This window comes from Synechococcus sp. 'PEA 65AY6A-5F PE A', from assembly GCF_047462575.1.
Lineage (GTDB): Bacteria > Cyanobacteriota > Cyanobacteriia > Thermostichales > Thermostichaceae > Thermostichus.
Genome location: NZ_JAOALE010000025.1, coordinates 1 through 45784, shown reverse-complemented (window position 1 = coordinate 45784; position 45784 = coordinate 1). Strand labels below are relative to the sequence as shown.

General features: G+C 61.2%; 46 protein-coding genes. 26 read left to right on the top strand and 20 right to left on the bottom strand.

Annotation, left to right across the window (positions count from 1 at the left end):
* Positions 1-284 precede the first annotated feature (284 nt).
* Together GG26_RS09485 and GG26_RS09480 are read left to right on the top strand one after the other, a co-directional pair.
* Positions 285-926 carry a DUF3038 domain-containing protein gene (locus GG26_RS09485; protein ID WP_011428992.1) on the top strand — a complete coding sequence of 214 codons (642 nt, stop codon included), beginning with the start codon at positions 285-287 and terminating at the stop codon, positions 924-926.
* Between the two features lie 39 nt (positions 927-965).
* Complete coding sequence (locus tag GG26_RS09480) at positions 966-1856, top strand: DUF4335 domain-containing protein (protein WP_011428993.1); 891 nt, start codon at positions 966-968, stop codon at positions 1854-1856.
* A 20-nt stretch (positions 1857-1876) separates the two neighbouring features.
* Here GG26_RS09480 and GG26_RS09475 read toward each other — a convergent pair whose 3' ends face one another.
* Both GG26_RS09475 and GG26_RS09470 read right to left on the bottom strand, forming a co-directional pair.
* Positions 1877-2017 carry a hypothetical protein gene (locus tag GG26_RS09475; RefSeq protein WP_168173324.1) on the bottom strand — a complete coding sequence of 47 codons (141 nt, stop codon included), beginning with the start codon at positions 2015-2017 and terminating at the stop codon, positions 1877-1879.
* Positions 2018-2201: 184 nt separating this feature from the next.
* Positions 2202-2546, bottom strand: coding sequence for a YccF domain-containing protein (locus GG26_RS09470; protein ID WP_414390209.1), 345 nt, complete (start codon positions 2544-2546; stop codon positions 2202-2204).
* A 251-nt stretch (positions 2547-2797) separates the two neighbouring features.
* Between GG26_RS09470 and chlP the strand changes: the two genes are divergently transcribed.
* Positions 2798-4018, top strand: a complete 1221-nt coding sequence (gene chlP / locus GG26_RS09465; protein WP_414390207.1) for a geranylgeranyl reductase — start codon at positions 2798-2800, stop codon at positions 4016-4018.
* 6 nt (positions 4019-4024) lie between these two features.
* On the opposite strand, the gene GG26_RS09460 is transcribed toward chlP, so the two are convergent.
* Positions 4025-4870, bottom strand: a complete 846-nt coding sequence (locus GG26_RS09460) for a hypothetical protein (RefSeq protein ID WP_414390205.1) — start codon at positions 4868-4870, stop codon at positions 4025-4027.
* 360 nt (positions 4871-5230) lie between these two features.
* On the opposite strand from GG26_RS09460, the gene secD reads away from it, so the two are divergent.
* Both secD and secF read left to right on the top strand, forming a co-directional pair.
* A complete protein-coding gene (gene secD, locus GG26_RS09455; RefSeq protein ID WP_099812619.1) occupies positions 5231-6577 on the top strand; it encodes a protein translocase subunit SecD in 1347 nt (448 codons plus the stop codon).
* On the top strand, positions 6574-7569 hold the full coding sequence (secF, locus tag GG26_RS09450; RefSeq protein WP_414390202.1) for a protein translocase subunit SecF: 996 nt from the start codon (positions 6574-6576) through the stop codon (positions 7567-7569). The genes secD and secF overlap by 4 nt, the downstream gene beginning before the upstream one ends.
* 38 nt (positions 7570-7607) lie before the next feature.
* On the opposite strand, the gene GG26_RS09445 is transcribed toward secF, so the two are convergent.
* Positions 7608-9542 (bottom strand): FAD-dependent oxidoreductase, encoded by a 1935-nt coding sequence (locus tag GG26_RS09445; RefSeq protein ID WP_414390200.1) that lies wholly within the window; start codon positions 9540-9542, stop codon positions 7608-7610.
* A 267-nt stretch (positions 9543-9809) separates the two neighbouring features.
* On the opposite strand from GG26_RS09445, the gene GG26_RS09440 reads away from it, so the two are divergent.
* The 3 genes from GG26_RS09440 to GG26_RS09430 all read left to right on the top strand — a co-directional run bounded on the left by GG26_RS09440 (position 9810) and on the right by GG26_RS09430 (position 12356).
* Positions 9810-11147, top strand: a complete 1338-nt coding sequence (locus tag GG26_RS09440; RefSeq protein ID WP_011428999.1) for a UDP-N-acetylmuramoyl-tripeptide--D-alanyl-D-alanine ligase — start codon at positions 9810-9812, stop codon at positions 11145-11147.
* 97 nt (positions 11148-11244) lie between these two features.
* A complete protein-coding gene (locus tag GG26_RS09435; protein WP_011429000.1) occupies positions 11245-11466 on the top strand; it encodes a DUF3134 family protein in 222 nt (73 codons plus the stop codon).
* Positions 11467-11819: 353 nt separating this feature from the next.
* Entirely contained in the window at positions 11820-12356 is a 537-nt protein-coding gene (locus GG26_RS09430) for a fasciclin domain-containing protein (protein ID WP_011429001.1), read from the top strand.
* A 107-nt stretch (positions 12357-12463) separates the two neighbouring features.
* Here the strand turns inward: GG26_RS09430 and GG26_RS09425 are convergent, their stop codons facing one another.
* On the bottom strand, positions 12464-12706 hold the full coding sequence (locus GG26_RS09425; RefSeq protein WP_041438020.1) for a hypothetical protein: 243 nt from the start codon (positions 12704-12706) through the stop codon (positions 12464-12466).
* Positions 12707-13018: 312 nt separating this feature from the next.
* Between GG26_RS09425 and menD the strand changes: the two genes are divergently transcribed.
* Positions 13019-14812, top strand: a complete 1794-nt coding sequence (menD, locus tag GG26_RS09420; protein WP_414390196.1) for a 2-succinyl-5-enolpyruvyl-6-hydroxy-3-cyclohexene-1-carboxylic-acid synthase — start codon at positions 13019-13021, stop codon at positions 14810-14812.
* Here menD and miaA read toward each other — a convergent pair.
* Entirely contained in the window at positions 14736-15758 is a 1023-nt protein-coding gene (gene miaA / locus GG26_RS09415) for a tRNA (adenosine(37)-N6)-dimethylallyltransferase MiaA (RefSeq protein WP_414390193.1), read from the bottom strand. The two genes, menD and miaA, sit on opposite strands and share 77 nt — an antisense overlap.
* A gap of 280 nt (positions 15759-16038) precedes the next feature.
* On the opposite strand from miaA, the gene GG26_RS09410 reads away from it, so the two are divergent.
* Positions 16039-16731, top strand: coding sequence for a hypothetical protein (locus tag GG26_RS09410; RefSeq protein WP_240530352.1), 693 nt, complete (start codon positions 16039-16041; stop codon positions 16729-16731).
* A 157-nt stretch (positions 16732-16888) separates the two neighbouring features.
* Here GG26_RS09410 and rpe read toward each other — a convergent pair whose 3' ends face one another.
* Both rpe and GG26_RS09400 read right to left on the bottom strand, forming a co-directional pair.
* Positions 16889-17599 (bottom strand): ribulose-phosphate 3-epimerase, encoded by a 711-nt coding sequence (gene rpe / locus GG26_RS09405; RefSeq protein ID WP_011429006.1) that lies wholly within the window; start codon positions 17597-17599, stop codon positions 16889-16891.
* A 159-nt stretch (positions 17600-17758) separates the two neighbouring features.
* Positions 17759-17944: a hypothetical protein gene (locus GG26_RS09400; protein ID WP_011429007.1), complete on the bottom strand. Its 186-nt coding sequence runs from the start codon at positions 17942-17944 to the stop codon at positions 17759-17761.
* 147 nt (positions 17945-18091) lie between these two features.
* On the opposite strand from GG26_RS09400, the gene GG26_RS09395 reads away from it, so the two are divergent.
* Positions 18092-18502 carry a VOC family protein gene (locus GG26_RS09395; RefSeq protein WP_011429008.1) on the top strand — a complete coding sequence of 137 codons (411 nt, stop codon included), beginning with the start codon at positions 18092-18094 and terminating at the stop codon, positions 18500-18502.
* Complete coding sequence (locus GG26_RS09390) at positions 18499-20085, top strand: NAD(P)H-hydrate dehydratase (RefSeq protein WP_414390188.1); 1587 nt, start codon at positions 18499-18501, stop codon at positions 20083-20085. The genes GG26_RS09395 and GG26_RS09390 overlap by 4 nt, the downstream gene beginning before the upstream one ends.
* On the opposite strand, the gene GG26_RS09385 is transcribed toward GG26_RS09390, so the two are convergent.
* The 6 genes from GG26_RS09385 to GG26_RS09360 all read right to left on the bottom strand — a co-directional run bounded on the left by GG26_RS09385 (position 20082) and on the right by GG26_RS09360 (position 25012).
* On the bottom strand, positions 20082-20912 hold the full coding sequence (locus GG26_RS09385; protein ID WP_011429010.1) for an undecaprenyl-diphosphate phosphatase: 831 nt from the start codon (positions 20910-20912) through the stop codon (positions 20082-20084). The two genes, GG26_RS09390 and GG26_RS09385, sit on opposite strands and share 4 nt — an antisense overlap.
* Before the next feature lie 203 nt (positions 20913-21115).
* Entirely contained in the window at positions 21116-21658 is a 543-nt protein-coding gene (locus GG26_RS09380) for a DUF2808 domain-containing protein (RefSeq protein ID WP_414390185.1), read from the bottom strand.
* Between the two features lie 250 nt (positions 21659-21908).
* The gene (psbZ, locus tag GG26_RS09375) at positions 21909-22094 is read right to left on the bottom strand and encodes a photosystem II reaction center protein PsbZ (RefSeq protein WP_011429012.1); all 186 of its coding nucleotides are present in this window, start codon (positions 22092-22094) and stop codon (positions 21909-21911) included.
* Positions 22091-23476 (bottom strand): RNA-guided endonuclease InsQ/TnpB family protein, encoded by a 1386-nt coding sequence (locus tag GG26_RS09370; protein ID WP_414390182.1) that lies wholly within the window; start codon positions 23474-23476, stop codon positions 22091-22093. Before GG26_RS09370 ends, psbZ begins: the two co-directional genes overlap by 4 nt.
* A gap of 187 nt (positions 23477-23663) precedes the next feature.
* Positions 23664-24356 carry a queuosine precursor transporter gene (locus GG26_RS09365; protein WP_011429014.1) on the bottom strand — a complete coding sequence of 231 codons (693 nt, stop codon included), beginning with the start codon at positions 24354-24356 and terminating at the stop codon, positions 23664-23666.
* On the bottom strand, positions 24356-25012 hold the full coding sequence (locus GG26_RS09360; protein ID WP_011429015.1) for a response regulator: 657 nt from the start codon (positions 25010-25012) through the stop codon (positions 24356-24358). The genes GG26_RS09365 and GG26_RS09360 overlap by 1 nt, the downstream gene beginning before the upstream one ends.
* A gap of 238 nt (positions 25013-25250) precedes the next feature.
* Between GG26_RS09360 and GG26_RS09355 the strand changes: the two genes are divergently transcribed.
* From GG26_RS09355 to GG26_RS09305, 11 genes are all read left to right on the top strand, one after another.
* On the top strand, positions 25251-26369 hold the full coding sequence (locus tag GG26_RS09355) for a class I SAM-dependent methyltransferase (protein ID WP_011429016.1): 1119 nt from the start codon (positions 25251-25253) through the stop codon (positions 26367-26369).
* 152 nt (positions 26370-26521) lie between these two features.
* A complete protein-coding gene (locus GG26_RS09350) occupies positions 26522-26980 on the top strand; it encodes a hypothetical protein (protein WP_049749696.1) in 459 nt (152 codons plus the stop codon).
* 113 nt (positions 26981-27093) lie between these two features.
* Positions 27094-27438 (top strand): MgPME-cyclase complex family protein, encoded by a 345-nt coding sequence (locus tag GG26_RS09345; protein WP_011429018.1) that lies wholly within the window; start codon positions 27094-27096, stop codon positions 27436-27438.
* Between the two features lie 193 nt (positions 27439-27631).
* Positions 27632-29188 (top strand): MFS transporter, encoded by a 1557-nt coding sequence (locus GG26_RS09340; protein ID WP_099812612.1) that lies wholly within the window; start codon positions 27632-27634, stop codon positions 29186-29188.
* 182 nt (positions 29189-29370) lie between these two features.
* Positions 29371-30561 carry a glycosyltransferase family 4 protein gene (locus tag GG26_RS09335; protein WP_011429021.1) on the top strand — a complete coding sequence of 397 codons (1191 nt, stop codon included), beginning with the start codon at positions 29371-29373 and terminating at the stop codon, positions 30559-30561.
* Between the two features lie 101 nt (positions 30562-30662).
* A complete protein-coding gene (locus GG26_RS09330; RefSeq protein WP_228375389.1) occupies positions 30663-32402 on the top strand; it encodes a PP2C family protein-serine/threonine phosphatase in 1740 nt (579 codons plus the stop codon).
* Between the two features lie 93 nt (positions 32403-32495).
* Positions 32496-32714, top strand: coding sequence for a hypothetical protein (locus GG26_RS09325; protein WP_099812611.1), 219 nt, complete (start codon positions 32496-32498; stop codon positions 32712-32714).
* Between the two features lie 131 nt (positions 32715-32845).
* Positions 32846-34315, top strand: coding sequence for an argininosuccinate lyase (argH, locus tag GG26_RS09320; RefSeq protein ID WP_011429025.1), 1470 nt, complete (start codon positions 32846-32848; stop codon positions 34313-34315).
* 91 nt (positions 34316-34406) lie between these two features.
* Positions 34407-35027 carry a hypothetical protein gene (locus GG26_RS09315; protein WP_011429026.1) on the top strand — a complete coding sequence of 207 codons (621 nt, stop codon included), beginning with the start codon at positions 34407-34409 and terminating at the stop codon, positions 35025-35027.
* Positions 35028-35910: 883 nt separating this feature from the next.
* A complete protein-coding gene (wecB, locus tag GG26_RS09310) occupies positions 35911-37038 on the top strand; it encodes a non-hydrolyzing UDP-N-acetylglucosamine 2-epimerase (protein ID WP_011429028.1) in 1128 nt (375 codons plus the stop codon).
* Between the two features lie 206 nt (positions 37039-37244).
* Positions 37245-37469 (top strand): ureidoglycolate lyase, encoded by a 225-nt coding sequence (locus tag GG26_RS09305; RefSeq protein ID WP_206336818.1) that lies wholly within the window; start codon positions 37245-37247, stop codon positions 37467-37469.
* Here the strand turns inward: GG26_RS09305 and GG26_RS09300 are convergent.
* The gene (locus tag GG26_RS09300) at positions 37442-37603 is read right to left on the bottom strand and encodes a hypothetical protein (protein WP_168173323.1); all 162 of its coding nucleotides are present in this window, start codon (positions 37601-37603) and stop codon (positions 37442-37444) included. The genes GG26_RS09305 and GG26_RS09300 overlap by 28 nt on opposite strands.
* Before the next feature lie 604 nt (positions 37604-38207).
* Between GG26_RS09300 and ftsZ the strand changes: the two genes are divergently transcribed.
* Positions 38208-39329 carry a cell division protein FtsZ gene (gene ftsZ, locus GG26_RS09295; RefSeq protein WP_011429031.1) on the top strand — a complete coding sequence of 374 codons (1122 nt, stop codon included), beginning with the start codon at positions 38208-38210 and terminating at the stop codon, positions 39327-39329.
* A 69-nt stretch (positions 39330-39398) separates the two neighbouring features.
* Positions 39399-40370 (top strand): D-alanine--D-alanine ligase, encoded by a 972-nt coding sequence (locus GG26_RS09290; protein ID WP_011429032.1) that lies wholly within the window; start codon positions 39399-39401, stop codon positions 40368-40370.
* Between the two features lie 19 nt (positions 40371-40389).
* On the opposite strand, the gene GG26_RS09285 is transcribed toward GG26_RS09290, so the two are convergent.
* Positions 40390-40887: a hypothetical protein gene (locus GG26_RS09285; protein ID WP_041438022.1), complete on the bottom strand. Its 498-nt coding sequence runs from the start codon at positions 40885-40887 to the stop codon at positions 40390-40392.
* A 140-nt stretch (positions 40888-41027) separates the two neighbouring features.
* Here GG26_RS09285 and bchM point away from each other — a divergent pair, with 140 nt between their 5' ends.
* Positions 41028-41693: a magnesium protoporphyrin IX methyltransferase gene (gene bchM / locus GG26_RS09280; RefSeq protein ID WP_011429034.1), complete on the top strand. Its 666-nt coding sequence runs from the start codon at positions 41028-41030 to the stop codon at positions 41691-41693.
* Between the two features lie 51 nt (positions 41694-41744).
* Here bchM and GG26_RS09275 read toward each other — a convergent pair whose 3' ends face one another.
* From GG26_RS09275 to GG26_RS09260, 4 genes are all read right to left on the bottom strand, one after another.
* Positions 41745-42512, bottom strand: coding sequence for a HEAT repeat domain-containing protein (locus GG26_RS09275; protein WP_240527300.1), 768 nt, complete (start codon positions 42510-42512; stop codon positions 41745-41747).
* A 99-nt stretch (positions 42513-42611) separates the two neighbouring features.
* Complete coding sequence (locus GG26_RS09270) at positions 42612-43358, bottom strand: peptidylprolyl isomerase (protein WP_011429036.1); 747 nt, start codon at positions 43356-43358, stop codon at positions 42612-42614.
* A gap of 72 nt (positions 43359-43430) precedes the next feature.
* The gene (locus tag GG26_RS09265) at positions 43431-44225 is read right to left on the bottom strand and encodes a hypothetical protein (protein ID WP_011429037.1); all 795 of its coding nucleotides are present in this window, start codon (positions 44223-44225) and stop codon (positions 43431-43433) included.
* Positions 44226-44286: 61 nt separating this feature from the next.
* The gene (locus tag GG26_RS09260; protein ID WP_041438024.1) at positions 44287-45204 is read right to left on the bottom strand and encodes a DUF1517 domain-containing protein; all 918 of its coding nucleotides are present in this window, start codon (positions 45202-45204) and stop codon (positions 44287-44289) included.
* Positions 45205-45784: the final 580 nt, after the last annotated feature.

Sequence of the window (45784 nt, the reverse complement as noted above, 5' to 3'; positions counted from 1 at the left end):
TCCTCCAGCCCGCCAAGCTGCGCTGTGGCGGGAGTACCCCGGAGGTTCTGATGGGTTCGTTGCAAAAACAACAACTGACCCAGAACAACTCGGTCTGACTTCTAATCTGGTTGGGGAACTCTCAAGAAGCGAGAAAGAGCGGGACAATGCCCAGCGCCTGCCGGATGTCGTCATCCAAGCCCTTGGCAAGGGTCAGAATCAAGCGCAGGAGGGATCCGGTTGCAGGTTTGCCCCAGACAGGAGATCATAGAGTCCTATCAAAGCAAAAAGCTCCCATTGACAGCGTGACGGTGGAACCTAAGCAGACTCAGCTAGACCCTCGGCCCGCCGGCCTCACCACAGCTACCGGAACCATCAAAGCCCAGTTGGATTTGCTGTTGCTGGGGCTGGAGTCCCTGAGCGGAGAAATTTCCGAGGCGGTTCTGGCTGCAGCCAAAGCCCTGAACTTGGAAAAGCAGATCGGCGATCGGGTGGCTCTCTGGCGGCTGCGCAACGCCAACCCTCTGCGCCGCAGCAGCGGTGGGCGAAAAGAAGTCGATATCGAAGAGGCGCGCGCCCTGGTGCTGGTGATTGCTCATCTGGCTGCTCAGCAGCAGGCCCGTATCCGCAGCACCTTGGAGCAACTGGAAGCTGCTGTTGAACAGGAGCTCAGCCCTTTCCGTCAGCCACTGGTGGGCGACTATCTAGATGAGTTTATCTCCCACTACCGCAGCCGCATGGTGGATGGGGATGTGCGTGACGAGAACAGCCTCGCCGAGCTGGCTCTGCGCATCTTGATCGAGCTGATGTTTTACAGCAGCCCAAGAGGGGCCCAGCGTCTATGGAAAGCCCTGCTCAACCGCCCTGAGATGGATCTGCCCGCCGGCAGCGACGAAGAAGGGGAGGTAGCCCATAGCTCCGGATCGGATGCTTTGCCCTCTTCCTGAAATAGGCTCCTTGCTTGTGTTGTTTGCCCGCCAGTTGCCATGCCCAGTCTCACCCTTATCAGTCATACCTATCAACAGCCCACCTCGACCCTCACGGTGCGGGGAGAGGCACCTGGCCTGCCCGAAGCTGCCGAGGGTTCCTCAACGCCGCCCCTGCGAGCCATCCAGCAGAACTTCGAGTGTCAGTTGGAAATTCGCCAGGGGGAGACCACCAAAACTCTGCAGGGGGACAGTGTTTGGCTCAGCGATTTGATCGCGGTGATCGACCGCTACGTCGGATCCCAGCTCAGCGGCGCGCCCAAGGGAACCTTCAGCGGTACTGTGGCCATCCGTCCGCTGGATTTTATTTTTCATCGCCTCACGGTGCGCCAAGGGGAGAATCAGATTGCCCAAGTGGATCTGTCGATGACCCAGTTGTACGACCTGTTGGAGAACCTCTCTCAGGTGGCCGATGACATTCCCCAACTGGCCAGCCTGGGAACGCCGGTAACGCGGGCTTGGTATCGACAGCCTGCCGGGATCGCTGCCCTGCTGGTGGGAGGGATCGCCCTGGTGGCCGGGGTCGGGATCTGGGCCAGCCGCACCCCGGAGAAGAGGGCTCCCACTGCTTTCAACTCGGCCCAGGAGCAGCTCACCGCGCCGGAAGCCTCTGGAGATCCTCTGCTGCGGCTGCAAAACACCCTGGCCCAGCAATGGCAGTCTCCTCCCGATTTGCAGGAGAGCTTGATCTATCGAGTAACGGTGGATGCGGCGGGATCCCTGCTGGCTGCCGAGCCGGAGAATGAGCTGGCCCGGGAACGCCGCGCCGAAACTCCTCTTGCCGACCTGCCGGAGTTGCCGCCGGATCCCTTGCCGACGGGTGCCAAACAGTTCCGCATCAGCCTAGGGCCAGAGAGCCGGGTAGAAGTGACCCAGATAGAGCCCCTCTGAAATCCGGGCTGAGGAGAACGTCACTCCAGACAGATGACCGGCCCCTCTGTGCCACACTGCTCGCCGTGCAGCCACTCTTCCTGGGGATCCGATTGAGCCAAAGACATAGCCGCCAGCAGAGCCAAAGCAGCGACTACCCCCGCGAGCCAGATGCTGCGCATGGTTTTCTCCCCATCTGCGATGAGTTCAATCTCTCGCTTTTCCGCCCGTGTCTTGGTGACCGGATGAGAGGTTCGAAGGCGATCCAAATCACAGTCAACGGCTGGCCGCTCGCCCTCTCCCCTTGCCGTCGCGGTAGAGTTTGGCAGTGATCTTAATCTGCAGGGATCCCCACTTTGCCCTCTTTCAGCGCAGATCCCGGCCAAAAGGCAACAAAGACAGGATGACCAGCTTCAGGTGCTGTTTGGCAAAGGGGATCCCAACGACGGTGACGGCCAGGATCACAGCCCAGAAGAGGTGGTTGAGCACCAGGGGCCAGCCGAAGAGCAACAGCCAGATCACGTTGAAGATCAGCAGCAGCGGGCTGTTGGCATCGGGATACTCCACCACTTCTTTGCCGAAGGGGGCAAGCACTGCAAACCCCAGTTTGATGCTCTGCCAGCCAAAAGGAATGCCGATGATGGTCAGGCAAAGGCTTAGCCCCCCAAGATATAGCCCAGACTGGTCAGCAACCCCCCGAAGATCAGCCAAATGATGTTGCCAATTAAGCTCATGATTCAGAACCTCTAGCGCTGAGCCCGGACTGCAGGGCAGGTTTCCGCTCCCCGCCCCCTGGACAAGCAGACGGGGCGGACCCCTTTTTATTGTTCCCATCGCCAAAGCACGTTCCCTTGAGCCTCGCCGAACTGCAATACTTCGTCAAGGTTTGCAACGCTTTTGGGGAGCTGTGGTAGGATGCCTGCTGTCTGACGAGCCGATCTACTTGCAGCGAGGAGAGCGCCTTGAGCCTGAGAGTTGCTGTTGTTGGGGGTGGCCCAGCCGGAGCCTCTGCCGCCGAAGTTCTAGCCCAAGCCGGAATCGAGACCTTTTTGTTTGAGCGGAAGCTAGACAACGCCAAGCCCTGCGGGGGCGCTATTCCCCTCTGTATGGTCTCAGAGTTCGACCTCCCTGAGGAGATTATCGACCGCAAAGTGCGCAAGATGAAGATGATCTCCCCTTCCAACTACGAGGTGGATATCGCCCTCGAAAAGGAAAATGAGTATATCGGCATGTGCCGCCGCGAGATCCTGGATGCCTTCTTGCGCAACCGCGCTCGCCAAAAAGGGGCGGAGCTGATCCACGGCAAGGTGATGCATCTGGAAATCCCCCAAAATGGCCGGGATCCCTACATCCTGCACTACAGCGATTTTTCCGACGGCTCAAATCGGGGAGTACCCCGTTCGCTGGCGGTGGATCTGGTGATCGGGGCAGATGGCTTTCACTCCAAGGTGGCAGAAGCCATCGGTGCCGGCGACTACAACTATGCTCTGGCCTTTCAGGAGCGGATTCGGCTCCCGGACGACAAAATGGCCTACTACGAGGAGCGGGCAGAGATGTACGTGGGGGACGATGTTTCTCCGGACTTCTATGCCTGGGTGTTCCCCAAGTGCGACCACGTGGCGGTGGGCACCGGCACCATGAAGGCCAACCAAGCCCAGATCCAAAAGTTGCAGGCCGGGATCCGCGCCCGCGCTGCCGAGCGGATTCGGGGCGGCCAGGTGATCAAGGTGGAAGCCCATCCGATCCCAGAGCATCCGCGTCCGCGCCGTGTGGTGGGTCGGGCAGCCCTGGTGGGAGATGCGGCAGGCTATGTAACCAAGTCCAGCGGCGAGGGGATCTATTTTGCCGCCAAGTCGGGCCGCATGTGCGCCGAGACCATCGTCGAGACCTCCGAGGGCGGGAAGCGCATCCCCAGCGAAGAAGATCTCAAGCTGTACCTCAAGCGCTGGGATCGCCAATACGGCCTAACCTACAAGGTTTTGGACATTTTGCAACGGGTGTTCTACCGTTCCAACGCCACCCGCGAGGCCTTTGTGGAGATGTGCGCTGACCGGGATGTGCAGCGGCTAACCTTTGACAGCTACCTCTACAAGACGGTGGTGCCCATGAACCCTTGGGTGCAGTTCAAGATCACGGTTAAGACTCTAGGCAGCCTGCTGCGAGGGAACGCCCTGGCACCTTAGGGATCCCTACTGCCACTGGAAGGTGACGGTGACCCGATCCCAATTGGCATCGGTTTTCAGAACCCTAGCAGAGGCGTGTTGTCCCGGCGGCACGTCGCTGGGTTCAAACGCGACCACCCGCGTCTCCACCACCTCCTCTCCCCGGTAGAACGTGAAGCGAGCACGAGCGTTGAGGACGGTGCGGGTGCTGCGGTTGATCGCCTCTACGCTCAGGCGGCTGCCAGCCCCCACCCGTTCTTCCTGAATCGAGCCCACGATCACGAAATCTCCCGGGTTGGGTGCAGATTCGGCGGCAGCAGTCGGCGTTGGGCTGGCCGTCGGTGGGGCCGTCTCGGCCTGGCCGGGATCGGGCTGCTTCAAGAGCGCCAAGACGCGGGCCAGCTCCTGCTGAAAGAAGACAAAGGCTTCCCGCGATTGGTTGGCCACCTGGGCCAAGATCAGCCGATCCGACTCTTCCAGGGGGATCTCCAGGAGGGGGGCCGGCCCTTTGAGGGCGACCCGAATGCTGGCGACTTCTTGGTTGATGAATTTATCCAAGTAGGGAAAGATGTTGAGAATGCAGTCTTGAAAGGATCCCATTGGCATAACGCGATTGTTCGTCAGCACTAAGTCGGCTCGCTCGCAGCTAGTTCGATCCTCCATATCGATTTCCAGCGGCACCCGAAAAGATCCCAGGCTGGTGTTGGTGATGGTGACGTTAATGCTGTCCACTTCCTGCCGCCAGCCGTGGATGATCTCCAGGCTAGGGCTGGTCACTTCCTCGGTGAAATACTCTCCGGCCCAGGCGGGGGATCCCCATAAAGCTAGGGCCGAGAGCAATCCAGGGAGATAGTAAGTCCGTCTCCAATTCACCTCAACTTTCCCTCCTTGAACTCGCAGATGTCGGGGTAGAGCCAAACCGCACCCAGATGTTGCCTGCTGCCCCGAGATGGCAATAGCCTAGCCCCAGGGCTAGCACAAACCAAGAGGAGACAGCGTTGGTTTAACGGCTTTCAACCTTCTCCTTACTCGGCTCGGCAGCCGAGCGCCCATCTTCTGAGAAACTCGCGGTTGTCTCTGCAGCAGCTCCCCAGAGACCCTACTTGGACGCTCCTGCCGCTGCCGTTTTCCGACTTGTCAGGTGAGGGATCCCGTGTGCGATAGGATCAAAAGGTGCCAAAATCCTGAAAGCCTCGGATCGAGTGCGCCCGTGTTCCTCACCCTTTCAGCAGTATGGCCAGATCTCCAGCTTTGTGGCTCAGTCGCCTCGCTGTTCTGCGAGGGCTGATCTTTATCTTGGCGGTGGTGGTTGCTCTCGTCTACTTGGGCTTCAGCCGCGAAGTTCGTCTTGGCCTTGACCTCAAAGGGGGGACGCAGCTCACCCTGCAGGCTTTGCCCACGGAAGAGGTGCCTGAGATTACCTCTGAGGTGATGCAGGGGGTAGAGGCGGTGATCCAGCAGCGGATCAACGGCCTGGGGGTGGCCGAGCCTCTGGTGCAGATCAGCGGCCAAGATCGCCTGTTCGTGCAGCTGCCGGGGGTGGCAGATCCCGATCGGGCCATTGCTCTTTTGGGCGATACGGCCCGGTTGGAGTTTCGCAAGGGCCTGGTGCCGGTCAGTGCCCTGCCCCGCAACGAGCGGGGAGAGATAACGGCGGGGGAGGATCCCGACGCCCTGTTTGAACGGGTCGGCCTCACCGGCGATCTGCTGCGCAACGCCTATCCCCAAGCCCCCCGCCGCGGATCCCAGACTTGGGAAGTGTTGCTGGAGTTTAAGCCGGCAGGGGCAGAGAAGTTTACTCAGCTCACCCGCGAGTTGGCCGGAACAGGGCGCCCGATTGGCATTTTTCTGGACGACGTGCTGATCAGCGCGCCAATTGTGGGGCCGGAGTTTGCCCGCACCGGCATTACCGGCGGGACGGCGGTGATCACGGGCAATTTCACAGTGGAAACCGCCACCGATCTGGCGGTGAAGCTCAAGGCGGGGGCGCTTCCCGTTCCCATTCGCGTCATTGAAAACCGCACCGTCGGAGCCACGTTGGGGGAAGAGAGCGTGCGCCGCAGCCTCTATGCTGGCATTGCCGGCCTGGTGCTGGTTTTCGTCTTCATGGTGGCCTACTACCGCCTGCCGGGGCTTGTTGCCGATATCGCCCTCCTCATCTACGCCCTCTGTACGTTTGCTCTGTTCCAACTGCTGGGGGTGACCATGACCCTGCCCGGGATCGCCGGCTTCATCCTCAGCATCGGCATGGCGGTGGATGCCAATGTGCTGATTTTCGAGCGCATCAAAGAGGAGCTGCGGGCCGGCAAGTCCATCTACAAGTCCATCTCGGAAGGGTTTAACCGCGCCTTCAGCAGCATCCTCGACAGCAATGTCACCACCCTTTTGGTCTGTGGCGTACTTTTCTGGCTGGGGATGGGGCTGGTGAAAGGCTTTGCGGTAACCCTGGCCATTGGCATTTTGGTGAGCTTTTTCACGGCCATCACCTGCACCCGCACGCTGCTTTTGGCGGCAATGGGGATCCCCGCCCTGCGCAAACCTGAGTTTTACGGCGTTCGCATGGAGGCGGCTCAATCATGACAGCTCAAGAGCTATCCCCCACCGATCCGGCGGTGGGATCCCGGCGGTCGCTTGACTACCGCTTCGACATCGTGGGTCGCAGCAGGCTGTGGTTTAGCTTGTCTCTGGCAGTGTTGCTGGTGGGGCTGGTCAGCATGGCTTTTTCCCTGGCCTCTCTGGGAACCCCCCTGCGGCTGGGGCTGGATTTTGCCGGCGGCACCTTGTTGGATCTGCGTTTTGAGCAGCCTGTCACCACCGACGAGCTGCGGCGGGCTCTGCAGGAACATGACCTGGGAACCAGCATCATCCAACTGGACACCCAGACGGGCCAGGAAGCCTTGATCCGCATGCCCCCTTTGACGGAGCAGGAGCGCCTGGCAGTGGAAGACACGCTGCGGCGGCGGGTGGGATCCTTTGAGCGCAGGCTGGTGGAGACGGTGGGCCCGACGGTGGGGCGTTTGCTCTTGCGCTCCGGCCTCGTGGCCGTGCTCATCTCCTTTGGGCTTATTGTGGTGTATCTGGCCCTGCGCTTTCAGTGGGATTACGCAGTGTTTGCCATTGTGGCCTTGCTGCACGATGTGGTGCTGACAACAGGTCTGTTTGCCCTTTTGGGCCTGACGGTGGGCATGGAGGTGGACAGCCTGTTTTTGGTGGCGCTGCTAACCATCATTGGCTTTTCCGTCAACGACACAGTGGTTATCTACGACCGCATCCGGGAAAATCTGCGTCTGGTCAGCCGCAAGGTCAGCTTTGCCGAGGTGGTGAACCTGTCGTTGAACCAGACTTTTGCCCGCTCTTTGAACACCACCCTGACGACGATGCTGCCCCTGGTGGCCATTGCCATTTTTGGGGGAGCCACCCTGAAGGGGTTTGCCATTGCTTTGCTCATCGGCTTCAGCTTGGGGGTTTATTCCAGCATCTTCATCGCCAGCCCCCTGCTGGTGTGGTGGCGGCAGCGGCGCTATGGCGCCAACAGGGATCCCAATCCCCTGCCTTCCGGCGCAGAGGGGTAGGATCTTCCCTAGCCCAGGGGTAAAGCGGCGGCAACGGCCTACCAGTGCAGTCGCTGGCCGTAGGCAACCAGGTAGCGCTGCAAATCGGCCATTTTGCCCTGGGGCACGATCTGGGCTGGGGTCAAGCCGGGATCCTGGCTGCGGAGCCAAGCCACGGTCAGCCCCGCTGCCGAGCCAATGGTCCACTCGCCGTAATGGGTGCGGGTGGCGGCGTTGACAATGTGGCTGGCGGCGATCCCCTTGCCGCCGATGAGCAGGTTATCCACCTTCTGGGGGATCAGGGCCTCTAGGGGGATGACGATGGGGCGGACGGAAAACTCGTTGACCGGCGCCGAGCTGGCCGACAGGGAAGGCTCCCAGTTGCGGTAGCGACAGCCGTGCATGTCGATGGCGTAGTGGGTGATCCCAACTGCTGTGGGGCTAAAGTCCCGTCCCCCGCTGGCGCCGACGCGAATATCCTGCTCCAGCATCAGGAATTCCGCCTGGCCGTAGGCGGCCCGCCCCAGGATACGCCGCCCCTCCCGGATGTAGGGGTAGAGGCTGAGGCCGGAGCGGGTGCCCAGCAAAGACTCTTCGCCAAACAGCAAGGAGAGGGGATAGCCGGCGCGGGACTGGGTTTCCATCAGCCATTCGGCAAACAGCAGGGCGTGGTTCTCCCCATCTTTGATGGCCGAGACATCCAGCCCCCCCAGCCAGTTGTGGCGCTGCCCTGAGGCCAGCAGCCGCTCTTCCGTTAGGATTAGGGGTGGGTTCATGATCCCCCAGTCGTTGCCGCGGTTCCAGTTCACCAGGGTGAGATCGCCGGGAAGCGGGGTGCCGTAAAAGGGATCCGTGCGGCCTTTGCTGACGATGCGGCGGTAGTTGAAAAAGCTCTGGCCGCTGAAGGTGGGAAACCCCTCCAGGTCGAACTGGCGGCGGTGCTCGGCGCGGGAGTAGCCCGGCTGCAACTGGGCCAGCTCGGCGCGGGAGCGCCCGCCGTCGTCGTGGATGGCCAGCACGAAGGGAAAAGTGAAAGCCTGGGTGCACTCCGGGTTGCTGGCCGGGGCGGCGTTGGGCTCCCCGGTTAGATCTCGCCCTTCTGAGCCCAGCCGGTAGGGGATCCCGGCCCAGCCCACCAGCTCGCCGGTGTCGGTGGCGTCGATCACGAACAAGGGGCGGCCCGGCGGCGCCTGCAGCCGCAGCACCCGCTTGGCAAAGACTTCCGTCTCCTGCCAGCTATACCAGCTCACCAATTCCCGCCACAGCCGCCCCGGCGGCACAAAATGGGGATCCCGCGGCTGCCGCTGCACCGCGTAGATGCTCTCGAGGCGGGAGCCGTCGGCGCTGAAGGTGGCCCCCTTAAAAGCGGTCTGGGTGGCCCAGCGACTGTGGGGGGCGCTGCGGGCGGCCTGTTGCAGCCAGGTTTCCACCGCCTGCAAACCAGCCTGGGGCGGAAAACACAGCCCCCCTACCCAGCAACTGTTGATTTCGGAGACACGGGTTCCCGGCGGGATCCCTGTCCAGGCGGGCAGATGCACCGGCTGGCTTTCGATGAGGGCCTTAAACTCCAGCCAGTGGCGGGAAAAATTGCCCCGCTGCCGCATGGGGAGCGACTCGTCGATGGCTGATACCCCCTGGGAGGTGATCTGGCCCCCCAGCCAAGGGGTGAGCTCGATGAGACAGGTTTGCACGCCCCCCCGCATGGCCTGGCCTGCCGCCGCCACGCCCCCCAGGGATCCGCCCACCACCACCAGCTCGCACTCCCAGATCTCGTCCGGCTGGGGCAGGGGATCCAGCAGCGGCCAGCCGTGGGCCGTAAAACGGGGCACCTCCGGCTCTGGAGCGGCGACGGGCGATCCCCCTTCCGGCTGGGAGAGGGCGGCAAACCCCATCCCCGCCACAAAGCCCAGCAGCGACAGGATCCCCAGCCCCAGAGCTTGTTTGCGCCTGAGTTGCTGCCGCGCCGCTGGGATCCCCTTACCGGCCGTCTTCACCTTAGTTTTGCCTCACACCCCAAGCTTTCTTCCGCAATGCTAGCGGGAGAACCCCTCTTGAGAATAGCTGATGAATAAGGCCCCCTTGAATGGCTGCGGGTGGCTCCGGATCCCCCAGATGGAAGTGCCGGACAAGGGGATCCAAGCAGGTGAAATCGGGCATAGGCAACCGTTGAGCCCTGGATGGCAAGGGCTGGGTCGTTGCCTGGCGTTGGATTGGGCTTTTGTTGGTATCCTACGCGATAGCCGGTCTCCGACTGCTGCTCCATGCTGACCTTGCAAACTGTGGCCGACCTGCTGCAAGCCCCTTTGCAGGGAGATCCCCACCTCTTGGGGTTGCCGGTTCAGGCCCTCTGCACCGACAGCCGCCGGTTGCAGCCAGGATCCGTTTTTGTGGCGCTGCGGGGAGAACGCTTCGACGGGCACGATTTTATTCCGCAAGCCCTGAGCAAGGGGGCCGTTGCTGTCATCAGCCAGCGGCCGGTGGAGGGTCCCCACTTCCAGGTTCCCGATACCTTGACTGCCTATCAGCGCATTGCCAGAGCCTGGCGGGAGCAATTTTCCATCCCGGTAGTGGCCATCACCGGCTCAGCAGGCAAAACCACCACCAAGGAAATGCTGGCGGCTGCTCTTTCGCGCTACGGCAGCGTTCTCAAAAGCGAGGCCAACCACAACAACGACATTGGGGTGGCGCAAACGCTGCTGCGGCTACAACCAGAACACCAGTTTGCCGTTCTGGAGATGGCCATGCGCGGCCCTGGTGAGATTCGCCGCCTTGCACAGATGGCTCGCCCCACCCATGCCTTGATTACCCACATCGGCACCGCCCACATCGGCAGGCTGGGATCCCGCGAGGCCATTGCTGCTGCCAAGTGTGAGCTGCTGCAGGAGTTGGGGCAGGGGATAGCTGTGCTCAATGGTGAGGATCCCTTGCTGTTGGCCACTGCCGCCAGCCTGTGGTCGGGAAAAACCCTCACCTATGGCCTCGCCCAAGGGGACTTGCGAGGAGAATGGGATCCCCAAGCCCAAACCGTAACCGTGGAGGGCTTGACCTTGCCGGTGCCCCTGCCAGGAAGGCATCACGCCCTTAACTGGATGGGGGTGCTGGCGGCTGTGCGCAGCTTGGGTCTGAATTGGGAGCGCCTGCAAGAGCCCCTTGACCTACCGCTGCCTCTGGAGGGGCGCAATCGCCATCTCAAGCTGGCTGGGGACGTGGAGATTTGGGATGAGACCTACAACGCCTCGCCGGAAGCGATGATCGCGGCTTTGCACCTGCTGGCTCAGACTGCGGGAAAACGGCGCTGGGCCATCCTCGGCCCAATGCGGGAACTGGGAGAGCATGCCCCACAGCTCTACGCAGAGGTGGGTCGGGCGGCTGCCTCCTTGAGACTGGAGCGGGTCTGGCTTTTGGATCCCGACGGGGAGATGCAGCCACTGGTTGACGAAAAGCCAGCCGCCGAGGTTGAACGCTTTGAGGAAGCTTCTGCCTTAGTGGAGGGTTTGCAGCAGCAGGTGCGGGCAGGGGATCGACTGCTGTTTAAGGCGGCGCGAGCCGTCGAGCTGGAGCGGGTGCTGCACCGCTTTTTGCAGGCTTGGCAGGGATAAGCTAAGCTAAAGGACAGTCGATAAGTGGCGCCCTATCGAGGCCATCGACCCGAAGCTTGCCCACACCTTCTTCACAGCTGCACTTCTTCTGGACAGCATGTACCACAACCCTTCTCTGCGGGAAGAACCTCGCGATCAGCCTCCAGTAGTGCTGCCCCTGCCCGGTAGCATTTCTATCCTCGACTGGTTGCGCCAGGAAGGCCGGCTGATCGAGCAGCCTCTTGAAGTCCCTGAAGCTGTTTTGGAAGAAGACATCGACGACATCGACGATTTGATCGGGGACGACTACGACGAAGACTTCGAGGCGGAAGAAGAGTAGGCATGCCTGCTGAGATCGCCAACTCGTTTACCCCTCTGCCCAGCACCGCAGAGGTGCCCACTTTGGCGATGCCAATGGAACGCTAACTTGAACAAACAATGTAAACAAACGTAACGATCCCTCAGCCTCAAGGGATCCTCATCGGGCGTGTTTTGGATGGTTCACCGCCATCCCGCGATGATTGTTGCAAATCTAACCTCAGCGGAGAGTAGCCTTGTAAGCCTTGTCAAAAAGGTATTTTGGGGTAGTAGAAATATCTTTTTCGGGGACTTTTTGCGATTTTGAGGAACCCGAGCTCTATCCCGTCCGTCACATAGAAATGTGAACCTACTCTTCACGGAGGGTTACATTGCATGATTCGCAATCTCTTCGCTCTCTCCTTGGCTGTTGCCTCGGCCACCACGTTGGTTGCAGCCCCTGCGGTCATTGCCGGCAGCCACGGCGCGACTTCTGAAAGCGTGAAAACCGCTGCCCCTGCCAGCAAAACCATAGTAGATGTTGCTGCCGAGGCCGGCTCTTTCACCACCTTGATCCAAGCCTTGGAAGCTGCCGACTTGGTGAAGGTGCTCTCCGGGGAAGGCCCCTTCACCGTTTTCGCTCCCACCGATGAAGCTTTTGCGGCGCTGCCGCAAGGCACTCTAGAGGAGCTGCTGCAGCCGGAAAACCGCGAGAAATTGACCCGGATTCTCACCTACCATGTGGTGCCCGGCAAAGTCCTCTCCAGCGATCTAAAGGAAGGTGAAGTGACGACGGTCGAAGGATCTTCTGTGAAGATCTCCTTGAGCGACGGAGTCAAGGTCAACGATGCCAAAGTGACGCAAGCAGACATTGAGGCCTCTAACGGCGTCATCCACGTCATCGACAAGGTGATCCTGCCCCCGCAAAGCTAACTTGTCGGTGCTAAGGCTCTAGATCCCAGGGGGGTCTAGTCCGGCCCCTGCCCTCAGGGGTGGGGGCTTTGCGTTGCAACCCAGCCCGGCGACCCTGGCCTTGAGCTCTACAGGTCGATGCCGACGCTGGAAGTGTAGATCGCCTCCACCGACACGCCGGACACCCGCTGCGGACGCACGATCATGTACTCGTTGTCCATTTGCTTGGGCAATGTGATGAACTCGTCCCCACCCACCATCAGTTGGTTGATCAGCTCTGTGTATTCTCTAGCTTCCTTGACCCGTACCTGCATGGTTTGTCCACCTTCGAGCATGATGTGGACAAGGTATCCATCGGGTTTTCTGGCCATGGGTGCTCCTATTGGGTGCAGCGAAGGTCGATAAGGGGCGTTCTCATGAACATTATTCCCCCATCGGAGAGGCCTGGCCAACCCTTGCCCCCGCCAGGAAATCTGGAGTTGCGGCGCGACCAACCGACTTGAGGCAGTTTCCCGGGCGCCTCCCCGGCCCACAGCTCCCCTCCCAAAAAGAGAGGAAAGGCGAAGGAAGGCCAAAGCAAGTGGTTCCCCTGCGATTGGGGATGGCTATAGATTACTAGGATGTGCCTATTTTGGGCTTCCTACCCAACTTGCTCGATCTCCCCGCTGGCTGGGATAGCTGGAGTGACTGGCGCAAACTCCCTTCAACGGCTGGACTGGCGCAACCTCAACACCCTCTGGGGATCCATTTTGGCCGAGACCTTGAGCCGGCTGGGTTGTCGGGTGGCCGTGGTCTGTCCAGGATCCCGTTCTGCCCCCCTCACCTATGCCCTAGCCCAGCACCCTGAGATCGAGGCCATTCCAGCGGTGGACGAGCGGTCGGCGGCCTTTTTTGCCCTCGGCTTGGCCCAGCAAACTCGGCAGCCCATCCCTCTGGTGTGTACTTCCGGCAGCGCCGGCGCCCATTTTTTCCCTGCTCTCATCGAGGCGGCAGAAAGTGGTTGGCCCCTTTTGGTGTTGACGGCGGATCGGCCGCCGGAGCTGCGCCACTGCCGCGCCGGGCAGACCATTGACCAGGTGAAGCTCTACGGCCACTACCCCAACTGGCAGGCGGAGCTGGCCCTGCCCAGCGCCGACCTGGAAGCTCTGGCCTACCTGCGCCAGACCGTCATTCACGCCTGGGAGCGTGCCCTCTACCCTTTCCCGGGTCCAGTGCATCTCAACGTGCCTTTGCGGGAGCCCTTGGCTCCCATTGCTGACAGCAGCACCGCGCCCCTGGCCCGTTGGCAGAAAAATCCGGAGTTTGAGAAGAGCTTTTTTCGGGGGGTTGCTCCGGCCGGATCTGCCTGCCAGGCGCTGCGGGGCACTCTTCAGGTGGAGAGGGCTTCCTTTTGGCAGGAGTGGTGCAGCTGTGAGCGGGGAGCGATCTTGGCAGGGCCGGCCCAACCGGCAGACCCCCAGCGTTATGCAGAGGCGGTGGCCCGCTTGGCGCTGGCCCTGGGCTGGCCGGTGTTGGCGGAGGGACTCTCCCCTTTGCGCAACTACGCTTCCCTCAACCCCTACCTCATCACCACCTACGATTTTCTCCTCCAGGGAGAGCAACCTCCTCTTTGGCCAGAGCAAGTGATCCAACTGGGATCCTTGCCCACCAGCAAGGCGCTGCGGCAAACCCTAGCCCAAGCCCGACCCCGCACCTGGCTGCTCGATCCCCGGGCCCAGAACGCCGATCCCCTCCACAACCCCACCACCCACTTGCCCTTTGTCGTGGAGGAGGTGGCGGCAGGGATCCCGGCAGGCAAGGCCAAAGCAACCGCTTTTCTACAAACCTGGCTGCGGGCGGAAGCCAAAGCTCGGGCTGAGCTGGATCGGCTGCTGGCTGACCTGCCGGAGTGGTTTGAGGGCAAGCTTGCCTGGTGGCTGGCCCACCACCTGCCGCCGGAGACGCCGCTATTTATTGCCAACAGCACACCGGTGCGGGATGTGGAGTGGTTTTGGCCACCCAACGACCGCCATATCCGGCCTTACTTTAACCGCGGCACCAACGGCATCGACGGCATCCTCTCGACCGCCTTTGGGGTGGCCCATCGCCAGCGCCCGACGGTGGTGCTGACCGGGGATCTGGCCTTTTTGCACGACTGCGGTGGCCTGCGTCTTGCCCAATGCCTTCAGGGATCCCTGACGATTCTTCTCATCAACAACCAGGGGGGCGGCATCTTCGAGCTGCTGCCCATTGCCGAGGCGGGCCCACCCTTTGAGCCCTACTTTGCGACTCCCCAGGCGGTGGATTTTGCCCTCCTCTGCCAGGCCCATGGCATCCCCCAGCAGCGGATAGAGACCTGGGAAGAGCTGGCCCAGGCTTTGGATCCCTTGCCCGCCCAAGGGGTGCGGGTGTTGGAGATCCTTACGGATCGGCGGGCGGACGCGCGGCGACGGCAGGAGTGGTTCCGGCGCTGGTCTGAGCTGCCATCCACGCCGTAACCCGCTTCCAGATCTGTTCGGGCAGATCCTCGGCCTCGCAGTCCAGCCACTGGATCCCTGGCATGGCCCGAAACCAGGTCATCTGCCGCTTGGCAAACTGGCGGGTGCGCCGCACAATCAGAGGCTGCAGCTCGGCTGCCGGGATCCGCCCTTCCAGGTAAGCGCCGATCTCCGCATAGCCCAAGGTCTGCAAGAGGGGCAGGTCTGGGCCGTAGCGCTGCCGCAGCGTTTTTACCTCCTCAATCCAGCCTGCCGCCAGCATTTCTGCTGTGCGCCGGGCAATGCGTTGTTCCAGACGGGGCATTGGGCAGTGCAACCCCAAGAGCAAAATGGGGTAGTCAGGAGGATGGGCCTGCCGCAGGTAGGAAGCCGGCTTCCCAGTGGTGTAGATGATCTCCAAAGCCCGCAGGGTGCGCACTTCATCATGAGGGTGAATCTGCCCCGCTGCCACAGGATCCAACTGCTGCAGCCAGGCGTAGCAGATCTCGGGCGGCCACGTCTCCAGTTGAGCGCGCAACTGAGGCTGGGGGGGAACTGCCGGGATCCCCAGCCCTGCGGTAATGGATTGGATGTAGAGCCCCGTCCCCCCCACCAGAATGGGAGTCTGTCCCTGCCGATGGGCCTCGGCAATGCGCGCCTGGGCCGCCTGCTGAAACTCGGCCACGGTGTAGGTGTGGCGGGGATCCACAAAGTCCATCAACTCGTGCGGCCAGAGGGCCCGCTCAGCGGGGGTAGGCTTGGCAGTGCCGATGTCGAACTCCCGGTAGACCTGGCGAGAGTCGGCATTCAGCAGAGGGGATCCCAGCCGCTGGGCCAACAGCAGCGCCTGGCGCGACTTGCCGGTGGCCGTGGGGCCAGCGATGACGACAAGCCCCGGCCTTGCAGTCGAGGAGGGGGAGGGAGGTTCTCGACAGTCGCGCCCATTTGGAGACCGGTTTTGATCCATCCGCCGGCAAGAAAGTTCACCCAGGGCAGCAGATTAAAATTTTCAAAGAACCTTAGCGCTGTGGCTAGAATAGAACATCCATAGTCTCTATCGTCTTCCCAGCTCTTCGAATTTCCCCGTGATCTCATCTTATGTCCCTGCTTCCGTTGCCATGTGGGGCGGGGCACGGCCTCGGTTTAAACTGCCCCTTGTCAAACTGCTTTTCCTGTTGCTGCGGGCCTCGGCACGGCTAGGTCTGGCCGGCCTTGGCAGAGCCCTCGGAGCAGGAATCCTGGCGGCGTTGCTGGCGTGGGAACCGCGCCCTGCCTTGGCAGAGGTTTTGGTGCTCAAGCAGGGAGAAGTGCGAACTTTGCCCCTATTGCAAACAAGTGCCCGGCTGCCCCTGCAGATGGAAATGCTCTATTTGGGCATGGTGGAGGAGCGCTTCTTGAGCTACGCCCGCGCCAACAATTGGGAGACTATTTCCAGCGACCGGGAGGATCCCCGCTGGAGCCGCTGGCAACTGCGCCCGGGCGGTGAGGCCCTTTACCTGCCGGATGCCCCTTCGTCGCGGGATCCCTTAGAGCCCCCCCTCTATGCCCGTGGGTTTTATGTGGAGGCCTACTTCATGGGCGGGCGGCTGGCGGGGATGCACCTAATTGACAATCCAGAAGAGCCGGGCTTCAATTTAAGGCAACTGCAAAGGCTTGTTCGCGCCTGGTTCCCCGATAATCGCCTGATGGTGTACTACCAGGTGCTGCCGGAGGATCCGGACCAGCAGGTGCTGGGCGCCTACTGGGGCACTGTCCCTCCCCCTTACCTTGCCACCATTCAGCGCAACAGCCGCCTGCCCTTCTGCCAGACCTTTTTCAGCCCCACTTCGCCCCAGCCCATCACGCCTCCTTCCACACCTCCCCATTGCCTAGTCCAGGCCGCCGGTGAGGACGGTACCGTGCCTTTGGCTGCCCAGAAGAAGACCAACGCTCTGCGCTAGAATTTCGAGCCCATCCTCCCACCAGAAGGGATCCCTGCCGCTGAGCCGTGGCCCTTCCCAATGGGCTGAGGGTGAGGAGCGCCAGGCCTTCTCCCCTCTCTTTTGCGCCTTGGCCTGAGAGGAGTCCAAGGGCAGGGTTTTCCCAGATCAGCTCAAATCAAACCGTTACCAGCTCGGGGCGGCGGCTGTGGCGAATGGCACGAATGGCTTCCCCGTAGTCCTTGGCCTTGAACACGGCTGAGCCAGCCACGATGGCGTTGGCCCCCGCCTCGATCACCTGCCAGGCGTTGCTGGCCTTGATGCCGCCATCTACTTCAATCCAGGGATCCAAGCCGCGCTCGTCGCACAGGGCTCGCAACTGGCGAATCTTGGGCACCACCGCCGGGATGAAGCTCTGCCCGCCAAAGCCAGGGTTGACACTCATGATCAACACCAGATCCACCAGATCCAGCACGTACTGGATCAGCTCCAGGGGGCTGGCGGGGTTGAGCACCACGCCTGCTTGCTTGCCCAGATCCTTGATTTGGCCGAGGGTGCGGTGCAGGTGAATGGTGGAGCTGGACTCGGCGTGAACGGAGATGATATCGGCCCCCGCCTTGGCAAAGTCGGCCACATACTTCTCCGGCTCCACGATCATCAGGTGCACGTCCAGGGGCTTGGCCGTAACCGGGCGCAGGGCTTCTACCACCAGCGGGCCGATGGTGATGTTGGGCACAAAGCGGCCATCCATCACATCTACGTGGATCCAGTCGGCCCCTGCCTCGTCCACCGCCCGCACTTCTTCCCCCAAGCGGCTAAAATCGGCTGAAAGGATGGAGGGGGCGACGACGATCGGCTTTTGCCCAGAAGCTGCTGACGGCTGAGTCATGGTGAGTATCCAAGTTGTAAACCGCAAAATAGGGGAGCTCGCTCCTCTATGGTACGGAGTTTGATCCCCTTTGCAAACTGCCTCTTGGCTCGGAGCCTAGGGTTGCAGGGGAGAGGTGGAGCCAGCACTGGCCTCGACCCACCGCCATCCCCGGAAAACTTAGGCCAGATGTCCCCAGAGATCCGGTGGCTGCGCGTTGCTCTGAGGCTCTGGAGCAGCCTGCTCTGAGGGAGCCGGGTTCACCTCTTCTTCCAGCCGCAGGGCCAGCTGCTGCAACTGCATATAGATGCTGTTGACAGCCAGCATGGCCAAGACGGTGCCGAAAAACTTGGTGCGGGATCCCATAGACCAACTCCTGGGTAAGAACCAAGATAGGACAAAGGTACGTTCCTCGCCGCTGCCCTAGCTCCAACTTAGCGCACAGGCGGAGCAGGCTCTTGGAGAAAATATGGTTTCCCTCGACAGATGCAAGCACTTTCCCGGAGCAATGTCATGACCGCCTCCCCAAAGCCCGCCTACCAGCACCTGCACACCGCCCTTTGGGTCAGCGATCTGGCCAGGGCCGAGCATTTCTACGGCACGGTGCTCGGGATCCCCAAGGCAGAACGGTTTCCCTTTGACTTTCCCGGCGCCTGGTACCAGGTGGGGTCTTCGCAGATTCACTTGATCGTCACTGAGGAGCCGCTTGACCAGGGGCAGCAAGCCAGTCGTGGCAGCAGGGCGAAGTGGGGGCGCCTTCCCCACGTGGCGCTGGGAGTGGAAGATCTGGAGGCGGTGAAAGCCCGCCTGCTGCAGGCAGGCTATGAGGTGCAGCCCAGCGCTTCCGGGCGGGCGGCTGTGTTTGTCCGCGATCCGGATGGGAATGTAATCGAGCTAAGCGCGATTGGCGCAACTGAGCCATGAACCCTCTCCCCCCAGCGATACCGCCTGTAACACCAGCGCGGCGTGGCGATAGGGATCCCCGCTGCCAGTTCGACCCGGCCACCGCCCTGGTCAGCGCGGCGCAGATGCAGCGCCTTGAGGAGGAGATCTTCGCTGCCGGCATGCCCGTGGCCGCCCTGATGGAAAAGGTAGGGCTGGCTGCTTTTGCCCAGTTGCAACAGGATTTTCCCCAGGCCCAGCGCATCGGCATCCTCTGCGGGACAGGGCACAATGGCGGCGACGGCTTGGTGGTCGGACGAGAGCTGCGGCTGGCCCAAAGGTCGGTGAAGGTGTGGCTGGGCAAGCCAGATCTCAAACCCCTGACCGCCGAGCACGCCCGCTACCTCAGGGCCCTGGGGGCGGAGTTTGTGGAGCGGGTGGAGGCGTTGGCCGACTGCGACCTGCTCATCGACGCCCTCTTTGGCATTGGCCTAAACCGGCCCCTGGGGGATCCCTGGGCGGAGGCGGTGGAGTGGGCCAACGGCAGCGGCATTCCCATCCTCAGCCTGGACCTGCCCTCCGGCCTCAACGACCAGACAGGCGAGATCTGGGGCTGCTGCATCCGCGCCAGCTACACCTATGCCCTGGGCCTCTGGAAGCGGGGCCTGTGGCAGGAGGCGGCTCTGCCTTGGGTGGGACGTCTGCGCCGCCTCGATTTCGGCATTCCCCCTTGGGCCTGGCCGGAGGTGGAAGTTCCCCAGGTGTTGCTGCACCCCTGGCCCCATTTCCCCCCCGATCCGCCTTTGGATACCCACAAATACCGCCAGGGATCCCTGTTGCTGGTGGCGGGATCGACAACCTATGCCGGGGCGGCGGTGTTGGCCGGGCTGGGATCCCGCGCCAGCGGCGTGGGCATGGTAACCCTGGCGGTGCCGGCAGAATTGAAAGGGCTCGTCCACAGCGCTTTGCCGGAAATCTTGGTTCACGCCTGGGAAGGGATCCCCTCCCTGCTGGCCGAGAAACCCTTTCAGGCGGTGGCGGTGGGGCCGGGCGTGGGAGAAACCCGCCGTCTACTGCTGGAGATCCTGCTGCAGGATTGGGCCGGGATCCCTTGGGTGATCGACGCCGATGGCCTCAACGCCTTGGCGGAAATAGGGGTGGAGCGCTTGCCAGAACACAGGATCCAAGCCATCCTCACCCCGCACCTGGGGGAGTTTCGCCGGCTTTTTCCGCACCTCCCGCTTTCAGATCGCATGGAGGCAGCCCAGAGAGCAGCAGCCCAGAGCGGGGCAGTAGTGGTCTTGAAGGGGGCGCGGACGGTCATCGCCTCTCCTACGGGGGAATGCTGGGTCAACCCGGAAAGCACACCGGCTTTGGCCCGCGGCGGCAGCGGCGATGTTCTGACCGGCCTGATCGGCGGCCTGGTGGCGCGCAGAAGGGCTCAACTGGGTCAGTCGATGGGGATCGCGGAGCTGCTCAGTTGCGCCTGTGCGGGGGTGTGGTGGCATGCTCAAGCAGCCATCCATTTGGCGGGGGAACGGGGTCTAACGGGCGTGGATCCGGCCCACCTGGCGGAGCACCTGCCGAAAGCGCTGCGGATTCTGCGGCAACAAAAGCCCACTTAAGGTTGCAAAAACCCCAGGGCCAGCCCCAGGAAAATGAACAGGCCAAAACCAATCCGATAGACAATGAACACCCAGGTGCTGCTGCGCTGCAAAAATCGAATGAGCCAGTCGATGGACCCGTAGGAGAAGACAAAGGCCGAGAGCGTCCCCAGCCCTTGCGACAGCAGCGCCTCTGCCCTGAACTCGGCGATAAACTCCGCCACCCCGGCCAAAAAGAGGGCCGGGATCCCCAGCAAAAAGGAGTAGCGGGCGGCAGCCGAGCGCTGCAAATCCAGCAACAGAGCCGCCGTCAGCGTCACACCAGAGCGGGATACCCCTGGGATCAGGGCCAAAGCCTGGGCCAGCCCCACCCAGAGCCCATCCCCAATGCCCAGGCTGTGCAGATCGCGCCGGCGCTTCCCCACCCGTTCTGCCCAGCCCAAAGCCAGGGCCAAGCCGATGGCGGCGGCGGCAACCACCCACAACTGCCGGGGCGGGGATCCCCAGATGGCCTTGACGGCCCAGCCCGCTATGACAATCGGCAGCGTTCCCACCAGGATCCCCATGAGCAGCCGCCAAGACTCCTCCTGGAAATCTCGCTTCTGCCAAGCCTTCCAGGAGCCGAGGAGCAACTGGCGCAGGTCAGAAGCAAAGTAGATCAACACCGCTCCCAGGCTGCCCAATTGGATCACCGCCGCAAAGGAAGCCCCCGCATCCGGCCAGCCCAGCAAAGCTGGAAACACCCGCAGGTGCGCCGTGCTGCTGATGGGCAGAAATTCCGTGATCCCTTGCACCATGCCCAAGACCAGGGCCTGCCACCAGTTGGGATACCAGATATCGGCCAGCACCAAAGAAAGCCTCTCCCAGTACGCCAGGCTACTGTCTGGAGGGGAGTTTCCCTCACCCCCAACCCCTCTCCCTTAGGGAGAGGGGAGATAGAGATGCCGCAGTACCTCACCAGCCTTGCCCTGTCTCTGAAAAGGGCTACGCCCGAAACCCCCTGTTCAGGGATCCACTCTCAAAACTCTCCCCCGCTCGAAGGGAGCTGCCCTTAGAAAGTGAGCCGCTCCGGATCGTCGATGGTGATGAGCCAGTTGCCCACATTGCGGAAGAGGGGGTTGGGCTCTGTCCCCCGTACCCGCGCCTCTACCCGGTAGATGCCGGCAGCGGAAGGATTGCGCACATTGGAGAGCACCAAGCGGATCTCCTGGCCGGCGGCAATGGGCTGACGGGCCACCACCTCCAAAGAGCGAAACTCCTCGTTCCAGTACACTTCCGCCAGCTCCACCGGCTTGCCCTCCACCTCTAGGCGCACGTTCTCCGGGTCGATGACGGCATCGAAATTTCTATCCCCGTTGATCTGCACCTCTGCCACCGCCACGTTCTGAGGCGGGATCGTCAGGCGATAGCGATCCAACCGACCGCGAATGCCGCGAAAATCCAGCCGGTAGCTGAGGACAGGTACCCCTTCGCTGCCGGTGATCACCAGGCCCGACTGCGCCGCTGCCGAAGGGGACAGCACCCCTACCAACAAGCCTGCCAAAATCAGCCTCGTCCCCAGCCGGGCCAAGCGGAGGCTCCACGAACGCTTCACTGCTCTCAACACCCAAACCTCCCAAAAGACATCAGTGTAGGCACAACTTGCCGCTGACCTAGGGAGCAGCAAGGCCATGAGATTAAATTAAATTGCTATCCATTGTAAGGGGTGGGATCCCTTCTACCGAGAGCGCTCAAGGCCCACGCGGGTGCGGAGATGCGCAGTTTTCCCCGCCCCCAGAACCTTGCAGTCGCAACCCTGATGCTCTGCAACGTCCAGGAGCCTGGGGGATGGGCGTCGAAGGATATCACTTAAAGAAACTAAGTACCCCCACCCCGATCACCATCAGCACCCAGAGCAGGGATCCCACCAAAATCACATTCTTGGCCCGGCTCCAGTCGCTGGCCGAGCTGAAGAGCACCGGCACCGCCACCACCAACAGCAAGCTGTAAAGCACCAACACCAACAAAGCAATTTGGAAAATGAGCATCATGGTCTGGATCCCTCACAAAAGTCTTGTCTTGGATAAAAGCTCCCGACAACACCGGGCTGCCCAACCTGATCCGGCTCGCTGCGCACCGGCGGCAGGGTAGATAGGATAACGCTGTAAACTACCCGGCTCCGACCGCCCCCCCTTCCAGCCCCCCAACCCCCCGTATACGGGGGGCGGGGGGATTGAGGGGGGTACGGAGCGGGCTTTTGGTAGCCCTGCAGCTGGCAAGCCAACCACGAACCCCCCTCTTGTCCCCCCGCATGCGGGGGGATGTAGGGGGGCTGGTTTACAGCGACCCCCAAAAGTGCAATCACGTTGGCACCGTTCAAATCTGCATCCCCTTCCCAACCACAAGCCGGGTTCACACAGCGAAAATGCTTCCCTTCCCGTTGCCCAATCCACAGGCACTGGTGGCAGGTCTGCGAGCTGTAGGCCGGCGAAACCACCACAACCTTCACCCCTGCCCGCATCGCCTTGTAGTGCACAAACTGCCGCAACTGGTAGAACGCCCAACTGTTTGCCCGCCGCCGCTCCGTCTTGCTGCGCGGCTGCCGGTTGACCCGCTCCCGGATCCCGGTCAGGTCTTCCAAGGCAATAAAACGGTGAGTGGCCAGTGCCCTAGCAACAATCGACTTGGAGATGCAGTGGTTCACCCAAGTTTGAAAGCGTCTCTCCCGACCAGACAGCCGTTGCAGCAGTTGCTGACACCGACGTCGTGTACTGCGTGTGCCCTTGCTGGCCTTGCGTTGGAGAACCCCTCTCAAACGGGAGTAGTGGTCTCTGACCTGGTTCAACTGCTGTCCATTCCAGTTATCTCCCTCAGAGGTGTGGGCAATATCTCTCCTACCCAAGTCCACACCAATGGCCTTGACGGCGTGCTCCGGCTCCGGCACCTCAGACTCCACGCCAATCTGGATGGAGTAGGAGCCGCCTTGGCGCTTGACCAACGTGGCTGCTTTGGGATTTGAACCCGCTAGCAGGCCGCGCTGGTAGTGACCTATATCCAGTTCAAAGCGTTCCCGTCCCTCAACGGTGGTCAGCGACACCGTCCAGTCCTTCTCACGGAACGAGAAGATGCGGGCATCGTAGGTAACAAAGCCAGACTTGAACGCCTTGACTGGACGGTTTTTCTGCTGGGCAACCTTGCGGGCACCGGCTAACCTTCTGCACACCTGTTGTGCCAGGTTGCTGGATAGTCCGAAGCGGGTACGAATCTCGCGGTAGCAGAGAGATTGGAGCTTGACGGCGTTGACTATCTTCTCTGGTGTGTTCTCATTCACGCAGTTCAGTGCCTTTGCGAAGGCATCCAGGGTCGCATCTAGCTTGGCGGCTTGCGACACAGACACCTTGAGTTTGCAGGAGATAGTCAGGACTTGGGCCATGTCACGATTATACGTCGTCCGCATTCCTCCCGACCCTGACCGGCACGGCCCCCGGCCCCCCAGTCCCCCCGTATACGGGGGGATATAGGGGGGTACAGGGCGGGGCTCCTGCGGTTTCTAGCTGACTATACCAAAACTGGGATCCCTCTTTTGGCCATATCCGTCGGGGCAGCCATGGACGAATGAACTACCCAGATACGGACTGCATTCGGAAAGGGTTGAAGTCGGTTGCCACGTCAAAGTAGTCTTCCTGTTCTTGCTGCTTCAGCCAGCCGGTGATGACATAGGTCAGGGGCGTACAGACCGCCTCAACGGCACACTTGAACACGTAGTTGGAGACAATGAGGCTCATCAGACCGGGAAACACCCCCCAGAAGGCGATGAGAATAAACAGGCCCGTATCCACCGCCTGGCCCACCAGGGTGGAGCTGATGGTGCGTGTCCACAGCCAGCGTCCCCGCGTCCACACCTTCAGGCGGGCCAGCACATAGGCATTGGCAAAGCTGCCGCTCCAGTAGGCAATTAGGCTGGCCAGTACAATGCGCGGGGTAAGGCCGAGAATCTGTTTGTAGGCTTCCTGGTAGGGCCAGTCGGGGGCTGCCGGCAGGGATCCCACGATCATCAAGGTCGCCGACATCAGGGCCGCCGAGATAAATCCCAGCCAGATCACCCGCCGCGAGCGGGCATAGCCGTAGACCTCCGTGAGGATATCGCCGAAAATGTAGCTGAGGGGAAAAAGGACGGTGCCGCCATCGAACGTAAACGGCCCCAAGAGCACGATCTTGGTGGAGGCGATGTTGGAGATCAGCAGCACAGCTACAAACAGGGCCGTCACCGCATCCAGGTGCCGATAGGCGCGCTCAAAAACCCTCTCAGACATCAGGATCCCCCCAACAGCTTGCGGATGTGCTTTAGCTCCTTGACGATCAAGGCCAAGCCCTGGCTGTGCCGTTCCACCTCGCTGGTGAGCTTACGGATCTGCTCTTCCAGGTTAGCGCTGTGGGATTCCTGACGCTCCAGGCGCTGGTTGAGATCAGAAAGCCGCGTCACCACTTCCCGCTGGATAAGGTTTTCCGTGCCTTGGATGAGCAGCGTCTCGATGGCGGTGAGCTTGTTCAAGAGCAACTGGGTGTTGGTTTCCGATCCCGGCTCTGCTGCCGCCGCAGGGGCTACTTGCAGGGCCTTTTGAATGCGAGCCAGAAGAGCCTCCGCCTCAAACGGCTTTTCAATAAAATCGAAATCGACAAAAGGCTCAGGGACGCGGGCTGTTACCTGCTCTTTCATCCCCGACATGATGATGACAGGGGTATTCTTCAGGCTCTCTTCCTGCCGGATGGCCTGCAATGTGTCATAGCCGTCCATCTTGGGCATGACAAAATCCAGCAAGATCAGGTCGGGGTGATGTTTTTTGGCAGCCTCCAGGCCCGCTAGGCCGTCTTTGGCCTCCAGCACCTGAAACTGGTCAGCCAAGATGCTGGCCACCATCTTGCGGATCATGATGCTATCGTCAATGACCAACACCGTCTTGGCTGTCATGCTCGGGCGCCCCCTTTTCCCAATCTACTCGACCTGCTCAGCCTCTTCCTCCAGCGCATGAAGCATCAGAGGCGTCCTTCCTGGGACACCAATAGAGTACTCTCCCTCTCAGGGAAGTGGAGTGTTTACAGCTCCAATTTCGCCGACTCTCCCAAGGCCCAGAACTTGCCGGTTTCGCATCGCTGCCTTGCTATAATCTAACGTAAACAAACATTAAGCATTCGCACCTTGCAGGGTTATGAGCTTACAGTTGAGCTCCGAGCTGTCGCTGCCGATCCCATCTCCAGTCGGAGAAGCTGCTTACCGCGCTTTTCAGTGGGGCAAAAATCTCTTTGGCTTTGCCCACAAGGCTCTCTCCACCCAGGCTTTGGAGCTGATGCTCTCTGTGCTCAGGGAGCTGCAAAGTTTTTCCTCTGGGAAGCCCCTACCGCCGCGGGAGCGGGTGAAGGTCAGCCCAGCTACTTTGCAAGAGTTGCGGGCTCGTTACGAACGGCTGCTACAGGTCGATTGGCAAGACGCCGAGGCAGGTTACTACCCTCACGCCCTTCTTTTCGATAACCCCTGGCTGGACTTTGCCCGCTACTACCCGCAGGTATGGCTGGATCTGCCGCAGATCACTCAGCGGGTACACAGCCGGCGCTACCAAGAGTTTTCTCCAGACATCTCCACCGAGGGCTATCCAAAATACTACCTGCAAAATTTTCATTACCAAACCAACGGTTACCTGAGCGACAGCTCGGCTGAGCTCTACGACCTGCAGGTGGAACTGCTGTTTGGTGGCGCGGCAGATGCGATGCGGCGACGGGTGATCCGCCTGCTCAAGGATGGTCTCGATCCTGCTCTATCCGACCCCCACATCCTCGACGTAGCTTGTGGCACCGGGCGCACGCTGCGCCTGCTGCGGGGATCCCTGCCCAAAGCGGCGTTGTACGGCCTGGATCTTTCCCCTGCCTATCTGCGCAAGGCCAACCGGCTGTTGCAGGAGTTGCCCGGGGAGCTGCCCCAGCTCATCCGCGCCAATGCCGAGGCCATGCCCTACGCCGACGCCACCTTTGATGCGGTTGTCAGCGTGTTTCTCTTCCACGAGCTGCCCGGCCCGGCCCGCCAAAATGTCATCAACGAGATGAGCCGGGTGGTGAAGCCGGGGGGCGCCATTGTCATCTGCGACTCGGTGCAACTGCTGGACTCGCCCGAGCTGGAGGAGACGATGGAAGCTTTTGTGCAAACCTTCCACGAACCCTACTACCGGGACTACATCCGCGACGACCTGGGGGTGCGCCTGCAGCAGGCAGGCTGTGAGGTGTTGCGCCGAGAAACCCACTACGTCAGCACTTATATCTTGGCCCGTAAGAGTTGAGCGCCCTTGCCAAAAGCTTAAGAGGGTAAGGAGATTCGCGGTCGCCTGGCCAAAGGCTGTATAGTAGTATCAGACACGAAACCTCGGATAAAAAGCTAGGTCATCAACGCCCTTAAGTGCAAGGCGTCAGAATCTTTTCTATACTTAGGCTCATGTCCCCTCCGTATGGATCCCTTCGTGCCGGCATCACTGCTCTCAAGCAGGAGCGCTACTTAGAGGCGATCAACCTCCTTGAGTCTTTCTGCTACTGCTGCTCGATTCACGAGAGCTCGCCCCGCCAGAAGGAGCGCAACGGTTCCAGGATAAACCCTGAGGAATGCGCTTTGGCGCGGGTAGCCCTGGTCATGGCCTATCAGGGCAGCGGCGACTTGGAGCGCTCGACCGCGCTCTGTCAGGAGCTTTTGGAGCAGGGGGAACCCTCCTCAACAACACCCCTCTGGGCGCAGGAATGGGCAGCTCAAGCTCTGCCCACCCTCAGGCAGGCTTCAGAGCAGTCTATGCCGCCTGAGGAGGTGATGGCGCGGCTGCCCGTCCCCCGGCAGTTGGAAGACTGTCAGACCCTGTGTAGCTCCCGCGATCCCGCCCCGCATTTACTCAAGTCTGCCAACTAATCCTGCCAGTAGGCTGAAGTTGGCAACTCTGGGTGAAGAGCCGACAGGAGAAGTTGTGTTTTCGCCAGGAGCGCGCCTCTAGGTGTTCGAGTCTCACATGTTAATCGTAGAGTATGCCTGCTGCTGAGCCCACCACCTACCACTTTATTGTTGCCAGTCTGTCTTTTTTGCGCTCTGAACCTCTGGAGGAAGTGCTGGAGGAGCGTCGCCGACACTACGAGGAGCACCATCGCTCCATCGATTTCTTTTGGGTGCCCCAGCCGGCTTTCATGGAAGCTCCAGAGCTGCGTCCCCTGCGCCACAAGTTAAAGGAGCCGCTGGGGGCAGTGGTCTCGACCAATGAGGATTTCATCCGTTGGCTGGCGGTGCGCCTCACTTTTGTGGAAAAGGGCAGCTTCGTGGCCCCCAGCGAGTCGATCCCGGATCCCTTGCGCTCCCTGTCCTTGGCAGAGGGTTGATGAGATCCTGCCGGCGCGACCGATGGGAGGTGTCGCCCCCTCCTCGAGACGGGCGCGCAAGTTTGATTGCGGGATGGGCCAAGATTAAGATCAGGGCACCTCTCTCCGTCCAGCAGCAGTGGCGGCACGAGCCGGCATGAAAAGCACCTGTCAGGGCCAAGGCGGGGGAGGGAGAAAGGTTACACGGGGCACTATGACTTTGGAGCGACGAGGGGACTGGCCGGAAGGGGAGGCGGAGGTCTGCCAGCGGACTCCTCATCTTCGGGATCTTCCTCCCACATTTCCTTCAACTGAGGTGCTAAAGTCGGAGGCCCCCCCACTTGAGCCGCCGGCAAGTCCTCCCTCCGGCTCGCTGGCGTGTTCGTCCGGGAATCCCTTGCCGGAGCCGCTCCCTGAGGATCCCAAAGACGACGGCCCAACCGAGAAGCTGAAGCAGGAGGATGCTGCTCTGGCCGGGCCAGGCCTGAGAAATTTCCTGGCCGTGCTGCGCCGACGCAATTTCCTGCTGCTGTGGATAGGGCAGGTGTTTTCCCAGTTGGCCGACAAGGTGTTGTTGGTGCTGCTGATTGGGTTGATCTCGAGGCAGTTTCAGCCGGAAGGGGCCTCCATCAGCGGCTGGGTGGCGGCGATCATGCTGGCTTTTACGCTGCCGGCGGTGTTGTTGGGCAGCCTGGCGGGGGTATTTGTGGATCGCTGGCCCAAGAAGGGGGTGCTGGTGCTCTCCAACGTGGTGCGCGGGATCCTGGTGCTGCTGTTGCCGCCGCTGCTCTGGCTGACGGCGGGGCGCAACCTTTGGCCAGGGATCCCTTTGGGCTTTGGCGGGCTGCTGTTGATTAGCTTTGCCGTGTCTGTTTTGACCCAGTTTTTTGCCCCTGCCGAACAGGCCACTCTGCCCCTGATCCTGCCCAGGCGGGAGCTGTTAGCGGCCAACTCCCTCTACACCACGACGATGATGGCTTCGCTGATCGCCGGCTTTGCCATCGGCGAGCCGCTGCTAACGCTGGCGGATCGTTGGGGGCGTGCGTGGTTGCCCGGCTGGGAGGTGGGGCCAGAGCTGTTGGTGGGGGGAGCCTACCTGTCGGCGGGAGCCCTGCTGCTGCTGTTGCAACCCCACGAGAAGCTGGAGCCCAGACCTTGGGAGGCTCCCCATCTCTGGGAAGATCTCAAGCTGGGCCTGGAATACATCGGGCAAATGCCCTTGATCCGCGCGGCCCTGCTGCAAATGGTGGTGCTCTACTCGCTGTTTGCGGCGCTGGCGGTCTTGGCGGTGCGCATGGCCGAGGTGACGGCGGAGCTGGAGGCAGATCAGTTTGGGGTGTTGCTGGCGGCTGCCGGCCTGGGCATGGCCATTGGGGCCTTTTGGGTGGGGCATACGGGCCGGCAGGTGAGCCGTCGCGCCTGGAGTGGGCTGGGATCCCTGTTGCTGTGTCTGTCCTTGGCGGCCTTGTCCTGGACGGAGGGGAAGCTGTTTCCCAGCTTGGCTTGGATTGCCCTGCTGGGCTGTGGAGGGGCGTTGGTGGCGGTGCCCATGCAAACCCTGCTCCAGGAGGAGACCCCCGAACATCTGCGCGGCAAGGTTTTTGGACTGCAGAACAATGCGGTCAACATTGCTCTCAGTTTGCCGCTGGTTTTGGCGGGGGTGGCGGAAACCTATTTCGGCCTTGCCTGGACGTTTCTCGGCCTGGCGGCCCTGACCGGGTCGGCGGGGCTGTACCTCTGGGGTCTGCTGGGCAGAGAGGGGCACAGATAAGTTTTTCTGCTGGATAGCTGCGACGTAGGGCTGGGTATCTGTCAATGCCTTGTCGGTCTGGGTTTCTCCCCTGAGAGGGGAGGAGCGGGCCGAGGTGGGATGCGAGTCTGCTACCCTTATAGAGGCTTTGGAATCGCACATCCCCTTGTAGATCAGCGTTCTGGCGCCGTAGGGATCCGCCCATGCACATCGCCTGGATAGGCAAGAAGGCACCTTTCTGTGGCAACGTCACCTATGGCCGTGAGGTGACCAACGGCCTCTTGGAGCGGGGACATCAGGTGAGCTTTTTCCATTTCACCAACGAAAGCCCCTCCCCCAGCCTGGAGGCGCCTGCTGTAGAGGGATCCCGTCCGGGGAGCCGTTGGCGTGCTGAGCTGGCGGGGCGGGATGTCTCCCTGCCCTGTCTGTACAAGTCGCAGATTTATACGATCCCAGCTCCCAACGCCAGGCGGCTGCTCACCCAGGCGCTGCGGGAGTTGCAGCCGGATCTGGTGCATGCCTCGCTGACGATTTCTCCCATCGACTTTGTCTTGCCGGAGATCTGTGCGGAGCTCAACCAGCCGCTGGTGGCCACCTTCCACCCGGCCTTCGACCGGCGGCGGCGCAACATTGCCTCCCGCACCCAATACCTGGCCTACCAGCTCTATGCTCCTTGTTTGGCCCACTACGACCGCACCATCGTCTTCTCGGAAACACAGCGGCAGATCTTGGTCAGGCTAGGGGTGAGCCGCGAGCAGGTGGTGGTCATTCCCAACGGCGTCGACGTGGATAAGTATTCGCCGGGGCCCTCCACCCTTAAGCAACGGTTGGGGCTGGAGCGGATCTTCGTTTACCAAGGGCGGATCTCGCCGGAAAAAAATGTGGAGGCCTTGCTCAAAGCCTGGAAGCAAGCTCAAATGGGCGAGAAGTGCGGCCTGCTCATTGTGGGGGATGGGCCGCTGCTCAATACCCTCAAGCCCTTCTACACCCGCCAGCACGGGATCCACTGGCTGGGCTACGTTGCCGACGAGCAGCAGCGCATCGAGATCCTGCGCGGATCCGACGTGTTTATCCTGCCCTCTTTAATCGAGGGGCTCTCTTTGTCGTTGCTGGAGGCGATGGCCTGTGGGGTGGCGGCGGTGGCCACCGACGTCGGGGCCGACGGCGAGGTTTTGGCCGATGGAGCCGGGATCCTGTTGGATCCGGCTCGGGTGACGGTGGAGCTGCAAACGCTGCTGCCCCTGCTGCGGGATCAACGGGAATTTACGCAACTGCTGGGGATGAAAGCCCGCCAGCGGGTGCTGGAGCGCTACACCCTCAGCCACAACCTCAGCCGGTTGGAGCAGCTCTACCAGGAGCTGTGCCGGGGATCCCGTCAGCGCCGCCGCGCGTAAGGAAGACTATTGGGATTGGGCTGAAACTTTTGCGACAAAGCTTTTGATATTTTTGCTAAACTGCATCGTTATGTTTCCAAGGGATTGCCTCTAAGTTCCCGATGGATGAGTACGGCCCGCAAAAAGCCTTTCCGGCGCAGCCCCCTGCCGGGCTGTCGGGTTCGTCCTGGACGGAGTCTTTGCTTGCCCAAGGCGCGGACAGAAACTCCTTTCCCGCCAACGTTCCGGCTGCGTCGCTGCCGCCCACCGACGAGCAGGGCGATCTGCGCTCGGCCCAAGCTGGCCCAGATGGGGATCCCGCCGGTGCGCCCAAGGCGGCCTCGGAGGAGAGAAAGCTGACGGAAGTGAAACCGGCCATCTTGCCCGCCCCGCCGAAGCCGGAGCCGGTGGCAGAGCTGGGGACAGACCAGCAGCCGATGCTGTATTTGCTGGGGGGATTGGCCTTTGCCCTGCGCTCCTTCAACAACCTGAACCAGATCCTAGAGCTCACGGCTTTTGTGGCCAGCCAACTCACCGCTGCCGACGGCGGCGCGCTGGTGTTGTTCAACCCCAACGGCACCATCCAGCTAGATCAACTGCATTGTTCGGACCTCGACCGCCGCGAGCAGATTCGCGCCGAGATGGAGCAGATCGCCCAAGCTCTGTCTGCGCAGGAGCCCATTTTAAAAACCGAGGGATCCCTGTCTGTGAAGATCCCAGCCCTGGAACATCTCTTGGACGAGCGCCTGCGCCAGAGTCTGGGGCCAGATGTCCGCCTGTTCGGGACGCCGCTGTTGATTCGCAGCTCCGTCCAGGGGCGCCTGTACGTCTTCAGCCGTCAGCCCGGCTACCAGTGGAATGAACGTCGCCAACAACTGCTGCGGTTGGTGGCTGACCAAGCGGGCGTGGCCATCGAGAACGAGCGCTTGACGGCGGCCTTGCGCCGCAAAATGGCCCTGGAAAAAGAAATGGAGATCGGCTCCTACATCCAGACCCAACTGTTGCCCCGCCAGTACCCCCAGGTTCCGGGCATTCGGCTGGCAGCCCGCTGCCGTGTGGCCAGCAAGGTGGGGGGCGATTACTACGATTTCATTAAGATCCCCAGCGAGCGACCGGAAAACTCTAGGGCCGCCGCCGATGAGCCGGTTGGATCCCTGGCCCCTTCCCCTGAGCCATCCGAAGACTTTCGCCTGGCCATCGTAATTGGGGACGTGATGGGCAAAGGTGTCCCTGCCGGCATGTTGATGAGCATGACCCGCGCCATGGTACGGGCAGAAGCCCTCAACCGCCACTCGCCGGCCCGCGTTCTCCAACATCTCAACCGGGCCATGTACAGCGATCTGGAGAACTCCAATCGCTTTATCAGCCTGTTCTACTCAGAGTACGATCCCCGCTCCCGTCGCCTCTGTTTCAGCAACGCCGCCCACAACCCCACCCTCTGGTGGCGGGCCCGCAGCCGCGACATCCAGCCCCTCGACACAGAGGGAGCGCTGATCGGCTTGGAGGAACACAGCCAATACTCGGAAAGCTGCGTGCACCTGCAGCCGGGAGATGTTGTAGTTTATTATACCGATGGCTATGTCGAGGCCGCCAATACCCGCGGGGAGCGGCTGGAGACTTCAGGTCTGATGGAGGCCATCCAGCGGGCTGCCAGTCGCTACGAGTCGCCCGAGGAGATCCTGGAGAACCTTTTTGAGCAGATGGACGCCTTCCGGGGCCGCCAGGGATCCCACCCTGTTGTCCCAGGGCCGCCAGTGGATGCAGGGCTCTTGTTTCAGGATGAGATTTCCCTGCGGCCTGAGCCGGTGGACGATACGACGCTGGTGGTGTTGAAAGTACTGCCCGATTCTGAGCCAACCTAGCTACGAAGGTTCAAACTAAGGGTACCCTCTAGCTAGGGAGGCCACTTAGGTGGCGGCCCGCTTTCCCAGTTGACCTTTGCCTGAGGTACATGCATGCACTCCACTGCTTCTGGCTCTGAGCCCTCCTTAGTTTACTTGCCGGCCTCGCCGGCCTTGCAGACGGAAGCGATCGTCGCCCAGGTGTTCCGGCAGGACGTGCTGGGCGATATCCGCAAGGGCTGGAACAACTTCGTGGAATCGGGCCAAATTTGGGCCCTTTTGATAGGGATCGTGGCAGGCTACATGCTCAAGAGCATCACCAGCTCTCACTAAAGGCGGTGGCGCCCGGATTCCCTGGCCCCAAGGTGGCGGCGTTTTGGCTGTCGTTGCCTTGCTTGCTCTTTTCCGCCTCAACTGCAGCCAAGTCTTTCTGTGGTGGTCATCTCTCTCCCCGTTCCAAGCCCATGGCTAAGCCGACGGCACCTTCCACCCCGCGCCCCTGGAGCGGACGCTTTGCGGGATCCCTCCACCCTAGGATTGCCCGCTTCAACGCCAGCATTGGCTTCGACATTCGCCTTTTGCCCTACGATGTGGCCGGATCCCTGGCCCATGTGCAGATGCTGGGGGCCTGCGGCATCTTGAGCCGCGAAGAGGCAGAGCAAATTCGGCAGGGGCTGGAGCAGATCGAGAAGGAAGTTGCCGAGGGCATCTTCCAGCCTGACCCTGAGGCGGAAGATGTCCACTACGCCGTCGAGCGCCGTCTGGTGGCCTTGGTGGGGGAAGTGGGCAAAAAACTGCACACGGGGCGCTCCCGCAACGACCAAGTGGCCACCGACCTGCGCCTCTACCTGCGGGATGAAATCGACACCATCCGGCAGGCTCTCTGGGAGCTGCGGGGGGTTTTGTTGGACTTGGCCAGCCAGCATGTGGAGACAATCCTGCCCGGCTACACCCACCTGCAGCGGGCCCAGCCCATCAGCTTGGCCCACCACCTTTTGGCCTATGAAGAAATGCTCTGGCGGGACTGGCAACGGTTGGGACGGGTGCGGGAAGAGGTCAACGTCTGTCCCCTGGGCTCCGGGGCCTTGGCCGGCACTTCCTTGCCCATCGACCGGCAACTGGTTGCTCATCTGCTGGGCTTTGAGCGCATCAGTGCCAACAGCCTAGACGCCGTCAGCGACCGGGACTACCTGGTGGAGTTCCACGCTGCCGCCAGCCTGATCTTGGTGCATCTCAGCCGTCTCTCGGAAGAGCTCATCCTCTGGGCCACCCAGGAGTTTGGCTTTGTCGCCCTCACCGATGCCTGTGCCACGGGCTCCAGCCTCATGCCCCAGAAGAAGAATCCCGATGTGCTGGAATTGGTGCGGGGCAAGACAGGGCGGGTGTTCGGCCATCTCCAAGCTCTGCTGGTCACCTTGAAGGGGCTACCCCTGGCCTACAACAAAGATTTGCAAGAGGACAAAGAGGGGCTCTTCGATACCGTCGATACTGTGAAGGCTTGCTTGGAGGCGATGACCATCCTGCTGCGGGAAGGGATCCAATTCCAAACCCAACGCATGGAGGCCGCGGTGCAGGAAGACTTCTCCAACGCCACCGACGTGGCCGACTATCTGGTGCGAAAAGGGATCCCCTTTCGCGCCGCCCACGATCTGGTGGGTCAGATCGTGCGTACCTGTGTGGCAGAGGGAATTCTGCTCAAAGATCTGCCCCTGGAGCGGTGGAAAAGCTTTCATCGAGCCTTTGAGGAGGATATCTTTGCGGCCATCGATCCCCGCCAGGTGGTGGCCGCGCGGCTCAGCGCTGGAGGCACTGGCTTTGCGGTGGTGCGGGAAGCCTTGCAACGGGCCCAGGCCCGCTACCAACAGACAGAGCCGGCAGAAGAACCCCCGCTGCCCCCCTCCTCACCTGGCTCTGGGCTGCCCTTGGAGAGCTGAGCAGCGGCCCTGCCTCCATTCCCGCTTGCCCCCTCTGTCCGCGACCCCAGAGCGACCTCCCAGCCATTGGCCTTGAGAAAGCGGAGGAAGGATGCGATCCCAAGCCATCTCCCCACCCCCCTCTGCCCTGGGAGAAGTGGTGGAGGCCAACACCACCACCCTTGTGGCCCAGTGCCTAGAGCCAGAACGCCTGAGCTTCCCGCCCCTGCCCGCCCTCGGCAGTTGGATCCGCTCGCAAGACGAGGAGACCGGCAACTGGATCTATGGAGTGGTCTGCTATGCCGCCATCACTCCCATCGACACCGTTCACCGTCCCAGGGCCTTGGGCCTCTCCCCCCGGGAACTGCGGGAGCAGCAACCCCAGATTTTCGCCATGTTGCGCAGCGATTTCCGCGCTGCCATTGTCGGCTTCGTTGGCGGGGGGCGGGTTTATCAGTATCTGCCGCCGCGCCCGCCCCAGATCCACCAGCCAGTTTACCCCTGCTCTGAAAGCGAGGTAAGGGAGTTTTGCCGCTCTTTTGAGTTTTTGCGCACCCTGCTGCGTGTCAACGGGATCCCCAGCGACGAGTTGGTGGCCGCTGTCATCCGTCAGACTTACCGGATCTTGAACCGGGATCGCCACTGGTTGGTGCAAGCAGGGCGGCAGTTGAGCTCGCTGTTGCGGGACGACTACGAATACCTTAGCGCAATTTTACGAAAGATTGAAGCCTAAGCGAAGAAGTATTGAGAATAGTCCTGAATCCCGCCGAAATTTCATCTGAGAGTGATAGCCTGAGGCGAAATCCTTGTGAATCATCCCTTTTGTACCCCATTGCTTGCGTCAAAATGTTTAACAAATTTAATCCCTCTGACAAACCCTCCAAAGGCAACTGGGCAGGTCGCACTTTTTCTGCTGCTGTGGGCGCTTCGCTGGCAGCGGCTGTTTGCATGGCTCATGGCCAGCCGCCCTTTATATCGCTGCTAGTGGCCAGTTGTGCAACGGTGTTTACCCTCGTTTGTGATGAGATGGGCTGGATATAGGCTCGGGGTCAGCTTTGGGCTCTCAGCCCCTCTGAGGCAACCATCGAACGACATGCAAGATACCCACGGATCAAACGCCGCTAAGAGTCTCTCCGCCCCTGCGCAATTTGTTTCGGCGAGCCATAGCCCTCGGCAAGCTATTGGAGGGCAGTAGAAGAGGGCGGATACGGATTCCTGTCTCTCCAGGCTTTTGGCTGGATCTAGAGGCCCTGGTAACTGTCCCCGGCCCGGCAGCCTCTGGGCCCACTTGGGCGAGGTGGGCAGGGAGCGAGCAGCGCTGTTTGGTTTTGATGTTTTTTGCCGGATCCCTGCCCAGGGCTGGCTTCGGCGAAGCAAAAGGTAGAGCAATCGGGGGTTAAGATCGGGGGGAGCGCCCTCTGCTGGTTTCTCTTTGCCTATAGTTGGCCCCGGAAACATCCCCATCTACAGAGGCTGTGCTGCCGTAACTTGAGAACCAGGCAGGCGGGAGCCTCCGATCCCAGTCAGGGCCTTTCCAAAACCCGATTTGACGGCCGATCTGTCTGGAGCGGGGCCAGAGTTGCTCGCTTCCCCCAGGCGCCGATGCCCTTGAGCCTATGACCTCCCTTCCTCTGGTTTCTGTGATCTTGGGCACGCGGCCCGAAGCCATTAAGCTGGCTCCGGTAATCCAGGCCCTGCGGGCCAGTCCCCACCTGCGCACCGAGGTGATCCTGACAGGGCAACACCGGGAGATGGTGGATCAGGTGATGCGGCTCTTCGGCCTACGGGCGGATCGGGATCTGGAGATCATGCGTCCCCGCCAAAGCCTGACCGACATCACCGAAGCCACCCTGCGGGGTCTAGAACCCTACTTGCAGGCGCAGCGGCCCCAACTGGTTTTGGTGCAGGGCGATACCACCACCGCCTTTGCCGCTGCCCTGGCTGCTTTTTACCAACGCATTCCAGTAGGCCATGTGGAAGCCGGCCTGCGCACCGACGATCTCTACCACCCTTTTCCCGAAGAGGCCAATCGCCGTCTCATTTCTCAGTTGGCCAGCCTGCACTTTGCTCCCACGCCGCAAGCGGTGGATAACCTGAAGCAAAGCCGCGTGATCGGCTCTATCTATTGCACGGGCAACACCGTCATCGATGCCCTGCTACAGGTAGCTGCGCTTGGGATCCCCTGCCCCATCCCTGGCTTGGACTGGGGGCGCTATCGGGTTTTGTTGGTTACTGTGCACCGGCGGGAAAACTGGGGGGATCCCTTAATAGCCATCGGCCAGGCTCTGCTGCAGATTTTGGCGGAGTTCCCCGACACGGCCCTCCTCTTGCCTCTCCACCCCAACCCCGCGGTGCGAGAGCCCCTGCAGGCCCTGTTGGGATCCCGGGAGCGAGTTTTTCTTACCGAGCCCTTGGACTATCCCTGCTGGGTCAGCGCCATGCAGCGCTGCACTCTCATCCTCAGCGATTCCGGCGGCATTCAAGAAGAGGCGCCAGCTTTGGGCAAACCGGTGCTGGTGCTGCGGCAGACCACCGAGCGCCCTGAGGCGATTGCTGCCGGCACCGCCCGCCTGGTGGGCGCCCATCCCGAAAAGATCCTGGAGGCGGCCCGAGAATTGCTCACGGATCCCCAGGCCTACGCCCGCATGGCCCAGGCTCAAAACCCCTTCGGCGACGGCACCGCTGCCAGGCAAATTTGCCACATCATCGAGAGGCAGTTTAACTCGCCCAGCTCACCAGAATAAGGCCCGCAGAGACTCAGACTGGGGTGAGAAAACCGTTGCCTGCTCCTCCCTTTCTTCGGCTGCCCCGAAAAAAACTAGGATCGACTGCTGGTACACCGGCAAAGCCGTCATCCGCACCGCCAAGATCCTGCCCGGCTACCCGGCCGTGCTCTGCCGGAGCGCCACCTGCGTATGTGTTTATAGCCTTGGGACAGGAGCCATTCATCATGGTCATGGCTCCCCCCAAAACCCTCCCCGACCTAGACAAAGTGCAAGCCCTGCGCTTCCCCCCTGGGCACGGGCTGCTGCTGCACCGCGGCACCTGGCACGCTTTCCCCCTCGCCTGCGAGCGCCCCGTTGTGGTGCTGACTGCCAACTCCGACGAAGTGGTAGAGGCCCTGGCCAGCAGGACGACGGCGCAGGATCAGGGGGATCCCTGTGCCAGCGGCTGAACGCCGAGATCCATTTGCAGCCGCTCTAAGCCCATGGCGCGGATCCCCGACGGCACCCCCCCACCGGCTCTTTCGGCGCAGAAGCCTTCGGCTTTAGCCGTGGGGTAGTTTGCAGAATACCCAAACCTCAGCATTAAAAATCGGCAAAAATTGGCGGTTGGTCTGCCAGGCTCGAATTGGGAGGGGTGAGTATTCTCGAATACTCCGAAAAGAAAACGCAAAGTTAGCTTTTAGGCAAGCGCAAGCTCAGCTCCGACCGAAGCGCGCTGGGGGCAACAGTTCGTCCTAATTTGGGCTCTATCTACTAGGTGTTCGGGAATACGTACCCTTCGATAGGAACCTCGCTTGTACAAAAGAGGAAGCTTAACTGCGAGAGAAGATTCATAGGCAAAGTACGAAACATGAAAGCGCCCAGATTATCCGGATGAGGCTCTTTTTGGGGGCCGCATCCGCCTAGCTAGAAGATCCGCAAACGTCTTCACCGTTGGCATCTGAAGAGAGTTGCCTTATATTAAATCAGCTAGCATGTTCGATATTTGCCAGAATTAAGCTATCTTGAGGGCTGACATGCCATCTAACCATTGGTCAGACTTCCATCCTCCCAGTCCTGGGCAAGGCTTGGAGCAAACTCAGTCAACGCCTTCCCATTGGAGTGAGCGCTACACGGGGGAGGACTCTCAGGTCGAGTATGAAAGAAACGGAGCCCAGACCAAGGCAGCGGCTCATCCAGAGGAGAACATGCTGAGCAATGCCGCGAAAATTAAGGTGGTGGGCGTGGGGGGTGGAGGTGGCAACGCGGTCAGTCGGATGGCGGCCAGCAACCTCAAGGGTGTTGAGTTTTGGAGTATCAACACGGATGCTCAGGCCCTTGCGCAGTGCTCGACATCAACGGTGAACCGCCTGCAAATCGGGCAAAAGTTAACCCGCGGGCTGGGGGCAGGCGGCAACCCGGCCATTGGTCAGAAAGCCGCCGAAGAGTCCAGCGAAGAAATTGCAGCGGCTCTCAAAGGGGCAGATTTGGTCTTTATTGCCGCCGGCATGGGAGGGGGCACGGGCACCGGTGGAGCCCCTATCGTCGCCCAGATTGCCAAGGCCAGCGGTGCCCTGACGGTGGGGGTGGTGACGCGGCCTTTTTCCTTTGAGGGCAAGCGGCGCACCAAGCAGGCCGAAGAAGGGATCCAAGCGCTGCAGGAGGCGGTCGATACCCTGATCGTGATCCCCAACGACAAGCTGCTCTCGGTGATCTCTGAGCAAACTCCTGTGCACGAGGCTTTTCGCGTCGCGGACGATGTCTTGCGTCAGGGGGTGCAGGGCATTTCGGATATCATCCTCATCCCCGGCATGATCAACGTGGATTTTGCCGACGTGCGCAGCGTGATGGCCGATGCCGGCACTGCCTTGATGGGCATTGGCATGGGATCCGGCAAGTCCCGCGCCCGCGAAGCTGCCATTACCGCCGTCTCCTCTCCCCTTTTGGAAACTTCCATCGAAGGGGCCAAGGGCGTGCTCTTCAACATCACCGGCGGGCTGGATCTGTCGTTGCACGAGGTCACGGTAGCCGCTGAGATTATCGCTGAGGCAGTGGATCCAGAAGCCAACATCATCTTCGGCACCGTCCAGGACGAGCGCATGCAAGGGGAGGTGCGCATCACCGTCATCGCCACCGGTTTTGACGGATCGCGGTCGGCTGCCGCTTCTGGATCCAAAGCCTCGGTCGCCAACAAGGGGGGGGTGGGGACGCGTAGGACCACTGCCTCTGGCTCTGAGCCACCGCCTCGACAGCCCCCTGAGCCTGAGCCCCCTGCATCCGGGGGCTTGGACATTCCCGAGTTTTTGCGCCGCCGCCGTCCTCCTTCGTAGGTTAGAGTGAGGGAATGCGGCTATCCTGGTGCCGGTTGCTGGGAGTGGGGAGTGCTTTGGGGTTAAGCCATGAACATTGTTATCTTGGCAGGGGGTCGTTCGGCAGAACGTCAGGTTTCTTTGGTAACGGGCAAAGCCTGTAAGCGGGCGCTGGAGGATCTGGGGCATCGGGCGAAGTTGATCGACCCCGAGGAGGATCTGCCGCTGCGCCTTTGGCAGGAACGGCAGGCAGGCTGCGACTTCGTCTGGATTGCCCTGCATGGCCCCGGCGGTGAGGATGGGGTGGTGCAGGGGATGCTGGAGTGGCTGGGCTTGCCCTATCAGGGATCCGGGCCGTTGGCCAGCGCTCTGGCCATGGACAAGCTGGTCTCCAAGCAGATCTTTCGGGCCGAAGGGATTCCCACTCCTGAGTGGCTGGTCTGGGATGAAGCGCAGCCGCTCTCCTGGGCCGAGTGTGTGGCGCGTTTGGGATCCCCGCTGGTGGTGAAGCCCAGCAACAGCGGCTCGACGGTGGGGATTAGCCTTGCGCGGGATGAGGTGTCGTTGGCTCAGGGGCTGGCGTTGGCCAGCTCGGTCTCCTCGCGGGTCTTCCTGGAGCGCTACATTCCCGGCAAGGAGATCACCCTCTCCATTCTCTCCGGCCAGGTTCTCCCGGCCATTGAGATCATCCCTGCCCAGGGAGATTTTTACGATTACGAAGCCAAGTACGCCCCCGGCGGCTCACGGCATTTGATCCCCTGTTCCCTCAGCGCGGCAGGGCTGGCCCGCTGCGAGGCGGCAGGGCTAAGGGCCTATCGGGTGTTGGGATGTGAAGGTCTGGCGCGGGTGGATCTGCGGGTGGATGCCGACGAGAACCCTTGGGTGCTGGAGGTGAACACCCTGCCCGGGATGACCCCCACTTCGCTTTGCCCAGAGGCGGCGGCAGCTCTGGGCTGGACGTTTACGGAGCTGGTGGAGCGGATGCTGCAGGATGCCCTGCAGAGGGCGGCATTGACTCGCTCGGCCCCGTCTGGATCCCGGCCTTCGCCACAGCCGGCCTGATCCCCAGCCAGACTGCTTTCTAGAGAAAGAAAAGAAGCAAAACCGCCACCGCCATCCCGACCATCAGCACTGCTCCTGCCGGCCACAGCCAGGCAATAGGGGATCCGCCTTTGCCAGCAGCTTTTTGGCCGGGACCCTTTTCTTTGGGCTCAGGCTGGGGGCCGGCGGAATCGGGAGCAACCAGCGTTAGATCCTGCAGCAGCCGGTTGCCTTGCTTTTCCAGCACGAGCGTGGTCTCCTCAGCGCTCAAGAGAGGATCCCGCAGCGGCTGGGTTTGCTGCCACTCGTATTCGGAATGTCCTGACGCTCGCCCATAGACCGTCACCTGCTCCAGGCCGGATAGGCCCAACGCCTCCAGCGCGGCTCGCACCTGTTGGGTGAGATGGGGATAGTCGAGCTGGGTTTGCGGGGAGCGGTTGAGGAGAACGTGCAGGTGAGCCTGGCGACGCTTGACGGCGATCTTGACAGGGACGGCCAAGCGAGCCTGCAACGCCTGGGCAATCTCAGCTTCCGTCATTGAGTTTTATTCCAGTGAAGGCAAGTTAATTCTAATACAGCCATGGGACAGGCGCTGGAAGTGGCGGCAGCGGCTTCGGGGTAGAATGTATCCGCATCGGCAAGGAAGGCCCCTGAGGAGGTCGTGTAGCTGGAAGTTCTATGCAAGAAAAAGCCATTGTCCGCAATTACTTCAACACCGTCGGTTTCGAGCGCTGGCGGCGCATCTACGGCAACGAGGAAGTCAATTTTGTCCAGAAAGATATTCGACTGGGCCATGCCCGCACAGTCGAGACGGTGTTGCAATGGCTGGGGGATCCCTCCGGTCTGCGCATTTGCGATGCCGGCTGCGGAGTGGGCAGCCTTAGCTTGCCTTTGGCCGCCCGAGGGGCGCAGGTGTTTGCCAGCGACATTTCCGAGCAAATGGTCAACGAAGCGCGTCGCCGCCAACAGATGGAGCTGGGATCCACAGACAACCCCCAGTTTCAGGTTTTGGATTTGGAGGAACTGACGGGGGAGTACGATGTCGTCGTCTGCCTGGATGTGATGATCCACTATCCCGAAGCCGACGCCCTGCGCATGCTCAACCACCTAACTTGCCTGGCCCGCTCTCGCCTGATCTTCAGTTTTGCTCCCAAAACCCCCTGGCTGACGCTGCTGAAGAAAGTAGGGGAGTTCTTCCCTGGCCCCAGCAAAACCACCCGCGCCTATCAACACCGCGAGGCGACGTTGGTGGGCCACCTGGCCGAGTGGGGCTGGAAAGTGCAACAACGCCGAACCATTCGAAGCCGCTTCTACTTTGCCTGGCTGCTTGACCTGGTTCGCTGAAGCCGTCGCTCCTAGCTTGCTCTGGGGCCGAGCTGCCTGGGCTCGACCAGGTCAGTCGAAGTTACCCAGTTTTTCTAGCAAATCCGGATCTGCCAGCTTTTGCAGGGCAAGTCGCGCATCATCCTGGACTCCCCAGTCAGGGTCGCCGCTGGCGCTGGCCAGCAACTGCTTGGTGAGCATTTGATAGAGAGCTGTATAGGGCGTCGCCGGCTTCAGATGTTGCCCTAGGATCCCTAGGCTCCAGGCGCAGTTGCCGCGGACTGCCGCCACCGGATCGTGGGCCAAGCCCCGACAGAGGGCTGCCGCCACCTCTTGCAAGGCCGGGCCGGGCAACACCTGAGCTTGGGCCAATTGTCCGAGGGCGCTGGCCGCCCACAGTCGCACGGCTGTGATATCTCCGGCCAATACTTCCAGCAACACCGGATAGGCCCGCGGATCCTTGGCATTGCCCAGGGCCCACACCAACCCTTTGCGCACATAGCCATTCCAATCCCGGCGCAAGCTGTCGATCAGCAGCTCCACCTCACAGGGATCCGAATTTCGACCTAGGGCATAGGCCGCCCCTACCCGCACCAATGGGCAGGGATCCCTGAGCAGAGCCAACAGGGACGGCACGGCACGGGGCTCTTCGATCTCACAGAAGGCGCGGGCCGCCTGCATCCGCAAACGGGGATCCGGATCCTGCAACTGCTGCAGCATCCGCTCCACATCTACCTCCGGCGGCGAGTGAGGTGGCAGCTCGTCTAGGGGAGAAAAGGCATCTTGGTACATGAAGGGGCGCGGGCAGATTGGTGCCGTTGGCGGGGAGGGCAGGAGCACGAAAATCTCTTCTCCCCAGGCAAAAGGCCAGAATGAAGGCGGAAAAAGCAGCCAAGCAAGCAAATCCTGGCTGCAGCCCATCATAAGCCGCCGAGGTCCCTAGTTTGCAGTTGAATCTGGAGATCCGGGAACCTGCAGCAAGTCCGCTCCTTCCAGCACCCGCGCCGAGCGGATCACATCCCCCACCTGCAGGCGCTCCACCCACTCCATGCCACTGGTGACATAGCCGAACACCGCATAGCGCCCATCCAGGATCGGCAGAGCAGAGAGGGCGATGTAAAACTGGGAAGAGGCCGAATCCAGCGGGCTAGAACGGGCCATGGCCACCGCGCCCAAGCGATGGGGCAAGGCCAGCTTGCTCAGGGCGATGGGATCCTCAATCAAGGTGTTGTAGCGGGGGTGAGGCTCCCCACGCACCTGAATCTCCAAAGGGATGGTGCGCAGGCGGTTGCTGCCCGGCTCGGTAGCGCCACCGGTGCCATCTCCCCGCGGATCCCCTCCTTGCACCACAAAAGGTTGGGGATCTTTCTCCACTCGATGGAAGGTGAGACCGTTGTAAAAGCCCCGCTGCACCAAATCCACAAACTGGCCAGCCGTGAGGGGCGCCTCCTCCCCGTGAATCTCCAAGATCACCTTGCCCGCTCCCTCAGCAGTTTGCACCTCTAGCTCCACCAGCGCTTTGCCCTGCAGTTGCGGGCGATGGGCGTAGGCCGGTGGGATCCCCGATGGAGAGCCAGAGGAGGGGAGCGCACGGCGACAAGCGAACAGACCAAGACAGAGGTACCCCAAAGCCAAGCCCAACCCCACTCTGCAGCGGCTCATTCGCCCCAGCTTGGTAAATTGCATCTGCCCCTTCTCCCTTTTTCGATTTGATCCAACTTTCCACAGGGATCCCTCTCCAGATGTCAAGAGAGATATCTAGAGCCGTTGCGACAACCCCAATTGCAAGGTGACGCTTTGAGCGCCATTGCTTACCCTCACCCCGTAGGGGCTGATGGAGGTGACCCGCCACTCTGCTTTCACCGCCTGGCCAACCGGCACCTGTCGCACCACGTTGTCGATCAGAATCAGAGCCTTGGGATCGCCCGGATCGTGGATCAACCCCACCAGCTTCATCTGCGGCGGCGGTTGAGGCGGGATCCGCACCGGCGCAGACCTGAGGGAGGGAGGAGAAGCGCTGGTTGCCGCTGCAGGGGTAGGAGCGGTGGCCGCTGGCGGCCTTACGGGGGTTGTTTTCGCCTCTGGCTCGGCTAAGGTGATCCTAGGTGGCTCCTGAGACGAAACTTCCTCAGAGGGATCTCGAGGAGTTTTACCTCCCGCCTCTGGGGGCCGAGATGGTTCCTGTTCCTGGGCCAGCCGGAAATCCGAGTTGGGAGAATCGGAGGCCTCAGTCACAGGATCCCTCAGCCAAGGAGAATTGGCCTGAGAAAAGACTCCCGCCCGGCGGCGCAGGGTCGTCCAGAAGGCTAGCCCTGCTACCAGAGTGGCCGCCAAGGCCAAACCCAGTAGGATCCCTGAGGCCATAGAAGAGCGCCGCAAAGGCAGCGGCGGGCGCGTGCCCCAATAGGGGTACTCTTCCACCAGCCCTTCTTCAAGGCTGTGCTCCAAATCCTCAAGCAGCTCATCCAGCAGGGAATCTGCTTGACTCTTGTAACGCAATACAGCCCAAGGAGAACGACGGCTCCTGTCTGCCGAAGCATCAAACCCGGACATAGAACCTCCCTTGGCGGCGAGACCCCTAGCCGACAGCAGCCGTCTCCTCACTCCAGCGCTCTCACAGGAGCCGCATTTCCGGGTACTCGGTCAACAGCGCCTCTGCCGACAGGGTGTCTCCTTCCAACTGCGGCGTCCACAGCACTTCGATCGCCACAATTCGCTCCGCCGGAATGGAGGCCAACTGCAGCAGGCACTGCCGCAGATCCGCCGCAGATTTAACTACAGGTAGTGTACCTAAGTTGCCGCGATACGCAACTAGTAGAGTAACGACCAGATACTCGCCGACATCCGGGATCCCGGCAGCAGCGCGTTTAAGGACCGCTTGGGGAACCTGTTGGATTTGGTTGTTGCGGTTGCTGAGGGTTTCGGCGCTAAACTTGCTGCGCTCTTGCAAAGAGGCTTGGTAGAACAGAGACTCGGCGCGGGAGAGAGGCAGCTTCTCTGCTTGGGCATGGCCATAGGCCCAGTAGTCGCTGTAGCGCATCAAGCCGAGGGTGACCTCTTGCAGGAGTTGGCTCAGCCCTTCCGGCGATTGGGTATCCGCTTCCAGAGCCAGGGCGTTCATGTCTTTTTGCAGTTGCCGGGCGCTGGCCAGCAGGCCCACTTTCACCTGAGCCAGGGTTACTGGCGGGTCAGCAACCCCCTCGTCGCCATCTTCGGAAACAGCCGAGCGCAGGCTGCGCACCAGAAAGCTACCTGCCCCGATGAGCAGCAGCAGTGTCAGCAGGCCGCCACCACCACCCCAGAAAAAGGGCACCACCAGGGGAAAGCCGAACCCCCCTCCATAGCTGGGGTACACCGGAGCCGAGCGGGGGCCAACGGAGCGGGGGGCAGAGAAGGTCGGAGAGCGGAAAGAGCCACCGCCAATGCGACCACCACTGCGCGCCCAGACGGCACTGACGGGGGCCAAGGCCAAGATCAAAGCCAGGGCAATGGCCAGCAGGGGCCGGCAGCTTCGACTGATTCGTTTCAGCATGTTCACGTGTCCATCACGGGGCTAGTCTTCCTCAATTGTATGCTCTTTCCTTAGACAGCAGAGGGCAGGGATCCGAACCTTTTAGCGGGCTATTTGAGCCATTGCTTGTGAATCCCCACCGATTTACTCCTCAGCATCCAACTCAGGATTACTTCAATCTGGCCCATCGAGACTATCGACGGAGGCGACCGCAGTCTTGACACTCCCACCGCCTGAAGGCGGGGGATTCTTACGCAGTCCACAAAAGAACCCGTAACGGCGTTGTCAAAGCGCCTCTAGACAGTTCCTTCACGCAAAGCCCCAAGGTTCTGCTGACTTTCTTAAGCAGGTTGGCGGCAGCATTTGCCTCAGCGTTGACCAACCACCCCTTTGCCGTTTGGTACAGGCCCCGCTTGACACGCTTTCCAGAGGGTCTCCACCCGTCGGGTTTTTCACCATAATTAGGTAGCCCATCTCCATCTAGGAAGCTTGCCTGCGAGCTGTACGCCTCCTCTACCTCGATAAACTCAATGCCATAATGCTGACATACAGCCTGTTAAGGGCTCAAGGGGTACAATAGCAGCACTTAGCAAACCAACTT

Excerpts from the sequence above, each read along its gene's own strand:
- GG26_RS09480 (WP_011428993.1), top strand. The coding sequence starts at position 966 with ATGCCCAGTCTCACCCTTATCAGTCATACCTATCAACAGCCCACCTCG.
- GG26_RS09475 (WP_168173324.1), bottom strand. The coding sequence starts at position 2,017 with ATGCGCAGCATCTGGCTCGCGGGGGTAGTCGCTGCTTTGGCTCTGCTG.
- secD (WP_099812619.1), top strand. The coding sequence starts at position 5,231 with ATGGCCAGATCTCCAGCTTTGTGGCTCAGTCGCCTCGCTGTTCTGCGA.
- secF (WP_414390202.1), top strand. The coding sequence starts at position 6,574 with ATGACAGCTCAAGAGCTATCCCCCACCGATCCGGCGGTGGGATCCCGG.
- GG26_RS09440 (WP_011428999.1), top strand. The coding sequence starts at position 9,810 with ATGCTGACCTTGCAAACTGTGGCCGACCTGCTGCAAGCCCCTTTGCAG.
- GG26_RS09435 (WP_011429000.1), top strand. The coding sequence starts at position 11,245 with ATGTACCACAACCCTTCTCTGCGGGAAGAACCTCGCGATCAGCCTCCA.
- GG26_RS09430 (WP_011429001.1), top strand. The coding sequence starts at position 11,820 with ATGATTCGCAATCTCTTCGCTCTCTCCTTGGCTGTTGCCTCGGCCACC.
- GG26_RS09425 (WP_041438020.1), bottom strand. The coding sequence starts at position 12,706 with ATGGCCAGAAAACCCGATGGATACCTTGTCCACATCATGCTCGAAGGT.
- miaA (WP_414390193.1), bottom strand. The coding sequence starts at position 15,758 with ATGGATCAAAACCGGTCTCCAAATGGGCGCGACTGTCGAGAACCTCCC.
- rpe (WP_011429006.1), bottom strand. The coding sequence starts at position 17,599 with ATGACTCAGCCGTCAGCAGCTTCTGGGCAAAAGCCGATCGTCGTCGCC.
- GG26_RS09400 (WP_011429007.1), bottom strand. The coding sequence starts at position 17,944 with ATGGGATCCCGCACCAAGTTTTTCGGCACCGTCTTGGCCATGCTGGCT.
- GG26_RS09395 (WP_011429008.1), top strand. The coding sequence starts at position 18,092 with ATGACCGCCTCCCCAAAGCCCGCCTACCAGCACCTGCACACCGCCCTT.
- GG26_RS09390 (WP_414390188.1), top strand. The coding sequence starts at position 18,499 with ATGAACCCTCTCCCCCCAGCGATACCGCCTGTAACACCAGCGCGGCGT.
- psbZ (WP_011429012.1), bottom strand. The coding sequence starts at position 22,094 with ATGATGCTCATTTTCCAAATTGCTTTGTTGGTGTTGGTGCTTTACAGC.
- GG26_RS09370 (WP_414390182.1), bottom strand. The coding sequence starts at position 23,476 with ATGGCCCAAGTCCTGACTATCTCCTGCAAACTCAAGGTGTCTGTGTCG.
- GG26_RS09365 (WP_011429014.1), bottom strand. The coding sequence starts at position 24,356 with ATGTCTGAGAGGGTTTTTGAGCGCGCCTATCGGCACCTGGATGCGGTG.
- GG26_RS09360 (WP_011429015.1), bottom strand. The coding sequence starts at position 25,012 with ATGACAGCCAAGACGGTGTTGGTCATTGACGATAGCATCATGATCCGC.
- GG26_RS09355 (WP_011429016.1), top strand. The coding sequence starts at position 25,251 with ATGAGCTTACAGTTGAGCTCCGAGCTGTCGCTGCCGATCCCATCTCCA.
- GG26_RS09350 (WP_049749696.1), top strand. The coding sequence starts at position 26,522 with ATGTCCCCTCCGTATGGATCCCTTCGTGCCGGCATCACTGCTCTCAAG.
- GG26_RS09345 (WP_011429018.1), top strand. The coding sequence starts at position 27,094 with ATGCCTGCTGCTGAGCCCACCACCTACCACTTTATTGTTGCCAGTCTG.
- GG26_RS09340 (WP_099812612.1), top strand. The coding sequence starts at position 27,632 with ATGACTTTGGAGCGACGAGGGGACTGGCCGGAAGGGGAGGCGGAGGTC.
- GG26_RS09335 (WP_011429021.1), top strand. The coding sequence starts at position 29,371 with ATGCACATCGCCTGGATAGGCAAGAAGGCACCTTTCTGTGGCAACGTC.
- GG26_RS09330 (WP_228375389.1), top strand. The coding sequence starts at position 30,663 with ATGGATGAGTACGGCCCGCAAAAAGCCTTTCCGGCGCAGCCCCCTGCC.
- GG26_RS09325 (WP_099812611.1), top strand. The coding sequence starts at position 32,496 with ATGCACTCCACTGCTTCTGGCTCTGAGCCCTCCTTAGTTTACTTGCCG.
- argH (WP_011429025.1), top strand. The coding sequence starts at position 32,846 with ATGGCTAAGCCGACGGCACCTTCCACCCCGCGCCCCTGGAGCGGACGC.
- GG26_RS09315 (WP_011429026.1), top strand. The coding sequence starts at position 34,407 with ATGCGATCCCAAGCCATCTCCCCACCCCCCTCTGCCCTGGGAGAAGTG.
- wecB (WP_011429028.1), top strand. The coding sequence starts at position 35,911 with ATGACCTCCCTTCCTCTGGTTTCTGTGATCTTGGGCACGCGGCCCGAA.
- GG26_RS09305 (WP_206336818.1), top strand. The coding sequence starts at position 37,245 with ATGGTCATGGCTCCCCCCAAAACCCTCCCCGACCTAGACAAAGTGCAA.
- GG26_RS09300 (WP_168173323.1), bottom strand. The coding sequence starts at position 37,603 with ATGCTGAGGTTTGGGTATTCTGCAAACTACCCCACGGCTAAAGCCGAA.
- ftsZ (WP_011429031.1), top strand. The coding sequence starts at position 38,208 with ATGCTGAGCAATGCCGCGAAAATTAAGGTGGTGGGCGTGGGGGGTGGA.
- GG26_RS09290 (WP_011429032.1), top strand. The coding sequence starts at position 39,399 with ATGAACATTGTTATCTTGGCAGGGGGTCGTTCGGCAGAACGTCAGGTT.
- GG26_RS09285 (WP_041438022.1), bottom strand. The coding sequence starts at position 40,887 with ATGACGGAAGCTGAGATTGCCCAGGCGTTGCAGGCTCGCTTGGCCGTC.
- bchM (WP_011429034.1), top strand. The coding sequence starts at position 41,028 with ATGCAAGAAAAAGCCATTGTCCGCAATTACTTCAACACCGTCGGTTTC.
- GG26_RS09270 (WP_011429036.1), bottom strand. The coding sequence starts at position 43,358 with ATGCAATTTACCAAGCTGGGGCGAATGAGCCGCTGCAGAGTGGGGTTG.
- GG26_RS09265 (WP_011429037.1), bottom strand. The coding sequence starts at position 44,225 with ATGTCCGGGTTTGATGCTTCGGCAGACAGGAGCCGTCGTTCTCCTTGG.
- GG26_RS09260 (WP_041438024.1), bottom strand. The coding sequence starts at position 45,204 with ATGCTGAAACGAATCAGTCGAAGCTGCCGGCCCCTGCTGGCCATTGCC.